This window comes from Streptomyces sp. NPDC031225, assembly GCF_055570355.1.
The window spans coordinates 57,672-114,190 of record NZ_JBVIHJ010000015.1; the positions used below are offsets into that span (position 1 = coordinate 57,672).

At 70.4% G+C, this 56,519-nt stretch carries 50 protein-coding genes, 1 pseudogene and 1 riboswitch (1 of these 52 only partly in view); of the genes and pseudogenes, 33 read left to right on the forward strand and 18 right to left on the reverse strand.

Translation table 11 applies throughout. From position 1 onward, the window contains the following. Positions 1-119: 119 nt before the first annotated feature. The 3 genes from ACZ48Z_RS24965 (at position 120) to ACZ48Z_RS24975 (ending at position 4,023) form a co-directional block, all read left to right on the forward strand. Positions 120-878, forward strand: coding sequence for an NUDIX hydrolase (locus ACZ48Z_RS24965; RefSeq protein WP_468738093.1), 759 nt, complete (start codon positions 120-122; stop codon positions 876-878). Between the two features lie 40 nt (positions 879-918). Continuing rightward, complete coding sequence (locus ACZ48Z_RS24970) at positions 919-2,973, forward strand: ABC transporter ATP-binding protein (RefSeq protein WP_468738094.1); 2,055 nt, start codon at positions 919-921, stop codon at positions 2,971-2,973. Between the two features lie 162 nt (positions 2,974-3,135). Further along, entirely contained in the window at positions 3,136-4,023 is an 888-nt protein-coding gene (locus ACZ48Z_RS24975; RefSeq protein ID WP_468738095.1) for a FadR/GntR family transcriptional regulator, read from the forward strand. A 370-nt stretch (positions 4,024-4,393) separates the two neighbouring features. Here ACZ48Z_RS24975 and ACZ48Z_RS24980 read toward each other — a convergent pair whose 3' ends face one another. After that, complete coding sequence (locus ACZ48Z_RS24980) at positions 4,394-4,528, reverse strand: hypothetical protein (RefSeq protein WP_468738257.1); 135 nt, start codon at positions 4,526-4,528, stop codon at positions 4,394-4,396. On the opposite strand from ACZ48Z_RS24980, the gene ACZ48Z_RS24985 reads away from it, so the two are divergent. Both ACZ48Z_RS24985 and ACZ48Z_RS24990 read left to right on the forward strand, forming a co-directional pair. Then, a complete protein-coding gene (locus ACZ48Z_RS24985) occupies positions 4,470-6,011 on the forward strand; it encodes an RNA polymerase sigma factor (RefSeq protein WP_468738096.1) in 1,542 nt (513 codons plus the stop codon). The genes ACZ48Z_RS24980 and ACZ48Z_RS24985 overlap by 59 nt on opposite strands. A 123-nt stretch (positions 6,012-6,134) precedes the next feature. Continuing rightward, positions 6,135-6,971, forward strand: coding sequence for a serine protease (locus tag ACZ48Z_RS24990; protein WP_468738097.1), 837 nt, complete (start codon positions 6,135-6,137; stop codon positions 6,969-6,971). Positions 6,972-7,122: 151 nt separating this feature from the next. Here the strand turns inward: ACZ48Z_RS24990 and ACZ48Z_RS24995 are convergent, their stop codons facing one another. Further along, positions 7,123-7,353, reverse strand: coding sequence for a DUF7455 domain-containing protein (locus tag ACZ48Z_RS24995; RefSeq protein ID WP_328751037.1), 231 nt, complete (start codon positions 7,351-7,353; stop codon positions 7,123-7,125). Between the two features lie 443 nt (positions 7,354-7,796). Here ACZ48Z_RS24995 and ACZ48Z_RS25000 point away from each other — a divergent pair, with 443 nt between their 5' ends. The 6 genes from ACZ48Z_RS25000 to ACZ48Z_RS25025 all read left to right on the forward strand — a co-directional run bounded on the left by ACZ48Z_RS25000 (position 7,797) and on the right by ACZ48Z_RS25025 (position 14,708). Next, positions 7,797-9,920: a DNA gyrase/topoisomerase IV subunit B gene (locus ACZ48Z_RS25000; RefSeq protein WP_468738098.1), complete on the forward strand. Its 2,124-nt coding sequence runs from the start codon at positions 7,797-7,799 to the stop codon at positions 9,918-9,920. Positions 9,921-10,136: 216 nt separating this feature from the next. Further along, positions 10,137-10,661, forward strand: a complete 525-nt coding sequence (locus ACZ48Z_RS25005) for a DUF1453 domain-containing protein (RefSeq protein WP_468738099.1) — start codon at positions 10,137-10,139, stop codon at positions 10,659-10,661. Then, positions 10,658-11,809: a sensor histidine kinase gene (locus ACZ48Z_RS25010; protein WP_468738100.1), complete on the forward strand. Its 1,152-nt coding sequence runs from the start codon at positions 10,658-10,660 to the stop codon at positions 11,807-11,809. Before ACZ48Z_RS25005 ends, ACZ48Z_RS25010 begins: the two co-directional genes overlap by 4 nt. Then, a complete protein-coding gene (locus tag ACZ48Z_RS25015) occupies positions 11,806-12,483 on the forward strand; it encodes a response regulator transcription factor (RefSeq protein ID WP_468738101.1) in 678 nt (225 codons plus the stop codon). Before ACZ48Z_RS25010 ends, ACZ48Z_RS25015 begins: the two co-directional genes overlap by 4 nt. A 72-nt stretch (positions 12,484-12,555) precedes the next feature. After that, complete coding sequence (locus tag ACZ48Z_RS25020; RefSeq protein WP_468738102.1) at positions 12,556-13,119, forward strand: DUF485 domain-containing protein; 564 nt, start codon at positions 12,556-12,558, stop codon at positions 13,117-13,119. Next, positions 13,116-14,708 (forward strand): solute symporter family protein, encoded by a 1,593-nt coding sequence (locus ACZ48Z_RS25025; RefSeq protein ID WP_468738103.1) that lies wholly within the window; start codon positions 13,116-13,118, stop codon positions 14,706-14,708. Before ACZ48Z_RS25020 ends, ACZ48Z_RS25025 begins: the two co-directional genes overlap by 4 nt. Positions 14,709-14,846: 138 nt before the next feature. Here the strand turns inward: ACZ48Z_RS25025 and ACZ48Z_RS25030 are convergent, their stop codons facing one another. Continuing rightward, positions 14,847-15,539: a response regulator gene (locus tag ACZ48Z_RS25030; protein ID WP_468738104.1), complete on the reverse strand. Its 693-nt coding sequence runs from the start codon at positions 15,537-15,539 to the stop codon at positions 14,847-14,849. A gap of 160 nt (positions 15,540-15,699) precedes the next feature. On the opposite strand from ACZ48Z_RS25030, the gene ACZ48Z_RS25035 reads away from it, so the two are divergent. The 3 genes from ACZ48Z_RS25035 to ACZ48Z_RS25045 all read left to right on the forward strand — a co-directional run bounded on the left by ACZ48Z_RS25035 (position 15,700) and on the right by ACZ48Z_RS25045 (position 18,582). Then, on the forward strand, positions 15,700-16,515 hold the full coding sequence (locus ACZ48Z_RS25035; protein WP_468738105.1) for an ABC transporter ATP-binding protein: 816 nt from the start codon (positions 15,700-15,702) through the stop codon (positions 16,513-16,515). After that, positions 16,505-17,383 carry an ABC transporter permease gene (locus ACZ48Z_RS25040; RefSeq protein WP_468738106.1) on the forward strand — a complete coding sequence of 293 codons (879 nt, stop codon included), beginning with the start codon at positions 16,505-16,507 and terminating at the stop codon, positions 17,381-17,383. Before ACZ48Z_RS25035 ends, ACZ48Z_RS25040 begins: the two co-directional genes overlap by 11 nt. Positions 17,384-17,511: 128 nt before the next feature. Next, positions 17,512-18,582, forward strand: coding sequence for an ABC transporter substrate-binding protein (locus ACZ48Z_RS25045; protein WP_468738107.1), 1,071 nt, complete (start codon positions 17,512-17,514; stop codon positions 18,580-18,582). 6 nt (positions 18,583-18,588) lie between these two features. On the opposite strand, the gene ACZ48Z_RS25050 is transcribed toward ACZ48Z_RS25045, so the two are convergent. From ACZ48Z_RS25050 to ACZ48Z_RS25065, 4 genes are all read right to left on the reverse strand, one after another. Continuing rightward, on the reverse strand, positions 18,589-19,269 hold the full coding sequence (locus ACZ48Z_RS25050; RefSeq protein ID WP_328751048.1) for a response regulator: 681 nt from the start codon (positions 19,267-19,269) through the stop codon (positions 18,589-18,591). Continuing rightward, complete coding sequence (locus ACZ48Z_RS25055; protein WP_468738108.1) at positions 19,266-20,936, reverse strand: ATP-binding protein; 1,671 nt, start codon at positions 20,934-20,936, stop codon at positions 19,266-19,268. The genes ACZ48Z_RS25050 and ACZ48Z_RS25055 overlap by 4 nt, the downstream gene beginning before the upstream one ends. Positions 20,937-20,997: 61 nt before the next feature. After that, a complete protein-coding gene (locus ACZ48Z_RS25060; protein ID WP_468738109.1) occupies positions 20,998-21,975 on the reverse strand; it encodes a sucrase ferredoxin in 978 nt (325 codons plus the stop codon). Between the two features lie 95 nt (positions 21,976-22,070). Then, positions 22,071-23,333, reverse strand: coding sequence for a citrate synthase (locus ACZ48Z_RS25065; RefSeq protein WP_468738110.1), 1,263 nt, complete (start codon positions 23,331-23,333; stop codon positions 22,071-22,073). A gap of 112 nt (positions 23,334-23,445) precedes the next feature. On the opposite strand from ACZ48Z_RS25065, the gene ACZ48Z_RS25070 reads away from it, so the two are divergent. Continuing rightward, positions 23,446-24,612: a citrate synthase gene (locus tag ACZ48Z_RS25070; protein WP_468738111.1), complete on the forward strand. Its 1,167-nt coding sequence runs from the start codon at positions 23,446-23,448 to the stop codon at positions 24,610-24,612. A 191-nt stretch (positions 24,613-24,803) separates the two neighbouring features. Here the strand turns inward: ACZ48Z_RS25070 and ACZ48Z_RS25075 are convergent. Continuing rightward, positions 24,804-25,112 (reverse strand): annotated as a pseudogene (locus ACZ48Z_RS25075) (thioesterase II family protein); the annotation flags it as partial. 36 nt (positions 25,113-25,148) lie between these two features. Between ACZ48Z_RS25075 and ACZ48Z_RS25080 the strand changes: the two are divergent. The 4 genes from ACZ48Z_RS25080 to ACZ48Z_RS25095 all read left to right on the forward strand — a co-directional run bounded on the left by ACZ48Z_RS25080 (position 25,149) and on the right by ACZ48Z_RS25095 (position 27,947). Next, on the forward strand, positions 25,149-25,271 hold the full coding sequence (locus ACZ48Z_RS25080) for a hypothetical protein (protein ID WP_468738112.1): 123 nt from the start codon (positions 25,149-25,151) through the stop codon (positions 25,269-25,271). A 139-nt stretch (positions 25,272-25,410) separates the two neighbouring features. After that, on the forward strand, positions 25,411-26,148 hold the full coding sequence (locus tag ACZ48Z_RS25085) for an MFS transporter (protein ID WP_468738113.1): 738 nt from the start codon (positions 25,411-25,413) through the stop codon (positions 26,146-26,148). An 88-nt stretch (positions 26,149-26,236) separates the two neighbouring features. Next, entirely contained in the window at positions 26,237-26,662 is a 426-nt protein-coding gene (locus ACZ48Z_RS25090; RefSeq protein WP_468738114.1) for a DUF6069 family protein, read from the forward strand. 1,048 nt (positions 26,663-27,710) lie between these two features. Then, positions 27,711-27,947, forward strand: a complete 237-nt coding sequence (locus ACZ48Z_RS25095) for a hypothetical protein (protein WP_468738115.1) — start codon at positions 27,711-27,713, stop codon at positions 27,945-27,947. 60 nt (positions 27,948-28,007) lie between these two features. Here the strand turns inward: ACZ48Z_RS25095 and ACZ48Z_RS25100 are convergent, their stop codons facing one another. Continuing rightward, positions 28,008-28,514, reverse strand: a complete 507-nt coding sequence (locus tag ACZ48Z_RS25100) for a DUF6082 family protein (protein ID WP_468738116.1) — start codon at positions 28,512-28,514, stop codon at positions 28,008-28,010. 323 nt (positions 28,515-28,837) lie between these two features. On the opposite strand from ACZ48Z_RS25100, the gene ACZ48Z_RS25105 reads away from it, so the two are divergent. Beyond that, positions 28,838-29,923, forward strand: a complete 1,086-nt coding sequence (locus ACZ48Z_RS25105) for a CobW family GTP-binding protein (protein WP_468738117.1) — start codon at positions 28,838-28,840, stop codon at positions 29,921-29,923. Between the two features lie 13 nt (positions 29,924-29,936). Here the strand turns inward: ACZ48Z_RS25105 and ACZ48Z_RS25110 are convergent, their stop codons facing one another. Further along, positions 29,937-32,396 carry a DNA gyrase/topoisomerase IV subunit A gene (locus tag ACZ48Z_RS25110; RefSeq protein ID WP_468738118.1) on the reverse strand — a complete coding sequence of 820 codons (2,460 nt, stop codon included), beginning with the start codon at positions 32,394-32,396 and terminating at the stop codon, positions 29,937-29,939. Between the two features lie 327 nt (positions 32,397-32,723). On the opposite strand from ACZ48Z_RS25110, the gene ACZ48Z_RS25115 reads away from it, so the two are divergent. From ACZ48Z_RS25115 to ACZ48Z_RS25130, 4 genes are all read left to right on the forward strand, one after another. Then, positions 32,724-34,067, forward strand: a complete 1,344-nt coding sequence (locus ACZ48Z_RS25115) for a M16 family metallopeptidase (protein ID WP_468738253.1) — start codon at positions 32,724-32,726, stop codon at positions 34,065-34,067. After that, on the forward strand, positions 34,064-35,452 hold the full coding sequence (locus ACZ48Z_RS25120) for a M16 family metallopeptidase (RefSeq protein WP_468738119.1): 1,389 nt from the start codon (positions 34,064-34,066) through the stop codon (positions 35,450-35,452). The genes ACZ48Z_RS25115 and ACZ48Z_RS25120 overlap by 4 nt, the downstream gene beginning before the upstream one ends. Positions 35,453-35,655: 203 nt before the next feature. Continuing rightward, positions 35,656-35,822: riboswitch (cyclic di-AMP (ydaO/yuaA leader) on the forward strand. 13 nt (positions 35,823-35,835) lie between these two features. Further along, on the forward strand, positions 35,836-36,588 hold the full coding sequence (locus ACZ48Z_RS25125) for a M23 family metallopeptidase (RefSeq protein WP_468738120.1): 753 nt from the start codon (positions 35,836-35,838) through the stop codon (positions 36,586-36,588). 188 nt (positions 36,589-36,776) lie between these two features. Beyond that, the gene (locus tag ACZ48Z_RS25130; protein ID WP_468738121.1) at positions 36,777-37,472 is read left to right on the forward strand and encodes a GntR family transcriptional regulator; all 696 of its coding nucleotides are present in this window, start codon (positions 36,777-36,779) and stop codon (positions 37,470-37,472) included. 137 nt (positions 37,473-37,609) lie between these two features. Here ACZ48Z_RS25130 and ACZ48Z_RS25135 read toward each other — a convergent pair whose 3' ends face one another. After that, a complete protein-coding gene (locus tag ACZ48Z_RS25135) occupies positions 37,610-37,891 on the reverse strand; it encodes an HPr family phosphocarrier protein (protein WP_468738122.1) in 282 nt (93 codons plus the stop codon). Between the two features lie 230 nt (positions 37,892-38,121). Between ACZ48Z_RS25135 and ACZ48Z_RS25140 the strand changes: the two genes are divergently transcribed. From ACZ48Z_RS25140 to ACZ48Z_RS25155, 4 genes are read left to right on the forward strand one after another with little or no spacing between them, the layout of a single operon-like run. Next, positions 38,122-41,046, forward strand: a complete 2,925-nt coding sequence (locus tag ACZ48Z_RS25140) for a bifunctional acetate--CoA ligase family protein/GNAT family N-acetyltransferase (protein WP_468738123.1) — start codon at positions 38,122-38,124, stop codon at positions 41,044-41,046. Between the two features lie 42 nt (positions 41,047-41,088). Continuing rightward, entirely contained in the window at positions 41,089-41,685 is a 597-nt protein-coding gene (locus tag ACZ48Z_RS25145) for a DUF5998 family protein (protein WP_468738254.1), read from the forward strand. Continuing rightward, positions 41,685-42,887 carry an alkaline phosphatase family protein gene (locus tag ACZ48Z_RS25150; RefSeq protein ID WP_468738124.1) on the forward strand — a complete coding sequence of 401 codons (1,203 nt, stop codon included), beginning with the start codon at positions 41,685-41,687 and terminating at the stop codon, positions 42,885-42,887. Before ACZ48Z_RS25145 ends, ACZ48Z_RS25150 begins: the two co-directional genes overlap by 1 nt. A gap of 39 nt (positions 42,888-42,926) precedes the next feature. Beyond that, entirely contained in the window at positions 42,927-43,577 is a 651-nt protein-coding gene (locus ACZ48Z_RS25155; protein ID WP_468738125.1) for a thymidine kinase, read from the forward strand. 91 nt (positions 43,578-43,668) lie between these two features. On the opposite strand, the gene ACZ48Z_RS25160 is transcribed toward ACZ48Z_RS25155, so the two are convergent. The 3 genes from ACZ48Z_RS25160 to ACZ48Z_RS25170 form a co-directional block, all read right to left on the reverse strand. Further along, the gene (locus ACZ48Z_RS25160; RefSeq protein WP_468738126.1) at positions 43,669-44,343 is read right to left on the reverse strand and encodes a LuxR C-terminal-related transcriptional regulator; all 675 of its coding nucleotides are present in this window, start codon (positions 44,341-44,343) and stop codon (positions 43,669-43,671) included. Positions 44,344-44,374: 31 nt separating this feature from the next. Continuing rightward, positions 44,375-45,535, reverse strand: coding sequence for a sensor histidine kinase (locus tag ACZ48Z_RS25165; protein ID WP_468738255.1), 1,161 nt, complete (start codon positions 45,533-45,535; stop codon positions 44,375-44,377). Between the two features lie 302 nt (positions 45,536-45,837). Then, positions 45,838-46,629, reverse strand: a complete 792-nt coding sequence (locus ACZ48Z_RS25170; RefSeq protein ID WP_468738127.1) for a VOC family protein — start codon at positions 46,627-46,629, stop codon at positions 45,838-45,840. Between the two features lie 324 nt (positions 46,630-46,953). Here ACZ48Z_RS25170 and ACZ48Z_RS25175 point away from each other — a divergent pair, with 324 nt between their 5' ends. Then, positions 46,954-47,820, forward strand: coding sequence for a sulfurtransferase (locus ACZ48Z_RS25175; protein WP_468738256.1), 867 nt, complete (start codon positions 46,954-46,956; stop codon positions 47,818-47,820). 63 nt (positions 47,821-47,883) lie between these two features. Here the strand turns inward: ACZ48Z_RS25175 and sepH are convergent, their stop codons facing one another. The 3 genes from sepH to ACZ48Z_RS25190 all read right to left on the reverse strand — a co-directional run bounded on the left by sepH (position 47,884) and on the right by ACZ48Z_RS25190 (position 51,845). Further along, positions 47,884-48,909, reverse strand: coding sequence for a septation protein SepH (sepH, locus tag ACZ48Z_RS25180; protein ID WP_468738128.1), 1,026 nt, complete (start codon positions 48,907-48,909; stop codon positions 47,884-47,886). Between the two features lie 418 nt (positions 48,910-49,327). Further along, positions 49,328-50,647, reverse strand: coding sequence for a D-arabinono-1,4-lactone oxidase (locus ACZ48Z_RS25185; protein WP_468738129.1), 1,320 nt, complete (start codon positions 50,645-50,647; stop codon positions 49,328-49,330). Beyond that, positions 50,607-51,845, reverse strand: a complete 1,239-nt coding sequence (locus tag ACZ48Z_RS25190; RefSeq protein WP_468738130.1) for an MFS transporter — start codon at positions 51,843-51,845, stop codon at positions 50,607-50,609. The genes ACZ48Z_RS25185 and ACZ48Z_RS25190 overlap by 41 nt, the downstream gene beginning before the upstream one ends. 176 nt (positions 51,846-52,021) lie before the next feature. On the opposite strand from ACZ48Z_RS25190, the gene ACZ48Z_RS25195 reads away from it, so the two are divergent. Both ACZ48Z_RS25195 and ACZ48Z_RS25200 read left to right on the forward strand, forming a co-directional pair. Further along, positions 52,022-53,149, forward strand: coding sequence for a ferrochelatase (locus ACZ48Z_RS25195; protein WP_468738131.1), 1,128 nt, complete (start codon positions 52,022-52,024; stop codon positions 53,147-53,149). Between the two features lie 8 nt (positions 53,150-53,157). After that, on the forward strand, positions 53,158-53,973 hold the full coding sequence (locus tag ACZ48Z_RS25200; RefSeq protein ID WP_468738132.1) for an inositol monophosphatase family protein: 816 nt from the start codon (positions 53,158-53,160) through the stop codon (positions 53,971-53,973). A 111-nt stretch (positions 53,974-54,084) separates the two neighbouring features. On the opposite strand, the gene ACZ48Z_RS25205 is transcribed toward ACZ48Z_RS25200, so the two are convergent. Continuing rightward, positions 54,085-54,249 (reverse strand): hypothetical protein, encoded by a 165-nt coding sequence (locus ACZ48Z_RS25205; protein WP_468738133.1) that lies wholly within the window; start codon positions 54,247-54,249, stop codon positions 54,085-54,087. Positions 54,250-54,662: 413 nt separating this feature from the next. Here ACZ48Z_RS25205 and ACZ48Z_RS25210 point away from each other — a divergent pair, with 413 nt between their 5' ends. Further along, a complete protein-coding gene (locus ACZ48Z_RS25210; RefSeq protein ID WP_007385219.1) occupies positions 54,663-55,316 on the forward strand; it encodes a response regulator transcription factor in 654 nt (217 codons plus the stop codon). 6 nt (positions 55,317-55,322) lie between these two features. After that, positions 55,323-56,519, forward strand: partial view of a sensor histidine kinase gene (locus ACZ48Z_RS25215; protein WP_468738134.1) — the 5' portion only. It continues 57 nt past the right edge of the window; the window shows 1,197 of its 1,254 coding nt (coding positions 1-1,197); it begins with the start codon at positions 55,323-55,325; its stop codon lies off the right edge, out of view.

Consider the following 56,519-nt stretch of genomic DNA (forward strand, 5'->3'; position numbering starts at 1 on the left):
CGCACCATACGGCGGTGCCGGGACCGACGGTGCGTCCTGTTCCGGACCTCAGTGGATCAGCCACTGGTGCGACCGACGAAAGGAGTGTTTATCGTCAGGCAGACGACTATGATCGCCGCATGCCCTACGACCCGTCAGCCTTTCCGCCCTTCGCCGTCACTGTGGACCTGGTCGTACTGACCGTGCGTCGCCACGCCCTGTGTGCGCTCGCGGTGCGCAGGGGCGAGTCGCCGTTCCAGGGACGCTGGGCGCTGCCGGGCGGCTTCGTACGGGCCGACGAGGACCTGGCACAGGCAGCGGCCCGTGAGCTGGCCGAAGAGACCGGCCTGCGCGCCCACGACCCCGCTGTCCCTGTCCACGACAATGGAGCACACCTGGAACAGCTGGCGACCTACGGTGACCCCAAGCGCGATCCCAGGATGCGTGTGGTGAGCGTGGCTCACCTCGCTCTCGCCCCCGACCTGCCGGCCCCCCGGGCGGGCGGCGACGCCAGCAACGCCCGCTGGGCGCCCGTCGACGAGCTGTTGCAGCAGGCGGGATACGGGCGAGACGGCGATGCGGTCGCACCCCTCGCCTTCGACCACGCGCAGATTCTGTCGGACGGCGTGGAGCGCGCCCGCTCGAAGATCGAGTACTCGTCGCTGGCCACCGCGTTCTGCCCGCCCGAGTTCACCGTGGGCGAGCTGCGCCGCGTCTACGAGGCGGTATGGGGCGTGGCACTCGATCCGCGCAACTTCCATCGCAAGGTGACGGGCACACCAGGCTTCCTGGTCCCCACCGGCGGTACGACCACGCGGCAGGGCGGCCGTCCGGCCCAGCTCTTCAGGGCCGGCGGCGCCACTCTGCTCAACCCGCCGATGCTGCGCCCCGAAGTGTGACGCCACAGAAAACCGGACATAACGCGCTATCTTGCTGCGGGTGATCCAGGCCTTCGGACTGACCAGCAACTCCCGCAAGGACCTCCCGCCAACGGTCGACGACGTGTCCTTCGAAGCGCGTGCGGGCCGTGTCACCACGCTTCTCGGAGCGCCGGGTGCGGGCAAGACAACGGCGCTCAGACTGATGCTCGAACTCCAACACGGCCGTGGCATCACCTACTTCAAGGGCCGTCCGCTGCACCGCATCGCGCACCCTTCGCGCGAGGTCGGCGTCCTCATGGGCGATGTGCCGGGCCATCCCGCGCGTACGGTCCGCGGTCATCTGCGGATGTTGTGTGCCGCGGCCGGCGTGCCGGTCCGGCGTGCCGACGAAGTGCTCGAAGTGGTGGGCCTCGTCAGTCTGCGCGACGAGCGGCTCGGCACCCTGTCGCGCGGCATGGACCGCCGCCTGGGCCTGGCCTGCGCTCTCTTGGCGGACCCGCACACCCTTGTGCTGGACGATCCGGCCGATGGACTCTCCACCCGTGAGAGCCACTGGCTGCACGGCATGCTGCGAGCGCACGCCGCCCAGGGGGGCACGGTTCTGTTCACCACGCCCGAGCCCAAGGAGGCCGCACGCGCCGCGGATCACGTCATCACCCTCGAACAGGGCAGACTCATCGCCGACCAGGAGGCCAGGGAGTTCGCCCGAACCAGGCTGCGCTCCCGTGTCGCCGTCCGCACCCCGCATGCCGCTCGCCTTGCCGCGCTGCTCGCCAAGGAGGCCCGCGCGGCACACCGCTCCGTCGAGGTCGTCCGGGAGGGAGGCAATCGTCTGTCCGTGTACGGCAGTACATGCGCCGACGTCGGTGAGACCGCCTTTCGTCACGGCGTCCTGGTGCACCAACTCGCCGACGAGATCGGGGACATGGGCCCGGGAGCGGGGTTGCTTCCGGGCGAGGCCGCGCAAGCAGCTGAAGACAAGCAGGCGGGCGTCACAGAGCCGGAGCCCGGTGAGTTCGCCGAAACCACAGTCACAGAAACCACAGAAACCACAGAAGTCACAGAGACCGCGAAATCCGGGGGCACCGCTGCCGCCGATACGAAGGCGCCTGCCCACCAAGGAGTACGCCACGATGCCGAAGCGCAGAGTGGCTCCGGCGTGCACGGCGGCCAGGCGGTGCATGCCGGCCCGAAAGCGCAGTGCGACCAGGGACGGTTCAGGGGTCAGGAAGCACACAGCGCCCCGGCGCCGGAGAGCGGTCGGGCCGCGCCCTCTTCCGTCGCGGCGGCCACAGCCCTGGCTCCCCTGTCCCCCCTCCCGCCGCCCATCTCCGTCAAGCCCGCCCCCAGCCCCTTGCGGCCCCTGCGCTACGAACTGCGCCGCGCGGCAGGGATCGGCACCGGGTTCGTCACCGGCGCCGCCGTCCTCGTCGTCTCGGCCTTGACCGCCGTACTCCTGGCGCGAATCGGTCACACTCCGCAGGCACGTCTGCTGGCCGCGTGGCCCAGGGAGCTCCCGCTGCCACCGGCGGCGCTCGGCGCAGGGCTGCTGGGAGCGCTCGCGTTCGGCGACGAGTTCCGTCACCCAGCCCTGGCGGTGGACCGCGGCAGCGTCCCCCGCAGGTTGGGGCTGCTCACCGCGAAACTCGTCGTCGCCGCGGTCACCGCTCTCACGCTGGCATTTCTCACGGTGGGCTGCGACGCCGAGGTGCTCTACCTCGTCTACGGGCGGGAACTCGCGGAAGTTCCCGCCGACTGGTTTTCGCTGAGCGCGAGTTGGTCCGGGCTCGTGGTCGGGTGCGCCTGGGCCGGGGTCCTGGCGGCCGGCATCTTCCGGTCCACCACGGCCGGGATCGCCGCGGTGGTCGCCGTCCCCGTCGTCGTCGTACCCGTTGTGCAGAAAGCCCTGGAGGGGGCGTCCGTGCGAGCGGCGGCAGGACTTCCCGCCCGGCTGCGCGAGGTCCTGCTGCTGCAGTGGCCGTTCGGCGGCGAGCACTATCTCGCAGGGGGGGTCCGGGTGATCGCCCAACCTGTGGGCGGCGCGCTGACGTTGTCACTCACCGCGCTGCTGTGTGCATATCTGCTCACCAGCCTGCGCAGCAGGGTTCGATGACGACCGTCCGTACCCTTCCGGTCTCGACTTGCGCACAACTTCCCGACGAAAGCGCATTTCTTTCCGATAAGGCGTCAATTGCGACGGGGTGAGCGATCACCCTTTCGTGTGCTTTTCACCAAAGACCTCAAGGGAGTTGGAGGCGACGCCGACAAATGATCCGTGAGTACCCTTGCGCACACCATGATGACCGCCGCCCGCTCCGCCGACTCCGGTCTGGCCGGCCCGGGCGAACTCGACCGCTACCCCTTCGCCGAGGCCCCGGCCGCAGGCCGGGTCGGCTCCTCAGTCTGGGACAACTCGGACCAGGAACTGGGCCGCGTGGGCCGACGTGCCGCCGGCAGCCGCGGGCGCGGGCTGCACGGCCAACTCGTCCAGCAGCTCGGGCAGATGATCGTCTCCGGTGACCTGGGAGCCGACCGGCCGCTGGTCCCCGAGGAGATCGGCCAGCGCTTCGAGGTGTCCCGTACTGTCGTCCGCGAGTCGCTCCGTGTTCTGGAGGCCAAGGGCCTGGTCAGCGCCCGTCCGAACGTCGGCACGCGCGTGCGGCCGGTGAGCGACTGGAACCTCCTGGACCCGGACATCATCGAATGGCGGGCTTTCGGACCGCAGCGCGACGACCAGCGCCGTGAGCTGAGCGAGCTGCGCTGGACGATCGAGCCCCTCGCCGCGCGCCTGGCAGCGGGACACGGCCGCGAGGACGTCCAGCAGCGTCTCGGGGACATGGTCGAGATCATGGGCCACGCCATGAACCAGGGCGACGCGCTCACCTTCTCCCGCGCCGACGCCGAATTCCACTCCCTGCTCATCCAGCTCGCGGGCAACCGGATGCTGGAGCACCTTTCCGGGATCGTCTCGTCAGCGCTTCAGGTCTCCGGGAGTCCGATCACCGGCTGTGACCGGCCGAACGAGACGTCACTCGCACACCACGGCCGGATCGTCGACGCGCTTGCTGCCGGTGACAGTGCGGCGGCCGAGGCCGCCATGCGCCAACTGCTGACCGTCCACCCCGAGGTGGAGCGCGTGGTGCCCGCGCCGCGCGAGCACTGACCGCGCACCGCGGGCGGCGCGGCCGAGGGTGTCCTTCCTCTCCTGCGGCATCGTCGGGTCACCGAACCGCCTCCGTCGGACCCCGCAGGATCCCCGGTGATCCTGCGGGGTCCGACGGTGCGGCATGGCGGCGGCACCCTCCCAGGGGCGGCCTTCCTCTCGACGAGGGCGGTCGGAATGGCTGACTGACCTCGTATGGCCATGTCTGACCGTTTTTGATTGCTTACGGGGTGTGACTCGGGCCACGCAGATTGGGCGTAACGCTCGTGGGAGCAGCGCGATGACCTAAGAGGTGACAGCCGCGGAAGGAATACGGACGCCGTTTCAGGCGCTGTGCATCTTCCCGGCCCTCGCCCGCGCCATCGACCCTTCACAGGCCGATGGTCGGCTCCTGTCCGCCGTGGACGGGGCCGGAAGCCGTTTTCCAACGTTCCGAGAGGTTGTTCGTGTCGGCCAGCACATCCCGTACGCTCCCGCCGGAGATCGCCGAGTCCGTCTCTGTCATGGCTCTCATTGAGCTGGGAAAGGCCGAGGGGCAGATCGCCGGCGATGACGTGCGTCGGGCCTTCGAAGCTGACCAGATTCCGGCCACTCAGTGGAAGAACGTACTGCGCAGCCTCAACCAGATCCTCGAGGAAGAGGGTGTGACGCTGATGGTCAGTGCCGCGGAGCCCAAGCGCACCCGAAAGAGCGTCGCAGCGAAGAGTCCGGTCAAGCGCACCGCCACCAAGACGGTCGCGGCGAAGACGGTGACCACGAAGAAGGCCACTGCCACCGCCACCCCGGCGGCTCCCGCCGCCGAGCCCGCCGTCGAGGACGAGGCGCCTGCCAAGAAGGCAGCAGCAAAGAAGACGACGACGACCGCCAAGAAGGCGGCCGCGAAGAAGACAGTCGCCACCAAGAAGACGGCGGCCAAGAAGACGACCGCGGGCAAGGATGACGCCGAGACCTCCGAGGACGAGGTCCTCGAGGAGGTCAAGCCCGGCGAAGAGGAAGAGGAAGGGGCCGAGAACAAGGGCTTCGTCCTCTCCGACGACGACGAGGACGACGCGCCGGCCCAGCAGGTCGCCGTGGCGGGTGCCACCGCCGACCCGGTCAAGGACTACCTCAAGCAGATCGGCAAGGTCCCGCTGCTCAACGCCGAGCAGGAGGTCGAGCTCGCCAAGCGCATCGAGGCCGGTCTGTTCGCCGAGGACAAGCTGGCCAACGCCGACAAGCTCGCCCCCAAGCTCAAGCGCGAGCTGGAGATCATCGCCGAGGACGGCCGCCGCGCCAAGAACCACCTGCTGGAGGCCAACCTCCGCCTGGTGGTCTCCCTGGCCAAGCGCTACACCGGCCGCGGCATGCTCTTCCTGGACCTCATCCAGGAGGGCAACCTCGGTCTGATCCGCGCGGTCGAGAAGTTCGACTACACCAAGGGCTACAAGTTCTCCACGTACGCCACCTGGTGGATCCGTCAGGCGATCACCCGCGCGATGGCCGACCAGGCCCGCACCATCCGTATCCCGGTGCACATGGTCGAGGTCATCAACAAGCTCGCGCGTGTGCAGCGCCAGATGCTCCAGGACCTGGGCCGCGAGCCCACGCCGGAGGAGCTGGCCAAGGAACTCGACATGACCCCCGAGAAGGTCATCGAGGTCCAGAAGTACGGCCGCGAGCCCATCTCGCTGCACACCCCGCTGGGCGAGGACGGCGACAGCGAGTTCGGCGACCTCATCGAGGACTCCGAGGCCGTGGTCCCGGCCGACGCCGTCAGCTTCACGCTCCTCCAGGAGCAGCTGCACTCCGTCCTGGACACCCTGTCCGAGCGTGAGGCGGGCGTGGTCTCGATGCGCTTCGGTCTCACCGACGGTCAGCCGAAGACCCTCGACGAGATCGGCAAGGTGTACGGCGTCACGCGTGAGCGCATCCGCCAGATCGAGTCGAAGACCATGTCGAAGCTGCGCCACCCGTCGCGCTCGCAGGTTCTGCGCGACTACCTCGACTAGGTCGTAGTCGTACGACGCGGAAGGCCCGGTTCCCCTGCAGGGGAACCGGGCCTTCGTGCTGCGCACATCGGTACCCTGCGTGACTCTGGGTTTCCAATCGTCACCCCGGAGTGAGGAGCACGTATGCGTCGTCCCATTGCCCGGGCGCTGGCCCGGCCGCTGATTCTGGCGGCCGTGGCAGCGGCCATACCGCTGGTGTCGGCCGCCCCTGTGGCTGCCGACAGCATCGTCGTCGGGGGTTTCCCGGTCGATGTGTCCCAGGCGCCCTGGACGGTTGCTCTGTCCAGTCGTGACCGGTTCGGAGGTACGCGCGCCGGCCAGTTCTGCGGCGGTGTCGCCGTCGGCCGGACCACGGTGCTCACCGCGGCCCACTGCATGGGCGAGGACGTCCTGGGGGCGCCACCTGAGCAGGTGCGTGACTTCCGGGTCATCGCGGGCCGCACGGACCTGCTCTCGGACCAGGGAGCGGAGATCGCCGTACGAGAGGTCTGGGTGAATCCGGGGTACGACCCCCAGAGCAACGCGGGAGACTTCGCAGTCCTCACGCTCGCCGAGCCGATGCCGCAGAACGCCGTCGTCGCCATGGCGGCCGACGGCGATCCCGCATACGGCTCGGGAACCCCCGCCACCGTGTACGGGTGGGGCGATGTCACGGGCGGCGGCGACTATGCCCGGAGTCTGCGGGCGGCAAAAGTGCATGTGATGTCGGACACACAGTGTCAGGAGGCTTATCCGGGCAATGCCGACGGCACCTACCTCGCCGACAGCATGCTGTGCGCGGGGGAGGAGCGGGGTGGCCGTGACTCCTGCCAGGGGGACAGCGGGGGACCGCTGGTCGCCCGGGGGAAGTTGATCGGGCTCGTGTCCTGGGGGAACGGGTGCGGCCGGGCCGGCTGGCCCGGCGTCTACGCCCGCGTGGCCGACGTCATCCGGACGCTGGCCTCGAAAGCCGCAGGATGACCGAGGAGGCGCCCCAGGGATGGCCGGAGCGCCTCAACGGCACTGAGCGGACTCGCACACAGCCATGAGAAAGGGCGGCTGCCCCTGGGAGCAGGGGCAGCCGCCCTCATACCGACCTTTGTCGGCGCCGGCTCGTCGTGGACGCGAGGTGTCAGCGCTCTTCTTCGGAGGCGGATACCGGAACGGTCGTGAGGCGCTCCGTCTCGTCCTGTATCTCAGCGGCGATCTTCTTGAGTTCCGGCTCGAACTTGCGACCGTGGTGGGCGCAGAAGAGCAGTTCTCCGCCGCTGAGCAGGACGACGCGTACGTACGCCTGGGCGCCACAGCGGTCGCAGCGGTCAGCGGCCGTCATCGGGCTCGCGGGGGTCAGAACAGTAGTCACGTCGCCTCTTCTCTAGCTCGACGAGCTGTCGTACCAGGGTCAACATCCAACCAGCCTCAAAACGTTCCCGCTCGGGGCTTCACCGAGAGAGAAATTTTCCGAGGCGGCTGACTGCTGCCGGTTTGGCGGCGAATGTGCCGTATTGCGTGTCTGTGTGTCTTACGGTTTCGCGCTTGTCGGTCAAGGTCGGTCCTCCCGGCTGGGTTGCCGGTTGTTCATGAGGACGTGCCCGGAGCCTAAATGGTTCATGCCCCGAAGGGAACGTGATATGTACTTCACCCCATCGAGGGATCGAACAGGCATGCGACTGTGGATTACTGTGTGTTTCGCGCGAGGGTGGCGTTACAACGGCTCTACCAGGCCTCGGTACCCTCTTGGCGGCGACCGATGCCGCGCCCTTACCCATAAGGGCCCCACCTGAAATTCAGCGAGGAGCGAACCGCGTGACCGCCGAGACGTCCGTGCCGTCCACAGCTCTGCTGGCAGGAGCAGACCGGGACGGGTCCAACTACACCGCGCGGCACCTGCTCGTCCTCGAGGGGCTCGAGGCCGTACGCAAGCGCCCAGGTATGTATATCGGCTCGACCGACAGCCGTGGCCTCATGCACTGCCTGTGGGAAATCATCGACAACTCCGTCGACGAGGCCCTGGGCGGGTACTGCGACCACATCGAGGTGATCCTTCACGACGACGCCTCCGTGGAGGTCCGCGACACCGGCCGGGGCATCCCGGTCGACGTCGAGCCCAAGACCGGCCTGTCCGGTGTCGAGGTCGTCATGACCAAGCTGCACGCCGGCGGCAAGTTCGGCGGTGGCTCGTACGCCGCCTCCGGCGGTCTGCACGGCGTGGGCGCCTCCGTGGTGAACGCCCTGTCCGCTCGGCTGGACGTCGAGGTGGACCGGAGTGGCCATACGCACGCGATCAGCTTCCGGCGCGGTGTGCCGGGCGCCTTCGCGGCGATCGGCCCCGAGGCCGACTTCGACGCCACCAGTGGCCTGCGCAAGACCAAGAAGATCCCGAGGACCCGGACCGGCACACGGGTGCGGTACTGGGCCGACCGCCAGATCTTCCTCAAGGACGCCAAACTCTCCCTGGAGCACCTGCACCAGCGTGCCCGTCAGACCGCGTTCCTGGTGCCCGGCCTGACCATCGTGGTGCGCGACGAGTTCGGTCTGGGTGAGGGCGGCAGCAAGGGCGAGGAGTCCTTCCGCTTCGACGGAGGCATCAGCGAGTTCTGCGAGTACCTGGCTACCGACAAGCCCGTCAACGACGTCCTCCGTTTCTCCGGACAGGGCATCTTCAAGGAGACGGTGCCGGTCCTCGACGACCACGGCCAGATGACGCCCACAGAGGTCACCCGTGAGCTCGGCGTGGACGTCGCGATGCGCTGGGGCACCGGCTACGACACGACCCTGAAGTCGTTCGTGAACATCATCGCCACCCCCAAGGGCGGCACTCACGTCGCCGGTTTCGAGCAGGCCGTCGTCAAGACGATGAACGAGGTGCTGCGCACCAAGAAGATGCTGCGCGTGGCCGAGGACGACATCGTCAAGGACGACGCCCTGGAGGGTCTCACCGCGGTCGTCACCGTCCGGCTGGCCGAACCGCAGTTCGAGGGCCAGACCAAGGAGGTCCTCGGCACCTCGGCGGCCCGCCGCATCGTGAGCACCGTGATCGCCAAGGAGCTCAAGGCGTTCCTGACGTCCACGAGGCGGGACGCCGCGGCCCAGGCCCGGGTCGTCATGGAGAAGGCGGTCGCTGCCGCACGCACGCGTATCGCGGCCCGCCAGCACAAGGACGCCCAGCGCCGGAAGACGGCCCTGGAGTCCTCCTCGCTGCCCGCCAAGCTCGCCGACTGCCGCAGCGACGACGTCGACCGCAGCGAGCTGTTCATCGTCGAGGGCGACTCCGCGCTGGGAACAGCGAAGCTCGCCCGGAACTCCGAGTTCCAGGCGCTGCTGCCCATCCGGGGCAAGATCCTCAACGTTCAGAAGTCGTCCGTCACGGACATGCTCAAGAACGTCGAGTGCGGGGCGATCATCCAGGTCATAGGAGCGGGATCCGGCCGGACCTTCGACATCGACGCGGCCCGCTACGGCAAGATCATCATGATGACCGACGCCGACGTCGACGGCTCGCACATCCGATGCCTGCTGCTGACGCTGTTCCAGCGCTACATGCGGCCCATGGTCGAGGCGGGACGGGTGTTCGCCGCGGTGCCGCCCCTGCACCGGATCGAGCTCGTCCAGCCGAAGAAGGGGCAGGACAAATACGTCTACACGTACTCGGACCGTGAGCTGCGCGAGAAGCTGCTGGAGTTCCAGAGCAAGGGGGTCCGGTACAAGGACTCCATCCAGCGGTACAAGGGTCTGGGCGAGATGGACGCCGACCAGCTGGCGGAGACGACGATGGATCCGCGGCACCGCACGCTGCGGCGGATCAACCTCGCCGATCTCGAGGCTGCCGAGCAGGTTTTCGATCTGCTGATGGGCAATGACGTGGCGCCGCGGAAGGAGTTCATCTCGGGATCGGCCGCCACGCTGGATCGGTCGCGCATCGACGCGTAGCGCCGGGGCTGGTCTCCGTACCGGCCTCGGCTTCCTCCCGGGGGCTCGATGGTTGTCTGCCTGGGTCTCTCCACCCGTGGGTGGAGAGACCCAGCGCTGGGGAGTCCACCCGTGATCCACCCTGGCTCCGATCTCCCGACCAGCGGACTTCCGTAGCTTCGAAGGTGTCGGCGGCATCCGCTGCCGGCAGACCCTTCCTCGCTCACGGAGGCTGTGATGTCCGGGCTCGTCGACGCATTGCTGATCGCGGTCGCGGTGATCGTGGTGATCGCCCGGCAGTTCCGGGCAAGCCGGATCGACACCGGGCGGCGCTGGTGGCTGCTGCCCGTCGTTCTCGCTGTGGTGGCGCTCCGTGAGCCGGGACTGGTGGACGCCCATCACCGCACGGCATCGGTCCTCCTGCTCACCACCGAGCTGATCACCGGCCTGGCGATCGGAGCCGGCTGGGCCTGGACGAGCCGGATATGGACGGAGCAGGACGGCACGCTGTGGAGCAGGAGCACCAAGGCGAGCGGGGCCGTCTGGGGCGTCGGGATCGGACTGCGCGTCGGCCTCTACGCCCTCGGCGCGATACTCGGTGTCCGCCAGGACTCCTCCGCCCTGCTGCTGGCACTGGCTGCCACCCTGCTGGTGCGCTCCGGAACCCTGGCCTGGCGGGCGCGTCTCCTGCGGCCTGCCGCCGCACCCGCTCCGGCGTACGTTGAGCCGATGTTCCGGTCCACGGGGAAGGAACGTGTGTGACGGAGAACGCCTGGATCCGCTGGCCCTCCAGGGAGGCGCTCGGGCGTGAGGCGGCCACGCGTCCTCGGCGCCTGCTCAGTTGGGTGGTGCGGTCGCTGGTGCTGGCCATGCTCCTCTGGGGCGTGTTCAGCGACAGTCACGTCCGCGGATGGGGCGTGCTCGGGGCAGCAGCCGGAATTCTCCTGGCCGCAGTCGTCGCCTGGGCACTCTTCCGCACCACCCTGGCGCACCGGCTGTGGCCCTCCCTGGCGCTCTACGGGGTCCTCCTGGCGATCGCGCTCGCCGCGCAGGCCGCCGACCTCAGGGTTGTCGCCCTCGTCCTGTGGTGCGGTTGTGCCGTCACGGCCCTGGAACGGCTGCCCATCGCCGCCGCGCTGCCGGTCACCGTGGTCGCACTCGCCCTGTATGCCGTGGTCAACGACGACGTGTGGCTGACCACCCTGGCCACGACGGCAGGTCTCGCGCTGGCCGGTTATGTCCTGCGGCTGGACGCCGAGGCCCGGGGCAACGCCCAGCGGCTGCTCACCCAGGAGCGGGCGGCGCGGGTGGCCGAGGCGGAGTCGGCGGCACTCGCGGAGCGTGCCCGTATCGCGCGCGAGATCCATGACGTGCTGGCGCACAGCCTCTCGGCGCAGCTCGTGCACCTGGAGGCGGCCCGGCTGCTGATCGAGGGGGGCGCGGACCGGGACCAGATCCTCGAAAGGGTGGTGGCTGCACGGGGGATGGCCCGCGACGGACTTGCCGAGACACGGCAGGCGCTGTCGGCCCTGCGGGGAGACATGACTCCGCTGGAGGACTTCCTGAGTCAACTCGTGGGTACGGCCGACGGTGCTGAGGCCACCATTTCGGGTGAGCGCAGGCCGCTGCCGGCGGAGGCTTCGCAAGCCGTTCGCAGGGTTGCCCAGGAGGCTCTGACCAACGTCCGCAAGCATGCGCCGGGGGCCCGGGTCCGGATGCGGCTCGAGTACGGCGAGGACCAGGTGACCCTGGTTGTGCGGGACTCGGGCGGTTCGCCGGGTGAACTCACCACCACGGGAGGCGGGTACGGTCTCCTGGGGATGCGGGAGCGGGCCGAACTGCTGGGCGGTTCGCTGGACGTGGGGCCGGACGACGAGGGGTTCGTGGTGACGTTGAAGGTGCCGGTATGACGGAGGTGGCGCAGACGAAGCCCGCGCGGGTGGTGGTCGCGGACGACCAGACCGTGGTCCGTGAAGGCATCGTGATGCTGCTCGGCCTCCTGCCCGGTATCGAGGTCGTCGGCGCCGCGGGGGACGGGGAAGAGGCGGTGAAGCTCGTCGCGGAACTCGCCCCGGACGTCGTGCTGATGGACCTGCGCATGCCTCGCTGCGACGGAGTGGAGGCGACCCGGCGCATCCGGACCGAGCACCCCGGGACGCAGGTCGTGGTGCTGACGACGTACGCGGACGACGATTCGCTGTTCCCCGCGCTCAAGGCGGGTGCGCGTGGCTACCTCACCAAGGATGCGGGAGGTGACGAGATCGTGCGGGCCGTGCACAGCGTGCTCTCCGGGGACGCGGGACTGTCGCCGAGCATCCAACGGCGGCTTCTGGAGCGGCTGTCGGACCCCGAGCCGCCGCCGATGTCGGCGGAGGCGCCCGACGGGCTCACCACCAGGGAGGCCGAGGTGCTGGCGCTGATCGCCGAGGGACTCAGCAACCAGGAGATCGCCCGTCGACTGCATGTCTCACCCGCCACGGTGAAGACCCACATCAACAACCTCTTCGCCAAGACCGGACTCAAGGACCGTGCACAGGCGGTGCGTTACGCCTATGCGAAGGGACTTGTGCGGCCACCGACCTGAGGAATCACCTGATGGGGTGAAGAGCGGGGGGAAGAAGAGTCGGGGATCTTCCCGTTCTGTCCATCCTTGGGCATGCAGTCAAGCAACGCTCGTCCCCGCGGTAGCGGGGGTGATGCCGAGAGTTCGGCCGACAACCACGACGGGCACGATCCGGCCCGCCCCGAGGTGTCCGCCGGGGTGCGCTACGACGATCCCTGGTACGACGCGCTTGCCTCCGGCTGGGGAGAGACGGACGGTGGCGGCACACCTGTGACCCCGGTCGCGACGGCGCAGGCGGAGCGCGAGAACAGGGCGGCCGCCGCAGCCGACGTCTACCTCGAAGTGCAGCGCAGCGCGGCCTTCCAGGAGGTGCGCAGCCGGTATCGCAGGTTCGTGGTGCCGGCGGGCATCGGGTTCTTCGTCTGGTACCTGGCCTACGTCGTGGCGGCGACGAGCGCGCCCGGACTGATGGCGCGGCCGGTGGCGGGCGCGGTGAACGTGGCGATGCTCGCGGGACTCGGACAGTTCCTCACCACCTTCCTGCTCACCTGGGCCTACGCCCGGCACGCGAGGCTGCGCCGGGACCGGGCAGCGCTCGAACTGCGCTGGGACACCCAGGAACTGACGCGTACGGCCCGGGGCGGTGTGTCGATGTGAGGGGAGACCACCAGACACTGGCGTTGCTGCTGTTCAGCGTCTTCGTCGCGGTCACGTTGGGGATCACGACGTGGGTGAGCCGTCACCGACACGGTTCGGCGGAGGAGTTCTACGCGGGCGGCCGGCTGTTCTCTCCGATGGAGAATGGTTTTGCCATCGCGGGCGACTACATGTCGGCAGCGTCCTTCCTCGGTATCTCCGGGCTCATCGCGCTCTTCGGGTACGACGGGATGCTCTACTCGGTGGGTTTCCTGGTGGCCTGGCTGGTGGTGCTGTTCCTGGTCGCCGAACTGGTGCGCAACTGCGGGAGGTTCACGCTCGCCGACGTGGTCGCCGCGCGGATGAGTGAGCGGCCGGTGCGGATCGCGGCGGGAACCTCCTCGGTCACCGTGTCCGTTCTGTACCTGGTCGCACAGATGGTGGGCGCGGGCAGCCTGGTCGCGCTGCTCCTGGGGGGCACCAGCGAGGCGGCGCAGGCTTGGACCGTCATCGCTGTCGGGGCGCTCATGGTGGTCTATGTGTCCCTGGGAGGGATGCGCGCGACCACGTGGATCCAGATCGTCAAAGCGGTCCTGCTGCTCGGCGGGACCGTCGCGCTGACCGTGCTCGTGCTGGTGCGGTTCCACGGAGACGTCGATCAGTTGCTGTTCACGGCTGCGAAGCGCAGCGGTCACGGCGAATCGTTCCTGGCGCCCGGTCTGAAGTACGGCGGGGACCTGACCGCACGCCTCGACTTCATCAGTCTGGGACTCGCCCTCGTGCTCGGCACGGCCGGGCTGCCGCACATCCTGTCCCGCTTCTACACCGTGCCCACCGCACGGGCCGCACGGCGTTCGGTGGTCTGGGCGATCGGGCTCATCGGCGGCTTCTACCTGATGACGATCGTCCTCGGGTTCGGTGCCGCCGCGATCGTGGGGCCCGAGGCCGTACGAGGATCGAACGCCGCGGGCAACACCGCCGTCCCCCTTCTGGCCCTCGACCTGGGCGGCGGCGCCGACTCCACGGGAGGAACGGTTCTGTTCGCGATCGTCGCTGCCGTCGCGTTCGCTACGATCCTGGCCGTGGTCGCAGGCATCACGCTCGCTTCCTCGGCCTCCGTCGCCCATGACCTGTATGCCTCCCTGCGGCGTCGGCGGGCCAAGCCGCACAGTGAGGTGGCTGTGGCGAGGACCGCCGCCGTGGGGATCGGCGTGATCGCGATCGCACTCGGTCTGCTGGCCCGGGACCTCAACGTCGCCTTCCTGGTGGGCCTCGCCTTCGCCGTCGCCGCGTCCGCAAACCTGCCCGTGCTGCTCTACTCGCTGTTCTGGCGCGGGTTCACCACCCGGGGTGCCGTCTGGTCCGTGTACGGCGGCCTGATCCCGGCCATGACCCTGGTGCTGCTGTCGCCGGTGGTGTCCGGCAGCCCCGAATCGCTCTTCCCCGGCGTGGACTTCCAGTACTTCCCGCTGCAGAACCCCGGGCTGGTCTCCATCCCGCTGGGCTTCGTCGCAGGCTGGCTCGGCACAGTCACCTCTTCGGAGGTCGCCGACGAGGCGAAACACGCGGAAACCGAGGTGCGGTCACTGACGGGGGCCGGGGCGGTGTAGGCGCGGTGCCTGCCATCGAGCGGCGGGCTGGTCAGGAGGGGCGCGTTCGTCATGGCGCGGGGCGTTCGTCGTCGTACGGCATCGGCGTCGGCATCGACTTCGCCGTACGGCGGCCGTGGTCCGGGCGTGGTGTACGGCTCAGGGGGTCACCCATGCGTACCGGTGCTCGGGTCGCCCGGTGTCGCCGTATCTGAGGGAGAGGCGGAGGCGGCCGGCCTGTTCGAGGTGGCGGAGGTAGCGCTGCGCGGTGGAGCGGCTCAGGCCGGTCTCGGCGGCGACCTCGTGGGCGGAGAGCGGGTGGTCGGCGAGGTGCAGGACGCGGCAGATGAGGTCCGTCGTCGGTTCTGAGTGGCCGCTCGGCAGGCCGGGTGAGGCCGGGGCCGGTGTGGTGCGCAGCGCGCTGAAGATCCGGTCGACCTGTTCCTGGCCGGCGATTCCGCGGCCGCCGACCCGGTCGACGGTGCGGCGCAGGGCGGCGTAGGAGTCCAGGCGGGTGCGCAGGGCGGCGAAGGTGAAGGGTTTGACCAGGTAGTGGAGGGCGCCCAGGCGCATCGCGGCCTGGACGGTCGCCACGTCCCCCGCCGCCGTGATCATGATGACGTCGGTGCCATGGCCCTGTTCGCGCATGCGGTGGATGAGTTCGAGGCCGGTCTGGTCGGGCAGGTAGTGGTCGAGCAGGACCAGGTCGATGGTCCCGCGCTGCACACTGGCCAGCGCCTGGGCGGCGCTGTGCGCGCGGGCGGCCACCCGGAATCCGGGTACCTTTCCCACGTACTTGGCGTTGATCTCGGCGACACGGAAGTCGTCGTCCACTACCAGGACGTCAATCATGGGGCCTCTTCCCCTCAAGGCCTGACGGGCGGCAAGCCCATGTTCGGCTCCGCTGTTGTAGCGCGAGCAAAACAGGCACAACAGGCCGTTGCAAGCAAAAGAACGGCATGCGCTCAGAAGACTGATGCTGTGGCGCGGGCCACATCTACCGTCCCCGGCCATGAGCGCAGACAATAGCCCCGCCATCGAGCTGCGGGGCGCGAGCAAGGCATTCCGGACCCCGTCGGGGGGTCTGCACACGGCTGTCAGGGGACTCGACCTCACGGTGGGTCGTGGGGAGTTCGTGGCGGTCGTCGGGCCCACGGGCTGTGGCAAGTCGACCACGCTGACCCTGGTCAGCGGGTTGGAGGAGCCCTCCGAGGGCGAGGTTCTGGTCGTCGGGGAGCCGGTTCGAGGAGTCGGGAACAAGGTCGGTTTCGTCTTCCAGCAGGACGCCACCTTCCCCTGGCGGACGGTCCTGTCCAACGTCATGGCCGGCCCCCGCTTCCGCGGTGTGCCCAAGGCGGAGGCGAGGCAGAAGGCGCGGGAGTGGCTGGCCCGCGTCGGGCTCACCGCCTTCGAGGACCGCTACCCCCACCAGCTCTCCGGAGGCCAGCGCAAGCGCGTGGCGCTCGCCGCGACCTTCGTCAACGACCCGGAGATCCTGCTCATGGACGAGCCGTTCTCCGCGCTCGACGTGCAGACCCGGGCGCTGATGTCCGACGAACTCCTGGAACTGTGGGCGGGCACGAGCGCGTCCGTCGTCTTCGTCACCCACGACCTGGAGGAGTCCATCGCGCTGGCCGACCGGGTCGTCGTGATGACGGCCGGGCCCGCCACCGTCAAGCAGGTCTTCGACATCGACCTGCCCCGGCCCCGCAAGGTCGAGTCGGTGCGCCTGGAGCCGCGGTTCATCGAGATCTACCGCGAGATCTGGGAGTCCCTCGGCGAAGAGGTCCGCATCACCCGGGAGCGGGGTGCCGCTCATGTCGCCTGACGTCATGCCCGAGGCCCAGGCCGCACCGACCCTGACGGAGTCCGGCAACACGACGGACCGCGCACACTCACGCGCGCGTGCCGCTCGCAGACGCAGGATCGTCGTCGCCGTGTCCCGCGTGTTGCTCCTCGTGACCGTTCTCGGTCTGTGGGAGGTGCTCGCCCGGGCCGAGGTCATCGATCCCTTCAACTTCTCCATGCCCTCGAAGATCTGGGAGCAGATCCGGACCTGGGTGCTGCATGGGACCGCCCTCGGCTCGCTGGGCGAACAGATCTGGTACACGCTCCACGAGGCGTTGTTGGGCTGGGTCGTGGGGGTGGTCGCCGGTGTGGTCTTCGGTATTGCGCTGGGGCGGATCGCCTTGCTCGCCGATGTACTTGGTCCATACATCAAGGTGCTCAACTCGATACCCAGGATCGTCCTCGCGCCGATCTTCGTGATCTGGTTCGGTCTCGGACCGGCCTCCAAGGTCGCCTCGGCCGTCGTCCTGGTCTTCTTCCCGGTCTTCTTCAACGCCTTCCAGGGAGCCCGCGAGGTCGACCGAAACCTGGTCGCCAATGCCCGCATCCTCGGCGCGAGCGACCGCAGGGTGACGCTGCAGGTCGTGATTCCGTCCGCGACCTCGTGGATCTTCACCAGCCTGCACGTCAGCTTCGGGTTCGCCCTCATCGGCGCGATCGTCGGCGAGTACATCGGCGCGACCAAGGGCATCGGCCTGCTCGTCGCGCAGTCGCAGGGCACCTTCAACGCGGCCGGTGTGTACGCCGCGATGGTCATCCTCGCCGTCGTCGCACTTCTCGCCGAAGGGCTGCTCACCTTCGCCGAGCGCCGCATCTTCCGCTGGAAGCCGACGGGTTCCGACAGCTGAGCCCCGTCGCGTCAGCCGGTCCCATCTCGCCTGCCCGGCTCTCCAATGCGGCCGGGACCATCCCTCGGCTCGCTCTCCCCAGCAGCGCACCACCTCCCCGCACCGCCCCTCACAAGGACGTGAACCCCATGCGCAAGACCGCCAGATACACCTCCCTGGCCGCCGCCGGCCTGCTGGCCCTCACCTCGCTCACCGCCTGTGCCAACGACGCCGCCAGTACCGAGTCGGCGGGCTCCGGCAGCAAGGGTGACGGCAAGGGAACCAAGGTCAAGATCATGGTCGGTGGCCTCGACAAGGTCATCTACCTGCCCGCGATGCTGACCCAGCGGCTCGGCTACTTCGACTCAGAGGGGCTCGACGTGGAGCTGCTGAGCGAGCCCGCCGGCGTCCAGGCCGAGACCGCGCTCGTCTCCGGTCAGGTCCAGGGGGCCGTCGGGTTCTACGACCACACACTCGACCTTCAGGTGAAGGGCAAGGACGTGGAGTCGGTCGTGCAGTTCTCGCACGCGCCCGGAGAGGTGGAGATCGTCTCCAGCAAGGCGGCGGGCGACATCACGTCGCCGAAGGACTTCAAGGGCAAGAAGCTCGGTGTCACGGGCCTCGGCTCCTCCACCGACTTCCTCACCAAGTACCTCGCCGTCAAGAACGGCGTGAAGGTCAGCGAGTTCACGCCGGTCGCCGTCGGCGCGGGACCGACCTTCATCTCCGCGCTCCAGCAGGGCTCGATCGACGGCGGCATGACGACCGACCCGACCGTCGCGACGATCATGGACAAGAAGGCCGGCAAGATCCTCCTGGACATGCGCACGCCCCAGGGGTCGGATGAGGCGCTCGGCGGGCCGTATCCCTCGTCAAGCCTGTACATGCAGACGGACTGGGTCAACGGTCACAAGGACACCGTCCAGAAGTTGGCCAATGCATTCGTCAAGACGCTCAAGTGGATGTCCACGCACAGTGCGACCCAGATCGCCGACAAGATGCCCGCCGACTACTCGCAGGGCAACAGACTGCTGTACGCGGTGGCCATCAAGAACACGTTGCCCATGTTCACCAAGGACGGCGTGATGCCCGAGGGCGGTCCCGAGACCGTCGAGAAGGTCCTCAAGGCGTTCAACCCGAACATCCAGAACGCCGACGTCGACCTCGACAGGACGTACACGACGGAGTTCGTCGACAAGGCCGCGCAGAACGCAGGCTGAGTCCCCTCACGCGCGGGTCGCCCACACGTAACGGTGTTCCGGGCGGCCCGCGTCGCCGTACTTGAGCGTGAGCCTGGCCCGTCCCGTGCGTTCCAGGAGCTTCAGATAGCGCTGGGCTGTCTGTCGGCTCACCCCTGTCCGGTCGGCGATCTCCTGGGCCGACAGGGGCCCTTGGGCCTCCATCAGGGACTTGCGCACGAGCTCCGCCGTGGTGGGGGAGTGCCCTTTGGGCAGGTCGGGCTCGGCCGGCGAGGACAGGGCGCCGAAGATGCGGTCGACCTCCGCCTGTTCGGCCTCGCCGCCGCCGTCCAGGGCCCGGCGCAGCTCGGCGTACGCCTCCAGCCTTGCGCGCAGTCCCGCGAAGGCGAACGGCTTGACCAGATACTGCAGCGCGCCCTGCCGCATCGCCGCCTGCACGGTCGTCACGTCCCGCGCCGCCGTCACCATGATCACGTCGGTCTGGTGGCCGCGCCGACGCATCTCCTGGACGACCGCCAGCCCGGTCTCGTCGGGCAGGTAGTGGTCCATGAGGACCAGGTCCACGTGGGGCAGCGCCTCCAGCTGACGCAGGGCGTCCGCGGCGTTGTGCGCCTCGCCCGCCACACGGAAGCCGGGCACCTTCTCGACGTAGGCGGCGTTGACGCGCGCCACACGGGTGTCGTCGTCCACGACCAGGACCTCGATCATCGCGACTCCTCCTCGGTGGCGGATTGCGGGGCGGCCGGTGCGGTGAGAGCGGGTTGTGTCTCGGCCAAGGCATCAGGCAGGACGACGGTGAACTCCGCGCCTCCACCGCCCGCCTCCCCGACGGTCGCGCTGCCGCCCTGCCGCTCGGCGAGCTTACGCACCAGCGAGAGCCCGATGCCCCGGCCCCGGTGTGCCGGTGGCTCCTTGGTCGACCAGCCGTCGGTGAAGACCAGCTCCCGTTGTTCCACCGGGATTCCGGGCCCGGTGTCCCGCACACTCAGCACGGCCGTACAGCCTTCGGTGCGCACCTCGACCTCCACGCGCGCGTGCGGCGCGCCGGCGACGGCGTCCAGGGCGTTGTCGACGAGGTTGCCGACGATCGTGACCAGCCCGCTCGGATCGACCAGCCGGTCCGGCAGCCGGGTCCGGTCCGAGACCCACAGGGCGACTCCGCGCTCGGCCGCGACGGTCGCCTTGCCCACCAGCAACGCGGCGAGCAGCGGGTCCTCGATCTTCTCGGTGACCTGCTCCGCGGTGGCCCGGTGGTCGCCGACGACCTCGCCGACGAACTCCACGGCGTCCTCGAACATGTCCAGTTCCAGCAGCCCCAGGAGCGTGTGCATACGGTTGGCGTGCTCGTGGTCCTGCGCCCGCAGCGCGTCGATCAGACCGTGGGTCGAGTCCAGCTCCCGGCCGAGCTGCTCCAGCTCGGTGCGGTCGCGCAGGGTGGCGACGGCACCGCCGTCGTCGGTGGGCATCCGGTTGGCGACCAGCACCCGCTGCCCGCGCACGGTGACCAGGTCGGTGCCCGTGACCCGGCCCGCCAGGACATCGGCGGTACGTCCGTCCCCGAGCGCCTCGTCGGGCGAGCGGCCGACGGCCTCGTCGCCGATACCGAGCAGGCGTCGTGCCTCGTCGTTGAGCAGCCGGATGTGTCCGTTGCGGTCCAGGGCGACGACGCCCTCCCGGATGCCGTGCAGCATGGCCTCACGCTCCGCGAGCAGCGCGGAGATGTCGGAGAAGGCCAGGTCCCGGGTCTGTCTCTGCACCCGGCGGGAGATCAGCCAGGCGGCCAGCGCGCCGACGGCGAGAGCCCCGCCCGCGTACGCCAGCAACCCGGGGATCGCATGGATCAGCCGGGCCCGCACACTGTCGTAGGCGATGCCGACTGAGACCGCTCCGACGATGTTGTGCTCGCTGTCGTACAGCGGCACCTTGCCGCGTGCGGTGCGGCCCAGGGTGCCGCTGTCGATCTGCATGACCTCCTTGCCGGCCAGGGCCTGGCCCGGGTCGGTCGAGACGGTCCTGCCGACCTCGCTGCGGGTGGGGTGCGACCAGCGCACGCCCCGCCAGTCCATCACCACGACGTACTCCGCCCCGGTCGCCCTGCGGATCCGCTCGGCCTCCGTCTGGACGGGACCGCCGGGCAGCGGGGGCGTGTCCTTCACCTGCTCGGCGATCTGCGGCCGGGCGGCGACGGTCTGGGCGATGGCGAGAGCCCGGCGCATGGCCTGGTCGTCCAGCTGGTTGCTCAGGGGTGCGAGGAACAGACCGGTCGCGAGCACCGCGACCCCCGCGGCGATCGCCAGCTGCATCAGCAGCACCTGGGAGAACGCCCGGCGGGGCAGTCCGAGACGCAGACGACGGGCGGAGGGAGTGCGGCTCATAACCATGACGGTACGTGGACATGCCGGATCCGCCCCAGGCGGAGTGGCATGGATCTCTTGATCAATGCATTGATGAGACTGTCCGTGCGGTCAGCTCGGCGGCGCGCACCGCCGACGTGCTCAGCTCACGCACCGCCACCACGTCCAGCCGCGCGGGCGAGCCGAGTGCCGACGCCCCGCAGCTCTCCGGACGGGGCGGCAGTGACGCGGTCTGCGTGACCAGCACGCGCCAGTGCCGGCCGTCGGCGTGCGCCACGGTCACTTCCCAGTGCGGGGCCGCGCCGTCCGTGCGGACAACGGTCAGTGCCTCCGCCGCGTATTCGCCCACTCTTGTGCGCACGGCCAGCTCGGCCGCCTGGCCGGGCCGCTCCCAGGCGGAACTCCCGCGGCACCCGTCGACCACGATCCGGCCCTCCTGGACGCTGTGGAGCACCTGCTTGACGGCATGCGCCTCGGCGCGGCCATAGGCGTAGCCGTACGGCAGGACGAGCAGCGTCGGGGAGAAACGGTGACCACCCAGATGAGTGACCTCCCAGGCACCATCGACGCCCGAGGCCGCCAGCTCGGCGGCCAGCGGGCGGCCCAGGAGCGCGCAGCAGCGGTCCCGCTTGCCGTTGGTACAGACGAGCGCGAGCGGATCGCCGTCATGCGGGCGTCCACCGAGCACCGCGTCGAACCCGGTGTGGTCGCCCTCGCCGAGGGCGGCGAAGTCCAGGCCCAGCAGGTCCCGCGATTCACGGGTCGTCGCACTGTGCAGCCACACCTTGCCGGGCCGGGTATGGGCCGCGTACACCTGCCGGGTGGTGGCGGTGCCGCTGTCGGCGTGCCGCCCGGGGCGGCGGATGAGAGCGACACGCACGCCCGTGTCCTGCGCGGCGGCCTCCAGGGCACCGCCCAGCGTGGGGTCCAGGTGGCTCGAAGTGAGCGCCTTGGCACCCCAGGGGCCGGACTGTTCGAGCAGCAGCCAGGTCCGTGCGGTGGCCGCGGTTCCGGAAACGGGCTCGTCGAGGTCGTGCGAGACCGTTGAGCAGGTACTCACAGAGGTGAGCCTAACCTGACTCGGGGCGCGGCGACTTCCGGCCGTGGTCTGTCAGTGCTCAGTGAGCGTGGTGCGGTCTCTCCGGCACGGCCGTGTCACGGTTCCGGCAGGGGCTGCGGCGGTTTCGGGCCCACGTAGACACCGCTCGGGCGCATGCGCAGCGGGCGCTCCCCGTACTCCTCCAGCGCGTGGGCGATCCAGCCCGCCGTCCGGGCGACGGCGAAGACCGTCTCGCCCGCCGTGGCGGGCATGCCGGCGGAGGCGGTGAGCACGGCGAGGGCCAGGTCCACGTTGGCGTGCAGCGGAGTGTGGCGGGCGGTGGTGGCCACGATGTCGCGGGCCGCGAGGAGAGCGGGCTCGGCACGCGGGATCTCCTCCAGGAGGGCGAACAGGGCCCTCGCGCGCGGGTCTTCGCCCGGATACAGCCGATGGCCGAGGCCGGGGATGCGGCGGCCGGCCCGTAGCTCCTCGGCGATCACCGGGGCCGCGTCGCCCCGGTCGAGTACGTCGAGCAGCAGCTTGTGGGCGAGCCCGCTGGCCGCGCCGTGCAAGGGGCCCTCCAGGACGCCGAGTCCGGCGGAGACGGCCGCGTACGCGTGCGCGTGGGCCGACGCGGCGACGCGTACGGCGAGGGTCGAGGCGGCGAGGTCGTGGTCGACGAGGAGGCCGAGCGCGGTGTCCAGGACGCGCAGGGACGCCTCGTCGGGCTTGCGTCCGCTGAGTCGGGTCCACAACCGGTGGGCCAGGGGGCCGTCGTCGCGGCGGCGGTCGTGCAGCACGGGTGGCAGCGCGGCGACGAGTGTGGGGATGAGACTGCGCGCGGTGCCGAGCACTGCCTCCTCGGACAGGTCGAAACGCAGTGGGTCGGCTGCTGCAGCGGCGATCGCCGCGACCCGCAACCGATCGGTGGGGCCGGTGTGTTCGGGCAGCGCGTCCACTGCACGGCGGGCCACGGCGACGGTGGCGTCGGGCGCGGTGAAGGTGACGCCGGGGCGCAGTCGTCCGGTCCAGAGCCACTCCGCGATCTCTTCGTAGGAGTGGCGAGCGGCGAGTTCCGTCGCGTCGACGCCCCGGAAGTAGTACTGGTCCCGGTCGATCAACGTGATGCGGGTCTGTACGGACAGTTCGCCGCCGGACCCCGGACTCCCGCTGCTCTCCCTGCGGTTGCGCCGGGAGAGGGCCTCCACCTCCTTGGCGTCCAAGGTGCTGGCCCGGCTGCCGGGGACGCGTCGGCTGCTGAGCTGGCCGCGGCTCACGTAGGCGTAGACGGTCTCGGGCTTCACGCCCAGCAGTTCGGCGGCCTGCCTGGTGCTGAGCCGGCGTTCGGAGGAACCGGGGTGGGGGTCTTGGTCGCGCATAAGAGGTCACCGTATCCGCAGCCGGGTAGGTTGATCGGCGTATGTTGATTCAATCAATATTGACAGATAATGAGTCAACCATGGACAGTCGAATCAAGTCCAGGGAGGAATCATGTCGGTCAACAGGTCCGCAACCACACTCGTCGACGCACCGCGAGGGCTCGCCGGAGTCGTCGTCACCGACACCGAAGTCGGGGACGTCCGAGGGCGGGAGGGGTTCTACCACTACCGCCAATACTCGGCCGTCGAGCTCGCGCAGACCCGGGGCTTCGAGGACGTCTGGTATCTGCTGCTGCACGGTGAGTTGCCCGACGCCGCCGAGGCTCGCGCTTTTCGTGCCGACACGGCGGCGCTGCGGAGGCTGCCGGACGAGGTGCGGGCGGCACTGCCCCTGATCGCGGCGGCGAGTGGGCGGTCCGGGCCGCTGGCCGGCATGCGTTCCGCATTGTCGCTGCTCGGTGCAGCTAAGGGATTCCGGCCGGTGTACGACATCGACCCCGCCCAGCGGCTGCAGGACACGCTCGTGGCGGCTGCGGCCGTGCCGACGCTGCTCACGGCGTTGCACCGGCTGGGCAGGGGACTCGATCCGGTGGAGCCGCGCGAGGACCTGTCGTACGCGGCGAACTACCTGTACATGGTGACGGGTTCGGAGCCGGATCCGCAGCGGGCGCGGTCGGTCGAGCAGTACTTGATCTCAACCATTGATCACGGTTTCAATGCATCAACCTTCACAGCACGGGTCATCGCGTCGACCGGGGCGGATGTGGCGGCGTGTCTCGTCGGGGCCGTGGGGGCGTTGTCCGGGCCGTTGCACGGCGGTGCGCCGAGCAGGGCGCTGGACACCCTCGACGCGATCGGCACGCCCGACCGCATCGACCCCTGGATCCGTGAACGTGTGCTCGCCGGCGAGCGGATCATGGGCTTCGGCCACGCGATCTACCGCACGGAGGACCCGCGTTCCCGGATGCTCCGGGAGGTCGCCCAACGGTTCGGCGGCCCCCGCGTCGACTTCGCGGTCGAGGTCGAACGCCATGTCGAGGCGATCCTGGCCGAGTTGAAGCCGGGGCGGGAGCTGCACACCAACGTCGAGTTCTACGCGGGCGTGGTCATGGAGCTGTGCGGGCTGCCCCGGGAGATGTTCACCCCTACGTTCGCGGCGGCGCGGGTGGTGGGGTGGAGCGCCAACATCCTGGAACAGGCGCGGGACTCGAAGATCATTCGGCCGGTGGCGCGGTATGTGGGGCCGCAACCACCCGTGGCGGTACCGGTCATGGCCTGAGTCCGGCTCGCGAAGGCCGGCCGGTGCGAGGCGTCACGACAAGCCGAGTCGCCGGGAGACGACCGCCAGGACGTCGGCCCTGTGGTCCACCAGGAAGAAGTGGCCGCCGGGGTAGGTGTCGAGGGCGAGGCCGCCCTGGTGTGGTGGGCCCAGGCGCGCGCCTCGTCCTCGCTCACCAACGGATCCTCGTCACCGGTGAAGGCATGCACCGGGCAGTTCAGCGGCGGGCCCGGTCGGTACCGGTAGGTCTCCGAGGCCGTGTGGTCGGCGCGCAGCACGGGCAGGGCCAGGCACAGTAGTTCCTCGTCGTCCAGCACCTGTCGGTCGGTGCCGTTGAGCGTGCGGCTCCTCTCGATCAGCTCGTCGTCCGTCCCCAAGTGGACCGTGCCGCCCGTGCGATGACGGGAGGGCGCGGTTCGGGCCGAGACGAACAGCGCACTCGGCGTCCTACCCGCCCCTTCCCGGCGGCGGGCCGGCTCGTAGGCGAGGGTGGCCTCCATGCTGTGGCCGAACAGAGCCAATCGGACCCCGGATCGATGGCTGTACTCGTACAGCCCGACCGCTATGTCTTCGGCGGCGCGGCGGGCCGGGCGGGCATGGACAGGCTGATGGTCGGCCTGAGTGCGGCCTTGAGCGGGCCCGTGTCCAACGCGAGCTGAACACCCCGCCGCGGTACCCGTCGGCCGGGGAGGCGGCGAAGCCTCTCCCTGGGGCCGAACGCGTCAGATGGGCGAAGAGCGTCTCCGGGGCGGCTGCTCGCACTCGGCGAAGGTGGCCAGTCGTCCTTCGACGAGCCGGGTGACCGCCGCCCAACCGCTGGTCCCGCTCGGCATCTTCCGCTCGCGCAATCTCTCCGGAGGCAACGCCGTCCACTTCCTCCTGGTCGGCGGCACCATGTCGTTCAACATCCTGATCGCGCTGTACATGCAGGAGTCCGCGGGCTACTCCCCGGCCGAGACCGGCGTCGCCTACCTGCCGCTCGCGGTGGCCGCCGGCGCCTGGTCGGTGGCCCTGTCGGCCCGGCTCAACATGCGGTTCGGGCTGCGCAACGTGCTCATCGCCAGCCTTGGCCTCGTCCTGGTCGGCCTGCTGCTCGTCCTGCGGGCGCCCACCGACCCCACCTACGCGCTCGACATCCAGCCCACCGCCGTCCTGCTCGGTGCCGGCAGCGGTCTGGCCATGCCTGCGGTCATCATGCTGTCCATGCAGGTCAGCTCGCCGAGCGAGGCGGGTCTTGCTTCCGGTCTGGCGGGCAGCGCCGGCACCGTGGGCGACTCGCTGGGCATCGCCGCGCTCACCGCCGTCGCCGCCGCCCACACCCAGAGTGCCCTCGACGACCGCACGGACGCCAAGACCGCGCTCACCGACGGCTTCCACCTCTCCTTCGGCATAGCGGCCGCTCTGGTCGCGGCCGCCGTGGTGGTCGCGGTCGCCGTGCTGCGTGAGGTACCGATGGGCCCGCCCCCTGGCGGACCCGGGGCCGAGGACATGCCCGGCGTGCCGTCGGTCGCCGACTCCGAAGGCGTCAAGTCCTGACCGGGTCCCCGGCCCGGCTCGATCTCCGCCCAGAACCGCGCGGCGGCCACGCCGCAGTGAAGTCCCGTCCCTATCAAAGGAGTTCGCCATGTCCCACACCACGGCCGCCCCCGTGACCGCCTCGCAGGTGCGGCCCCGGGCCATCGCGGTCGGCGCCGCGACGGTCGCCGCCTTACTCGTCTGGGCCCTGGGCAAGGCTTTCGGTGCCGACTACGAGGTCGCGCAGGGCGACGGCAAGGACCCGATGGAGGTCAACGTAGGCCTCGTCGCCGTGTTCGCGCTGATCTCCGCGCTGCTCGGCTGGGGCCTGCTGGCAGCGCTGGAGAGGTTCGTACCCGCCAAGGCCGCCACGATCTGGGTCGTCGTCGCCACGGTCGTCCTGCTCGCCTCGTACGGCATGGTCTTCCCCGCCGACACCTCCTCGGGCACCAAGGCCGCGCTGGCGCTGATCCACACCGCGGTCGGTGTCGTGCTCATCCCGCTGCTGTGGCGCGGTGCCCGCAGGGCCGCCTGACCCACAACCGGCAGAGGCCGGAACAGGCCGCAGAGCCGGGGGCGGCCGCCTTTCGACGTTCGGCGGCTCCCCCTCCGGAGGAGTGGTGACCCCCCGTCACCCCTCCTCCCAGTCCGCCGTCCCCGGATCCAGAGGCGGACGGCGGACTTCGTCGTGTGCGGCGAGCGACCCGATGGCCGCGCGGTTTTCGGGGCGTTGCCACCGGTGCGACGCTCGCCCGGACCAGCGGACCAGCGGAGACGCGGAGACGCGGAGACGCGGACACGGCCCCGGGTCGGGGCAGCGCTGTCGTGCGGCGGGGGACGTCGCGTCTCGTGGCAGATGGACGGGATCTCTGCTCCGCCTCAACGGCGTCGGCAGGCCGGGACCGGGAATGCCTGCGGTGCCGTGCCGTTCGGCAGCGTCGCCCGGTCTTGCGTGACACCCTGCGCTCGGCCCACCTCAGCAACGGAGGGTGTTGCCGATGCCTGCCGGGACCGTCGTGGGCGAAGGCGTCGTAGCCCGTCAAACGGCGCACCGGCGATCACGGTGGCGAGTGCGCGCTCCTGGCCGTCGGCCGGTGCACGACATCGACCAGTACGAGACATCGACCAGGGCGAGCGGCAGGGGGACACCCTGCTGACCGCTGTGGCCGTGCCAACGCCGCTCACCGCGTTGCCCGGACTGGGCAGCGCCGTATCCCGTGATGGCCGAGGGGCCGTTGCACCGGGCCCCAGTCGGACACACGACTCCCCGGACCCGGTCCACGGCACGGGGGGACCGGGGGCGCCGGTGATGAATCGACCAGGGCTCACGGCGTCCCGCGACGGGCGTACCTGCTTCCGCATGCGCCCCTGGTCAAGGCTGTTGCCGCATTTTTCACTCAGTCGCAGAGTGATAACACGCGCATCGCGCGCACCAAAGTGGCTATCTTTGCCTGGCCCCATCCGGGGCGGCTCCGGCCAACACCTCGCGCGCGGAGCGCACTCCGACGCACTGCCGACGAACCACCGCGGGTGACTTCGGAGGGCACAGCCATCCCTCTGAGTCACAAGGGCGGTACATCTCCGTGAAGATCGTGCGACGTGTCGGGGTCTCTCCTCGGGAGCGTGGCAGTACCACAGGGCAGACGTGCCCTGACATCTTCGAGCTCAGCAGCGGCGACTTCGCCGTCATCGGGCGCGAAGCGACCGCGGAGCTCGACCATGAGCTCCCGGCGGACGCCGCACGAGCGGATTACGAGCGGATCGTCGTCATCACGCGCGAGACACTCGTCCGTGCCAAGCACGACATCCCCGACGCCTGACATCTCCTGCCAGGTTGCTGCCCTTGCCGAGGCCTGGCTCATCGAAGCCGGGCCTCGCTGTCATGCCGACTCTTCAGGTGGCTCGCCCACGACCCACCATTCGTCGATGTCGGAGTCGGCGAGGTCCCGGATCAGATCGTCCATCATCCGCCCGAGGATGAACTCCTCCGATGTCTCGAGCAGGCTCTTGCGGTGGTGGCGGGTCGCCTCCCAGTACTCGCGGAACACCTTGTTCCGGCACATCACCCGCAGATGCCCGTACAGCTCCGCCTGGGAGAGGGCGCCGATCCGGTAGAAGTACAGGTTGTTGACGTAGAGCGCGTTGGCGAAGAGGAACTGGCGCTGCCTGTCCGGCGAGACCTCCGACTCGTACGTGTCCAGTACCTCGGCCAGGGCCGGATCGTCCATGGCCTTGCAGAGCAACTCGAAGGAGAGCCTGTGCTGTTCGGTCAGGGCGGCCCTCCTGCGGTGCCGGGAGCCCGGCATGCTGAGAGTGTCGAGGACGACCGCGAACTTCGCCTTCGCAACCGAAGCGGTCCTCCGTACACCTGCGTTCAGTGTGGCCATGTCAACCCCCGGTTCAGGCGGCCGTTCCGCCGGTCGTCGGGGTGCGGGTCGACTGATGGGGACCGGCGAGCGGTGGGCGGCGCTTGCCGTCTCCCAGGGTGCCGAGCGGCTCTGATCGGCGGGGGAGGCGGAGAGGAGGCGCACGGAGGGAAGTGAGGGTCGCACGGACCGGCGCCTTGCCCAACGTCTGCCCCGCATGTGCTGCTAACAACCGTTCACTTCGGAGTGATTGTTCCGGCTCGTATCCTGGTCCGGCATTCCAACCGCGTATGTGCGCCGGGGTCGCGATCCGGTGCACGCAGCAGCGTGAAAGAGGTCGCACGTTGAGTCAGCCGAGCGGGAGCCCCCGGCAGATCCCGGTCGTCGTCCTCGCCGGATTCCTGGGTTCCGGCAAGACGACCCTCCTCAACCATCTGCTGCACCGCAGCGGTGGCAGCCGTATCGGAGCCGTCGTCAACGACTTCGGTGCCATCGAGATCGACGCCATGGCCGTGGCCGGTGCGCTCGGTGACTCCACCGTCTCCCTCGGGAACGGCTGCCTGTGCTGTGCCGTCGACGTCAGCGAGCTCGACGGCTACCTCGAGAAGCTCGCCCATCCCGACGCCGGCATCGACGTCATCGTGATCGAGGCCAGTGGACTCGCCGAGCCGCAGGAACTCGTGCGGATGGTGCTCGCCAGCGAGCTGCCCGACATCGTCTACGGCGGCCTCGTCGAGGTCGTCGACGCCGCCGAGTTCGACGACACCCGCGCCCGGCACCCCGAACTCGACCGGCATCTCGCCCTCGCCGACCTCGTCGTGGTCAACAAGCTCGACCGGGCACCCGAGGCCGAGCGCGTCCTCGGCCTGGTTCATCGACTCGTCGACCACGCTGCCGTCGTCCCGGCCACCTACGGTCGCATCGACCCCGAGTTCCTCTTCGACTGCCGTCCCGGCGAGGAGCGCATCGGACAGCTCTCCTTCGACGACCTGCACGATCACGCCAACGGCGACGACCACGCCCACGGCGAGGATCACACCGGGCATCTGCACTCCGGCTACGACACCCTCTCCTTCACCTCCGACGTCCCCCTCGACCCCCGCCGGACGATGCGGTTCCTCGACAGCAGGCCCGAGGGTCTCTACCGGATCAAGGGGTACGTCGACTTCGGGCCGTACGACGTCCGCAACCGGTACGCCGTCCATGCCGTCGGGCGGTTTCTTCGCTTCTACCCGGAGGCCTGGGCGCCGGGTGACGCCCGCCTCACCCAGCTCGTCCTCATCGGCTCCGCCATCGACGTGCCCGCCCTCGGCGAGGAACTGGAGGTGTGCAAGGCGGACGCGAACGCCCCGCACACCGACGAGGCCGGCATGTGGGGCGTCCTGCGCTATGTACCGGGCACCGAGGGGGACCCGGAGGAACCGGCCTGAGCGCCGGTCCGGCTCAGACCGGTCCCGCCACCACCGACACCGTCTTCGCCAGCGACACGCCCGAGCCGTCGCGGCGCGGGTCCATCTCGGGAAGCTCGGCCGGGGTGCCGTTCTTCTGTGCCGCGCGCGCCGGGACGGCGCCTGCCCAGGCCAGGGACAGGCAGTCCTCGCCCTTGAGGAACCGCTGGCAGCGGACGCCGCCCGTGGCACGGCCCTTGCGCGGGTACTGGTCGAACGGGGTCAGCTTGGCCGTCGTCTGGACCGAGTCGTCGAGCGTGCCGCGTGAGCCCGCGACCGTGAAGACGACGGCGTCCACCGCAGGGTCCACCGCGGTGAAGGAGATCACCTTCGCGCCCTCCACGAGCTTGATGCCCGCCATGCCGCCCGCCGGACGGCCCTGCGGACGGACCTGCGAGGCCTGGTAACGCAGCAGTTGCGCGTCGTCCGTGATGAAGACGAGGTCCTCCTCGCCGGTACGCAGTTCGATCGCGCCGACGATCCGGTCGCCCTCCTTGAGCGTGATGACCTCCAACTCGTCCTTGTTGGACGGGTAGTCGGGGACCACGCGCTTGACGACGCCCTGTTCGGTGCCGAGCGCCAGACCCGGGGAGGACTCGTCCAGCGTCATCAGGCAGACCAGCGTCTCGCCGTCCTCCAGGGAGAGGAACTCCGACAGCGGGGCACCGCCCGACAGGTTGGGGGCCGACGCGGTGTCCGGGAGCTGCGGCAGGTCGATGACGTTCAGCCGCAGCAGGCGGCCGGACGAGGTGACCGCGCCGATTTCGCCCCGCGCGGTGGTCTGCACCGCCGAGACGATCACGTCGTGCTTGCTACGCCTGCCGTCGGCGTCCTCCGGGAACGGCTCGCCGTTCGACGTGCGGGCCAGCAGACCCGTCGAGGACAGCAGCACCCGGCACGGGTCGTCCGCGACCTGGAGGGGAACCGCGGCCACGGGAGCGTTCGCCCCCGACTCCAGCAGGACCGTACGCCGCTCGGTGCCGAACTTCTTGGCCACCGCGGCCAGTTCGGTGGAGACCAGCTTGCGCAGCTCGGCGTCCGACTCCAGGATCCGGGTCAGCTCCGCGATCTCCGCGTTCAGCCGGTCCTGCTCCGACTCCAGCTCGATGCGGTCGAACCGGGTGAGCCGCCGCAGGGGCGTGTCCAGGATGTACTGCGTCTGGATCTCGCTCAGCGAGAACCGCTCGATCAGGCGCTCCTTGGCCTGCGCGGAGTTGTCGCTGGAGCGGATGATGCGGATGACCTCGTCGATGTCGACCAGGGCGGTGAGCAGGCCCTCGACCAGGTGCAGGCGGTCGCGCCGCTTGGTGCGCCGGAACTCGCTGCGGCGGCGCACCACTTCGAAGCGGTGGTCGAGGTAGACCTCCAGGAGCTCCTTGAGGCCGAGGGTGAGGGGCTGTCCGTCGACCAGCGCCACGTTGTTGACGCCGAAGGACTCCTCCATCGGCGTCAGCTTGTAGAGCTGCTCCAGGACCGCCTCCGGCACGAAGCCGTTCTTGATCTCGATGACCAGGCGCAGGCCGTGCGCGCGGTCCGTGAGGTCCTTGACGTCGGCGATGCCCTGGAGCTTCTTCGAGCCGACCAGGTCCTTGATCTTGGCGATGACCTTCTCGGGACCGACCGTGAAGGGCAGTTCGGTGACGACGAGGCCCTTGCGGCGCGCGGTCACCGTCTCCACCGCGACCGTCGCGCGGATCTTGAAGGTGCCGCGGCCCGTCTCGTAGGCGTCCCGGATGCCGGAGAGGCCCACGATCCGGCCGCCGGTGGGCAGGTCGGGGCCCGGGATGTGCCGCATCAGGGCGTCCAGATCCGCGTTCGGGTAGCGGATCAGGTGGCGGGCGGCCGAGATGACCTCGCCGAGGTTGTGCGGCGCCATGTTGGTGGCCATGCCGACCGCGATGCCCGAGGAGCCGTTCACCAGGAGGTTGGGGAAGGCGGCGGGCAGCGCGCCCGGCTCCTGCTCCTGGCCGTCGTAGTTGGGCGCGAAGTCGACGGTGTCCTCGTCGATGGACTCCGTCATCAGGCTCGCGGCCTCGGCGGCGCGGCACTCGGTGTACCGCATGGCGGCCGGCGGGTCGTCGTTGCCCAGCGAACCGAAGTTGCCGTGGCCGTCGACGAGCGGGACGCTCATCGAGAAGGGCTGGGCCATGCGCACCAGGGCGTCGTAGATCGACGCGTCGCCGTGCGGGTGCAGCTTGCCCATGACCTCGCCGATCACGCGGGCGCACTTCACGTAGCCGCGGTCGGGGCGCAGGCCCATCTCGTTCATCTGGTAGACGATGCGGCGGTGCACCGGCTTGAGGCCGTCGCGGGCGTCGGGGAGCGCGCGGGAGTAGATGACCGAGTACGCGTACTCGAGGTACGAGCCCTTCATCTCGTCCACGACGTCGATGTCGAGGATCCGCTCCTCGTACGAGTCGTCGGGCGGCGGGGTCTTCGTGCTGCGGCGGGCCATCGCTGCCGGCTCCTCTTTTCTGGTCGCTCGCCTACGGGTCGCTCACATCGGCCCTTTGGCTCACTCTTGCTGAAGCGTGAACAGGTTCTGACGCGGACCATTGTGGACTGCGGCACTGACAGTCCGGGCCAGGACCCGGCTGAGCCGCACGGCCCGGCGACCGCACAGCGTCCTGCTCACGGTTGCCCGCAGGCTACGCGATCCGCTGTGGGCGTACGCGCTGCGGGAACTTCACCGAGGGTCCGCACGCTTGCATACAGTGGCAGGACCGGCAGGAAAACCGCGGTTTCAAGGACCGCGAACGCGATCGAAGGGACGTACATGCCCATGGGTCACACGGCCACAGACCAGGCAGGCACCGGGGGCCTGACAGCGACCGAGCACCGCCTGGCCAACGGGCTGCGCGTGGTGCTCTCCGAGGACCACCTGACCCCGGTCGCGGCGGTGTGCCTCTGGTACGACGTCGGTTCGCGCCACGAGGTCAAGGGGCGTACCGGTCTGGCTCACCTCTTCGAGCACCTGATGTTCCAGGGCTCCAAGCAGGTCCACGGCAACGGGCACTTCGAGCTCGTCCAGGGCGCCGGCGGCTCGCTCAACGGCACCACCAGCTTCGAGCGCACCAACTACTTCGAGACCATGCCGACCCACCAGCTGGAGCTCGCCCTCTGGCTGGAGGCCGACCGCATGGGCTCGCTGCTGGCCGCCCTCGACGACGAGTCGATGGAGAACCAGCGCGACGTCGTCAAGAACGAGCGCCGGCAGCGCTACGACAACGTCCCCTACGGCACCGCGTTCGAGAAGCTGACCGCGCTCGCCTACCCGGAGGGCCACCCGTACCACCACACGCCGATCGGCTCGATGGCCGACCTGGACGCGGCCACCCTGGAGGACGCGCGCGCGTTCTTCCGGACGTACTACGCCCCCAACAACGCCGTCCTGTCGGTCGTCGGCGACATCGACCCGGAGCAGACGCTCGCCTGGGTCGAGAAGTACTTCGGCTCCATCCCCTCGCACGACGGCAAGTCCGCTCCGCGTGACGGCTCGCTCCCCGAGATCATCGGCGAGCAGCTGCGCGAGGTCGTCGAGGAGGAGGTTCCCGCGCGCGCGTTGATGGCCGCCTACCGGCTGCCGCACGACGGCACCCGCGAGGCCGACGCGGCGGACCTGGCGCTGACCGTCCTCGGCGGCGGTGAGTCGTCCCGCCTCTACAACCGGCTCGTACGACGCGACCGTACGGCCGTCGCTGCGGGCTTCGGACTGCTGCGCCTGGCGGGTGCGCCCTCCCTTGGCTGGCTCGACGTGAAGACCTCCGGTGACGTCGAGGTGCCGGTCATCGAGGCCGCCATCGACGAGGAACTCGCCCGGTTCGCCGAGGAGGGCCCGACCGACGAGGAGATGGAGCGCGCGCAGGCCCAGTTGGAGCGCGAGTGGCTGGACCGGCTCGGTACCGTGGCGGGCCGCGCCGACGAACTGTGCCGCTACGCCGTCCTGTTCGGCGACCCGCAGCTCGCCCTCACCGCCGTGCAGCGCGTCCTGGAAGTGAGCGCCGAGGACGTCCAGAAGGTCGCCAAGGCCAAGCTGCGCCCCGACAACCGCGCGGTGCTCGTCTACGAGCCGACCGTCGCCGAAGCCCCCGCCGACCAGGACGAGAACGAGGAGGCGGCCAAGTGACCGAGCTCGCCGCGATGGAATTCCACCCTCAGCCGCAGGCGGGTGAGCCCAAGGTCTGGGCCTTCCCCGCTCCTGAGCGCGGGACGCTCGACAACGGTCTCACCGTCCTGCGCTGCCACCGCCCCGGCCAGCAGGTCGTCGCCGTCGAGGTCCTTCTGGACGCTCCTCTGGAGGCCGAACCGGCCGGCCTCGACGGGGTCGGCACGATCATGGCGCGTGCCTTCTCGGAGGGCACCGACAAGCACTCCGCCGAGGAGTTCGCCGCCGAACTGGAGCGCTGCGGCGCCACCCTCGACGCGCACGCCGACCACCCGGGCGTCCGGCTGAGTCTCGAAGTGCCGGCCTCCCGCCTCGCCAAGGCGCTCGGTCTGCTGGCCGACGCCCTCAGGGCGCCCGCCTTCGCGGACAGCGAGATCGAGCGGCTCGTCAACAACCGCCTGGACGAGATCCCGCACGAGCTCGCCAACCCGTCCCGCCGTGCCGCCAAGGAGCTCTCCCGGGAGCTGTTCCCGGCGGACTCGCGCATGTCCCGCCCGCGTCAGGGCACCGAGGAGACGGTCGAGAGCATCGACTCCGCGGCGGTGCGCGGCTTCTACGAGAAGCATGTGCGGCCTGCCACCGCGACCGCCGTGGTCGTCGGCGACCTCACCGGCATCGACCTGGACGAGCTGCTCGGCGACACCCTCGGCTCCTGGACAGGCTCCACGGCCGAGCCGCGGCCCGTGCCGCCGGTGACCGCCGACGACACCGGCCGGGTCGTCATCGTGGACCGCCCCGGCGCCGTCCAGACGCAGCTGCTGATCGGCCGTATCGGCGCCGACCGGCACGCGCGCGTGTGGCCCGCGCAGGTGCTCGGCACGTACTGCCTCGGCGGCACCCTCACCTCCCGGCTGGACCGTGTCCTGCGCGAGGAGAAGGGCTACACCTACGGCGTGCGGTCGTTCGGGCAGGTCCTCAGGTCCGCCCCGGACGGCTCGGGCGCCGCGATGCTCGCCATCAGCGGCTCGGTCGACACCCCGAACACCGGTCCCGCTCTGGAGGACCTGTGGAAGGTGTTGCGCACCCTCGCCGAGGGCGGTCTCACCGATGCCGAGCGCGATGTCGCCGTACAGAACCTCGTCGGCGTGGCACCGCTCAAGTTCGAGACGGCGGCGGCCGTGGCGGGCACCCTGGCCGATCAGGTCGAGCAGCACCTGCCGGACGACTTCCAGGCGACCCTGTACCGGCAGCTCGCCGCGACCGGCACCGTCGAGGCCACCGCGGCCGTGGTGAACGCCTTCCCGGTGGACCGTCTGGTGACGATCCTGGTCGGCGACGCCGCCGCCATCAAGGAGCCCGTCGAGGCCCTCGGCATCGGCGAGGTCAAGGTCGTGTCCGCCGAGTAGAGGGGCCGGCAGAGCAGGCGCCACAAAGGGGCCCTGGTGACGGAAGTGTCACCAGGGCCCTTAGATGTCCGAATTGGGCAGGAGGTTGCCTGTCTGCTGTGTGGGATGCGCTACAAAAACCGTGATCGGTTTGGGGATTGAAAGTCGGCCCGCTTAGCGTCATCCCGGCTGTTCGTCAGGCAGTGCGCCGCGTCCGTGGCACCGGACAGTCATCGCCGAGTCCCCGCATGGCGCGAGCCAGGGGAGCCGGGGACCCACATGCGTTGTCCCTGGGGTGAATCGGACGCCCGCGCGAACAGCGAGGGGGTCCGTAGGAGACCTTCCTGCTCCGAACCCGTCAGCTAACCCGGTAGGCGAGAAGGAAGGAAAGGACCAGCCACTACATGGCGTTCACCTGCGCCGCCGGGAAGCACCGTCGTCCCAGCCGGATGAAGCGCACCACCGCCCGTGCGGCGGGCGTCGCGGCCCTCGCCACCACCGGCGTCATCGGCACCATCGCCACTCCGGCGCTCGCCGCCGGGAACTCCGTCGAACAGACCGGGCTCATGCCCGTCGTCAGTGTCGGCGACTCCCTCGCCGATCAGCTCGACGCCCAGGCCGCCGCCCAGCAGCGGGCCGCCGAGCAGAAGAAGGCGGAGGCCGAGGCCAAGAGGAAGGCCGAGGCGCGGGCCAAGGAGGCACGCGAGGCCAAGGAGCGCGCCGCCCGCGCGGCCGAGCGCGAGCGCCTCAACAGGTTCGTCACCCCGATCTCCGGCTCCTACGTCTCCACCGGCTACAAGACCGGCGGCTCCCTGTGGTCCTCCGGCAGCCACACCGGTGTCGACTTCCACGCCGCGAGCGGCACCTCCGTCCACGCGGTCGGCCGCGGCACGGTCGTGGAGGCAGGCTGGGGCGGGTCGTACGGCAACGAGATCGTGATCAGGATGGCCGACGGCACGTACACCCAGTACGGCCACCTGTCGTCCATCGGCGTCTCGGTCGGCCAGTCGGTCACCCCCGGCCAGCAGATCGGCCTGTCCGGCGCGACCGGGAACGTCACCGGGCCGCACCTGCACTTCGAGGCCCGCACCAGCGCCGAGTACGGCTCGGACATCGACCCCGTCGGCTATCTGCGCTCGCACGGCGTGAGTGTCTGACGACGTACCGCGAGATCTTCTTCGGCCCCGGCTCCTCCGAGCCGGGGTTTCCGCGTTTAGAGTGCCCTGCTGTCCAAAAAATATCCCTGGATTCCGGTCCGCCGTCGGAAATTCGCGCTCATTGCAATAGAGTCACTGAACACACGTCAATCGGCGACGTTTCACGGGGATTAAGACGGAGGTCGGACATGCGTATTCCGGCGCACTCGGTATGCACGGCTATCCGCGACGACATCGTCGCCGGTGTCTACGAGCGCGGCAGCCGGCTCACCGAGGAACTGCTCGCCCGCCGCTACGGCGTCTCCCGCGTCCCCGTCCGCGAGGCCCTGCGCACGCTGGAGGCCGAGGGCTTCGTGGTGACGCGCCGCCACGCGGGCGCGTGCGTGGCCGAACCGACCGACCAGGAGGGCGCCGACCTCTTGGAGATGTGCATGCTGCTGGAGCCGCTCAGCGCCTCCAGGGCCGCCCAGCGGCGCACCGAGGCCCATCTGAAGGTGCTGCGCGGCCTGGTCCGGCTGGGCCAGGAGCGGGCCAGGCGGGGCAACAGTGAGGATCTGCGCTCCCTGGGGGGCTGGTTCCACGAGACGCTCGCCCAGGCCGCCGGAAGCCCTGCCATGACCTCGATGCTGACCCAGCTGCGGCACAAGATCGCCTGGATGTACGTGGTGGACGCGCCCGCCAACCCGGTGGAGTCCTGGGCGGAGCACGGCGCGATCGTGGACGCGGTGGCGCGCGGGGACGGTGAGCGGGCGCGGGCGATCACCGCCCTGCACGCCGAGCGTTCGGGCGCGGTGCACCGTCTGCGGTTCGGCTCCGGCGCCGATCGCCCGGACCGTGTGAGGACCTCGCAACATCCTGTAAACGTGACGGGTCTGCGGCATTAACACGGGCGCCGTATACAAAGAGTGGGTAATTCGCGGGGGGCTATTTCCGCTGCCCGTAAAAGGGAAATGCGAAGGGCCCGCCCGATAATTCGGACGAGCCCTTCGGCGGTGTTTTACGACGCTGTGCCCGAAAGGGCTCAGACGGTCTCGGGAAGCTCCTCGAGCCCCTCGGCGACCAGTTTCGCGAGCCTGTCGAGGGCCGCGTCCGCACCCTCGGCGTCGGAGGCGAGGACGATCTCCTCGCCACCCTGGGCGCCCAGCCCGAGCACGGCCAGCATGGACGCCGCGTTGACGGGGTTGCCGTCGGTCTTGGCGATCGTCACCGGGATACCTGCGGCCGTGGTGGCCCGGACGAAGATGGAAGCGGGGCGGGCGTGGAGACCCTCGGCCCAGCCGACGTTGACGCGGCGCTCAGCCATGTGATGCTGCCCTTCGGTGTTCAGGGTTGTCTAGACCAGTTTCCCACACGTGAAGCGTCTCCGGAGGGGGCTCGTTCGCCCCCTGCGGGGTGAGCGGTCGGACCGCGGCCTCGGCCCGACTTCCGTCCCGGCGATGACAGGCGAGTCCTCGCGGGTTCCCGCGCGTTCTCGCTTCGTTCTCCACAGACTGCCTCGCGCTGTTGTCATACGCGAGCCGTACTCTGGGGCCCATGCAGAGCGCGTCGGACCGGCACGAGTACCCCGCCCACTGGGAGGCCGACGTGGTGCTGCGCGACGGCGGTACCGCGCGCATCAGGCCCATCACCGTCGACGACGCCGATCGCCTGGTCAGCTTCTACGAGCAGGTCTCGGACGAGTCGAAGTACTACCGCTTCTTCGCGCCCTACCCTCGCCTGTCCGCCAAGGACGTCCACCGCTTCACGCACCACGACTTTGTGGACCGGGTGGGTCTCGCCGCCACGGTCGGCGGCGAGTTCATCGCCACCGTACGCTACGACCGCATCGGCGCCGACGGGATGCCCGCCTCCGTCCCCGCCGACGAGGCCGAGGTCGCCTTCCTCGTCCAGGACGCCCACCAGGGGCGCGGTGTGGCCTCCGCCCTCCTCGAACACATCGGTGCCGTCGCCCGCGAGCGCGACATCCGACGCTTCGCCGCCGAGGTGCTGCCCGCCAACGCCAAGATGATCAAGGTGTTCACGGACGCCGGGTACACCCAGAAGCGCAGCTTCGAAGACGGCGTCGTACGCCTGGAGTTCGACCTGGAGCCCACCGACCGCTCGCTCGCCGTGCAGTACGCGCGCGAACAGCGTGCCGAGGCGCGGTCCGTGCAGCGGCTGCTCACCCCCGGCTCCGTCGCCGTCGTCGGCGTCGGCCGCACCCCCGGCGGCGTGGGCCGCAGCGTGCTCGGCAACATCAGGGAGGCCGGGTTCACGGGCCGCCTGTACGCCGTGAACAAGGCCTTCCCCGAGGACTGCAAGGACCTCGACGGGATCCCCGCGCACCGCTCGGTGCGCGACATCGACGGCCCCGTCGACCTCGCGGTCGTCGCCGTTCCCGCCGAGCACGTCCCCGAAGTCGTCGCCGAGTGCGGGGCGCACGGCGTCCAGGGACTCGTCGTGCTCTCCGCCGGGTACGCCGAGAGCGGCCCCGAGGGGCGCGAGCGCCAGCGTGAACTCGTGCGGCACGCACGCGCGTACGGCATGCGCATCATCGGCCCCAACGCCTTCGGGATCATCAACACCTCCCCGGACGTCCGGCTGAACGCCTCGCTGGCCCCCGAGACCCCCCGCCCCGGCCGGATCGGCCTGTTCGCCCAGTCCGGCGCCATCGGCATCGCCCTGCTCTCCCGGCTGCACCGCCGCGGCGGCGGCGTCACCGGCGTGACCGGCGTCTCCACCTTCGTTTCCTCCGGCAACCGCGCGGACGTGTCCGGCAACGACGTCCTCCAGTACTGGTACGACGACCCGGACACCGACGTCGCCCTCATGTACCTGGAGTCCATCGGCAACCCCCGCAAGTTCACCCGCCTCGCCAGGCGAACGGCGGCGGCGAAGCCCCTGGTCGTCGTACAGGGCTCGGGGACCACCCCGCAGGGACACGCCGTCCGGGCTACGCGGCTGCCGCACGCCACGGTGTCCGCGCTGCTCAGGCAGGCCGGGGTGATCCGGGTCGACACCATCACCGAACTGGTGGACACCGGCCTGCTGCTCGCCCGCCAGCCGCTGCCCACCGGACCCAGGGTGGCGATCCTGGGCAACTCCGAGTCGCTGGGGCTGCTGACGTACGACGCGTGCGTGTCGGAGGGCCTCACGCCGGCCCATCCTCTGGACCTGACCACGGCCGCCTCGCCGGAGGACTTCCACTCGGCACTCGCGCGCGCGTTGGCGGACGACGCCTGCGACGCCGTGATCGTGACGGCGATTCCGGCCGTGGGAGAGGGCGTCGCCGGACTCTCCGGCGCCGCGGGACCCACCGGGGACGCGGCACTGGCGGAGGCACTGCGCTCGGCGGCCGAGCGGGTGCCGGGCAAGCCGGTGCTGGTGGTCCACGTCGAACTGGGCGGGCTCGCGGAGGCCCTGTCCGCTGCGGTGAGCACAGCGCCGTCGACGTCGCCCGGAGCCGCGTCACGGAACGACGGCGGGGCCGCGACACCTTCTCCCGCCCCGGCGCCCGGAGCGATCCGCGCCGACCACCCCTTCCGCGCCCTGGACCGCCTGCGGGCCCCGGCCGCCGCCGAGGCGCAGCTCCCCGGCCCCGGGTCCGCCACCGCCCCCCGCCTCATCCCCGCCTACCCCGCCGCCGAACGCGCGGTGCGGGCCCTCGCCGACGCCGTGCAGTACGCCCAGTGGCGCCGGGAGGCCGCCGAGCCCGGCAAGGTGCCCGACTACGAGGACATCGACGAGAAGGGCGCGGCCACCCTCATCGACGGCCTGCTCACGCGCGGGCAGGGCCTCACCCTCGGCACGGAGGAGACCTGCGAGCTGCTCGGCAGATACGGCGTCCAGGTCCACCGCGCCCTGCCCGCCCCCACCCCCGAGGCCGCCGCCGAGGCCGCCCGCACCCTCGGTTACCCGGTCGCCCTCAAGGCCACCGCCCCGCACCTGCGTCACCGCGCCGACCTCGGCGGGGTACGCCTGGACCTCATGGACGAGGAGCAGTTGCGGCGGGGGTACGCCGAGCTGACCGAGCTGTTCGGCACCCCCGACGAACTGCGGCCGGTCGTCCAGGGCATGGCACCGCGCGGGGTGGACACGGTGATCCGGGCCGTCATCGACCCCGCCGCCGGCGCCGTGCTCTCCTTCGGGCTCGCCGGGGCCGCCTCACAGCTGCTCGGGGACACCGCGCACCGGCTGATTCCGGTCACCGACCGGGAGGCGACGACCCTGGTCCGCTCGATCCGGACCGCACCGCTCCTCTTCGGCTGGCGCGGGTCCACGCCGGTCGACACACCCGCCCTGGAGGAGCTCCTGCTGCGGGTGTCCCGGCTGGTCGACGACCATCCCGAGGTCGTCGCGGTCACTCTGGAGCCGGTCGTCGTCGCCCAGCGTGGTCTGAGCGTCCTCGGCGCCTCCGTACGGCTCGCGCCGCCGCCCGCCCGCGACGACCTCGGCCCGCGGACACTCCCCGTGTACTGAGCTGCGGCGAGCGGTGCCTCGCAGCCGGTGCGCCACCGTAGGATGGACGTCATGGCCAAGACCAGTACGACGACCCAGGGGCTGCGTGCGGCGATCGAGCGCAGCGGCTACTACCCGGCCCTCGTGGCCGAGGCGGTGGAGTCCGCCCTGGGCGGCGAGCCCATCCGGTCGTACCTGGTCCACCAGGAGACGACGTTCGACCAGAACGAGGTGCGGCGGCACGTGACCGTGCTCGTCCTCACCGGCAACCGCTTCATCGTCAGCCACACCGACGAGCAGAACGAGGACACCACCTCCCCGACGCCGTACGCCACGACGTCCACGGAGTCCGTGAAGATCGGCCGGATCTCGTCGGTCGTGGTCAGCCGTGTCGTCGCCAACCCGGAGTCGTACCAGCCGGGCACGCTGCCCCGCGAGGTCGTGCTGACGATCGGCTGGGGCGCCGTCTCCCGCATCGACCTGGAGCCCGCCGCCTGCGGCGACCCCAACTGCGAGGCGGACCACGGCTACACCGGCAGCTCCACGGCGGACGACCTCAGCCTGCGCGTCAGCGAGGCCGGGGACGGCCCGGACACCGTGCGTCAGGCGCTCGCCTTCGCGCAGGCCCTCTCCGAGGCGACCGCGGACGTCACCCGCTGATGGCGGCGCAGCCCGCCTCCGCCTGGGACCACCCGGAACCCCTCGCTCTCGACACCGCACCCGTGCCCGAGTACGGCACCGGCTCCCTCGCCGACCTCCTGCCCACCCTGGCCGCCGGCATGGCCGTACCGGGCATGACCGCCGCGATCCCGGAGCTCACGCCCGCCGACCGCAACTGCGTGTTCCTGATCGACGGTCTCGGCTGGGAGCAGCTGAAGGCACACCCGGACGAGGCGCCCTTCATGGCCTCCCTGCTGGGCAGCTCGCGCGGCGGCACCGGCCGCCCCCTGACCACCGGCTACCCGGCGACCACCGCGACCTCCCTCGCCTCGGTCGGCACCGGCCGGCCGCCGGGCGCGCACGGACTGCCCGGGTACACCGTGCGCAACCCCGCCACCGGCGAGCTGATGAACCAGCTGCGCTGGCAGCCGTGGACCAAGCCGCAGGACTGGCAGCCGTACCCCACCGTCTTCCAACTCGCCGACCGGGCGGGCGTGCACGCGGCCCAGGTCTCCTCGCCCACCTTCCAGAACACCCCGCTGACCAAGGTCGCGCTCAGCGGCGGCACGTTCCACGGACGGCTGTCCGGCGAGGACCGCATGGACCTCGCGGCCGAGCAACTGGCCGCAGGCGACCGCTCCCTCGTGTACACCTACTACGCCGAGGTCGACGGCGCGGGCCACCGTTTCGGCGTCGACTCCGACACCTGGCGCGGCCAGTTGATGTACGTCGACCGGCTGGTTCAGCGCCTCGCCGAGCAACTGCCGCCGAACAGCGCGCTCTACGTCACCGCCGATCACGGCATGATCGACATCCCCTTCGACGAGGAGCACCGCATCGACTTCGACGCGGACTGGGAACTGCGCGCAGGAGTCGCCCTGTTGGGCGGCGAGGGCCGGGCCCGCCATGTCTACGCCGTGCCGGGCGCCTCGGGTGACGTCCTGACCTGCTGGCGCGAGGTCCTCGGTGAGCAGTTCTGGATCGCCTCACGGGACGAGGCGATCGCGGCGGGCTGGTTCGGGCCGCCCGACGGCTTCGACGAGCGGGTGTACGGCCGGATCGGTGACGTGGTCGCCGCCGCCCGCGACGACGTCCTCATCGTCGCCTCCGAGCGGGAGCCGAAGGAGTCGGCGATGGTCGGCAACCACGGCTCGATGACCCCTGCCGAGCAGCTGGTCCCGCTGCTCGAAGTACGCTCCTGAAGCCCTCTGTCCCCTTCGCCGAAAGGTGCTCGACTCGCCATGCCCGAGCTGGTGTTCTTCTCCGGAACGATGGACTGCGGGAAGTCCACTCTGGCGTTGCAGATTGCGCACAACCGGTCGGCGAGGGGTCTGCAGGGTCTGATCTTCACCCGCGACGACCGTGCGGGGGAGGGCAAGCTCTCCTCACGGCTCGGGCTGGTGACCGACGCGGTCGAGGCGGTGCCGGGCATGGATCTGTACGCCCATGTCGTCGACCGGGTGTCGCAGGGCGGCAGGGTCGACTACCTGGTCGTGGACGAGGCGCAGTTCCTGGAGCCGGCGCAGATCGACCAACTGGCGCGGGTCGTCGACGACCTGGGCCTGGATGTCTTCGCCTTCGGCATCACCACGGACTTCCGTACGAAGCTCTTCCCCGGCTCGCGGCGGCTGATCGAGCTGGCGGACCGCCTCGAGACGCTTCAGGTGGAGGCGATGTGCTGGTGCGGGGCGCGTGCCACGCACAACGCCCGGACCCTGGGCGGCGAGATGGTGGTGGAGGGCGAGCAGGTCGTCGTCGGTGACGTGAGCGGCTTCCGTGAGGAGGTCGGCTACGAGGTGCTGTGCCGACGGCACCATCGTCGCCGTATGACGAGCGCTTCCGCCCATGCCGGCGCGCTCTCGCCGGACGTGCTGCCGGTGGGCTCCGACTGAGCTCGCTCCGCAGGGTTCCGTCCGGTACGGCTGTCCGCACAGACCGTCGGACCCGCACGTCTGTCCGCACCGGCCGTCGGACTCGCCCGTCTCAGGGCTGCGTCTCCCCGGCCCGGACCAGACCGCTTTCGTAGGCCATGACGACGAGCTGGGCGCGGTCCCGTGCGCCGAGTTTGGCCATGGCCCGGTTGGCGTGGGTCTTGACGGTGACCGGGGTGACGAAGAGGCGTTCGGTGATCTCGCCGTTGGACAGGCCGGTGGCCACCAGGGTCATCACCTCGCGCTCCCGCGGTGTGAGACCGGCGAGCCGGCCGGGGTCCGAGAGCCCCCCGGGGGACGGCTGGGCGAGGAACCGGGCGATCAGTTTCTTCGTCGCGACGGGGGAGAGCAGCGCCTCGTCCGCCGCGACGAGCCTGATGGCGTCGAGGAGTTGGGCGGGTTCGATGCCCTTGCCGGGGAAGCCGCTCGCGCCCGCCCGGAGCGCTTCGACGACGAACTCGTCGACCTCGAACGTGGTGAGGACGAGCACCTTCACTCCGGCCAGGTCCTCGTCCCGGCCGATCAGGCGGGTGGCCTCGATGTCGAGCTCCGGCCTCCGGATGTCCATCACCACGACGTCGGCCCGTTCGGAGCGGGCCAGTCGTAAGGCTTCGTGGCCGTTGGACGCCTCCGCGACGACCTCTATGTCCGGTTGCGCGTCGATGAGCAGGCGGAAGGTACCGCGCAGCAGGGCCTGGTCGTCGGCGAGCAGGACGCGAATCGTCATGAGCGGTGTTCCTTGAGTTCGGCGGGGCCGGTCAGGCGGACGCAGGGGTGAGGGAGAGCGGCAGTTCGGCGACGACCCGGAAGCCGCCCCCGGGCCGTGGCCCGGCGGTGACGGTGCCGCCGACGGCGGTGGCGCGCTCACGCATGCCGATCAGACCGTGTCCGGTACCAGACCCTCGGACCGCGTGCGGCCGGCCGTCGTCCGTGACGGTGACGCGCAGGGTCGTGGCCCCGTGGTCCAGGGCCACCTCGGCGTGGGTCGCGGAGGCGTGCTTGTGGGTGTTGGTGAGGGCTTCCTGGATGATGCGGTAGGCCGTCAGTTCGACGGAGGGCGTCAGGGGCCGGCGGACGCCCGTGCGGGTCACCGTCACGGACAGACCGCCGGTGCGGACACTGCCGAGGGTGTCGAGGTCCGTCAGCCCGGGGAGGGGTGCCCGGGAGTCGGGCGCGTCGTCGGGCCGGCGCAGCAGACCGACGGTGGTCCGCAGTTCGTCGAGGGCGGCGCGGCTGTTGTCCTTGATGTGGGCCAGGGCCTCGTACGCCCGGTCGGGGTCGCTGCGCATCAGGTGGTGGGCCACGCCGGCCTGCGCGTTGACCAGCGTGATGTGGTGGGCGACGACGTCGTGGAGCTCGCGGGCGATGCGGACGCGTTCCTCGGTGACCCGGCGTCGGGCCTCCTCCTCCCGGCTGCGTTCGGCGCTGTCCGCGCGCGCTTCGACCTGCGCGAGGTGCCGTCTACGGCTGCGGACGGCGTCACCCAGGGCGACCGCGGCGATCGCGAAGTCGAACCGCAGCAGGCTGGTCCCCACCAGGAGCGGCTCCTGGTGGGTGGCGGCGTAGACCCCGGTGATCGCGACGGAGGCGACGAGGCCGACGACCCAGGCGGTGCGCCGGGAGCTGCGGGTGGCGAGCGTGTACAGGGCGACGAGGCTCGCCGCCGGAGTCGAGGAGTGCTCCGGGGCCAGGGCCATGCCGGTCAGATCGACCGCCAGCGTGAGGACGACGACGGGCAGGGGCCAACGGCTCCGGAACACGAGGGGGACGCACGACAGTGCCGTCCAGGCCACCCCGGCCGCCCGGGGCGCGTGCCAGCCGGAGTTCCCCCCGGACGTCGCGGCCACGGCGAGGACGATCAGCACCACCGCGGGGAGCCCGTCCCGTATCCGGGCATGACGGGCGAGCCGGCGCCGCATCTCTGTCACCTGTATTTCCACGATGTACGGAGCACGGCCGAGGACGGTCCGGTCCACCCAGCCGCCGACGCGCGGGATGCGGCGAGGCCGCGAGAGGGGACATGGGTGAGCCCTTTCAGCGGTACGTGACACGACCTGGCCGCAACGCCCGGCCCACCCTCACCCTCGCAACCGCGGGGTCTCCCGTCGTCGGCCCTCCGCAGACACTTACGTCTGCTGCGATCGCGGTAGACCGCTCCCGGGACCCGGGACCCGGGACCCGGGACCCGGGACCGCCGGGGGCGCCAAGTCGCCGTCGAGCCTCAGTGCGGGTTCTCGATCAGCGAGAACCGCGCCCCCTCCGGATCGGCCACCGTGGCCACGAGGCCGTGGGGGCTGTCGTGCGGCGGGCACAGGACATGACCGCCGAGATCCACGAGAAGGTGGGCCGCCGCGGCCGCGTCGGCCACCTCGAAGTACGTCATCCAGTGCGGACCGCGGTCGCGGGGGAGGGCGTTGCCGACGCCGTGCAGGCCGGCCACGGGGCGGCCGTCGACGTGCAGCGTGACGTAGTCGAAGTCGGCGGACACCACCGGCTCCTCCTCGTAGCCGAACACCGTCTCGTAGAACTTGGCGACGCCCGCCGTCTCGACGGTGAGCAGTTCGTGCCAGGCGGGGGTGCCCGGTACGCCCGCGACGGACGTGCCGAAATACGCGGCCGTCTGCCACACGCCGAAGACGGCGCCGGACGGGTCGGAGCCGATCACCAGCCGGCCGGCCTCTCCCGCGTCCAGGGGGCCCACCCCCACCGTGCCGCCGCACAGCCTGACCGTCTCCGCCGTCAGATCGATGTCGTCCGAGGCGAGATAGGGGGTCCAGGCGATCGGAAGATGACGGTCGGGCGGCAGTTGACCGATCCCGGCGACCTCCTCGCCGTCGAGCAGGGCCCGGACGTAGGGCCCGAGCTGCTGCGGCCCCGGTACGAACTCCCAGCCGAACAGCGCCCCGTAGAACTCCTGGGTCGCTGCCATGCCGTGCACCATCAGACTCACCCAGCAGGGTGTGCCGGGCGTGTGCCGGGCGGGCGGGGCGGCCGATCCCCTTGCCTCGGTCATCGTCACTCTCTCCTCGGCCCCTCGCGGTGGCCGTGTCGCGTCCGCTGTCCGGACCTCCGTGCCGATGCTCGCACCACCGGCGGTGCCGCGCGCTCCGGGCACGCCGCCGCACAGTTCTCCCGACGCCGGGAATGTCCGGCCCCGGCGCCCGGCGCGGTCGGTACGCCTCGGCCGACCGCGCGTTCGTCTGTCCGTGACCGCGCGCCGCCGACGGATGCCGACCGGCTGTACAGCATGTGCCCGTTCCCGTACGCCTCGTGATCGGGCCTGTCCGGTCGAGCAGAGTAGCCGGACATGGACGACGCGGCCACCTCGTGCGCAAGGATGGTGGCCATGAACGCCATCATCTCCGCATCAGACCTGGCGAGCGGCCTCGCGGGCCCGAACCCGCCCGTCCTGCTCGACGTCCGCTGGCAGTTGAGCATGGCCAAGGCCACCGGAGTGCCGCCCTTCGACGGCCGGGCCGAGTACGCGGCCGGGCACATCCCGGGCGCGGTCTACGTCGACCTGGACCGGGAGCTGGCCGGCCGGGCCGGCACCGGCGGCCGGCACCCGCTGCCCGACCTGGAGGAGTTCGGCGCGGCGATGCGCAGGGCGGGTGTCTCCTCGCGGACACCGGTGGTCGTCTACGACGGCGGACAGGGCTGGGCCGCGGCACGCGCGTGGTGGTTGCTGCGCTGGACGGGTCACCCGGACGTGCGAGTCCTCGACGGCGGGTTGCCGTCCTGGAAGGGACCGCTCCAGTCCTCCGTGCCGGGTACGGCCCTCTCCGAGGGCGACTTCGAGCCGGTGCCCGGCGCGACCGGTCTCCTCGACGCCGACGGGGCCGCGGCGCTGGCCCGCGCGGGAGTGCTGCTGGACGCGCGCGCGGGGGAGCGGTACCGCGGTGAAGTGGAGCCGATCGACCGGGTCGGCGGCCACATCCCGGGCGCCCGTTCCGCGCCCACCACGGACAACGTCGGCCCGGACGGCCGCTTCCTGCCCGCGGAGGAGCTGACCGCCCGCTTCAAGGCCCTCGGCGCCGGCGACGGCACCGAGGTCGGCGTCTACTGCGGGTCCGGTGTCTCCGGTGCCCACGAGGTGCTGGCCCTGGCGGTGGCGGGCATCCCGGCGGCCCTGTACGTGGGTTCCTGGTCGGAGTGGTCCTCGGACCCGGAACGACCGGTCGCCGTGGGCCCCGACCCCCAGTAATCCCCGCACCGTACGACGGAGGGGCCGCACTCACCGAGTGCGGCCCCTCCGTCGTACGGCTGACTACTCCTGCTTCTTCCTGCGCGTCCCGAACACGATCTCGTCCCAGCTCGGGACCGCCGCTCTGCGACCGGGGCGGACGCCGTCGGCCTCCGCCTGGCGGTCGGTCGCGCCGATCAGGCGGTCACGGTGGCTGGCCACCGAGCGCGGCATCAGGACGTCCGCGTAGGCGGAACCGGCCGAGGCCGCGGGAGCGGGCGGCTCCTCCGCCTCGGGCTCCGGGTCGGGCTCCTCGACGATCGCCGTCTCGGACGGCCGCTCCGGTACGACCATGTCGCCCCGGAAGCTCGGCACCGCCTCCAACAGGCTGGTCAGCGAGTCCCGTTCGGCCGCGCCCTCGTCGATCGGATCGGGCGCGGGCAGGCTCGGCCGGTCAAGGGCACGGTCCAGCGGACGGTCGCGCGGCAGCCGTGCGATACGCGGCACGAACGGAAAGCTGGGCTCCGGTGCGCCGAGGTCCTCGGACTCGCCGATCAGCGAGCGAGCCTCCTCGTCGACGGCCTGGACGAGCCGCCGGGGCGGGTCGTAGGTCCAGCTCGCCGAGTGCGGTTCGCCGGCGACGCAGTAGACCAGCAGCACCTCCCAGGTGCCGTCGTCACGGCGCCAGGAGTCCCACTGGACGGTGTCCTTCTCGGCGCCGCGCAGCAACAGCCGCTCCTGCACGGCCTCGCCGAGCTGCGGACCGGCGTTCTCACCGGGCCGACGGACCGGGGTCTTACGGGCTCGTTCGGCCATGAAGGCGCGCTCGGCGAGCACGGGGCCCTCGAAGCGCCGTACACGGTCTACGGGGATACCTGCGAGCTGGGCTACCTCTTCCGCGGTGGCACCGGCGCGTATACGCGCCTGGATGTCGCGGGGACGGAGATGGCTTTCGACCTCGATCTCGATCTGACCGAGGCGGGGACGGTCGCCGCGCACCGCTGCGCGCAGTCGCTCGTCGATCGGAAGCGTGTACTCCGTTGAGTCGGCAGCCTTCAGCACCAGCCGTGTGCCGTCATTCGAGACGGCCACGACACGCAGTTCGGGCATGGGGACCTCCCGGGTGGTGCCTGCCGACGTCACGTGCGTCGCTGCTTCCGCTAGTCGAGTGTGGCCTGCCCGGGTGCAGCCTGCCACAACCTTGCCGAGTTGCCCGGCGTGTCGGGCGCGGGCCCGGGATCGCCGTTATGGCACGGTTATCTATCCGCAACGCTAAGTGACCAACTCCGTAACCCTGTGCAACTGCCCCCCTCCCGACGCCCCTTGAAGGGTGCGGACGCCCTGGCGGGAGACCGAACCCAGGGCTCGCAACAGTACTCCATTTGGGCCACGTGCGTGGATTGGCGCGCCACTCGACTTCTGTCAAAAAACGGTGTCCAGCCGTCCGTTGAGCGGTTTTGGGGATCTTGGACGTGGCGCGGTTCACGGAATCAACAGAAACGGAACGCCCGGGCGGCGAACGTGTTCGCTACGCCCCCAACACCCTCCGCAGGTAGTCGTTCTGGAACCGCCGGTCGGGGTCGAGCCGGTCCCGGAGCGCGGTGAACTCTCCGAAGCGCGGATAGACCTTGTCGAAGTACCCGGCGTCACGCGTGTGCACCTTGCCCCAGTGCGGGCGCCCCTCGTGCGCGGTGAAGATCCGCTCCGCGGCCGTGAAGTAGGCCTGGTACGGCGTTCCCTTGACCATGTGGACGGCGATGTACGCGCTGTCGCGGCCGGACGCGGTGGACAGCGTGATGTCGTCGGCGGGCGCCGTACGCACCTCGACGGGGAAGCTGACCCGGAGCGCGGAGCGGTCCATCATCGTCCGGAGTTCACGCAACGTCTCGACGACGGCCTCACGCGGGACGGCGTACTCCATCTCCACGAACCGCACCCGGCGGGGCGATGTGAAGACTTTGTACGGGATGTCGGTGTAGCTCCGCGCGGACAGCGCCTTGCTGGAGATCCGGGCGATCGAGGGGATCGTGCCCGGTGCCGCGCGGCCGACCCACTGGGCCACCTGGAAGACGCCGTTGGAGAGGAACTCGTCCTCGAACCAGCCCTGGAGCTGCGGCACCGGCTTCTCGGGACCCGCGCTGCGGTTGTTGCGCTTGGTGTTGGTGCTGCCGGTGTGCGGGAACCAGTAGAACTCGAAGTGCTCGTTCTCGGCCCAGAGTTCGTCGAACGTGCTCGTGACCCGGTCGAAGCTCATCGGCTCCTCGCGGGCCGTGAGCAGGAAGATCGGCTCGACGGCGAACGTGATCGCCGTGACGATGCCGAGCGCGCCCAGACCGATCCGGGCGGCCGCGAAGACCTCGGGGTTCTCCTTCTCGGAGCACGTGAGGACCGAGCCGTCGGCGGTGACCAGCTCAAGGCCCTTGATCTGGGCGGCGATCGAGCCCGACTCGCGGCCCGTGCCGTGCGTGCCGGTGCTGGTGGCCCCGGAGACCGTCTGCTCCATGATGTCGCCCATGTTCGTGAGCGACAGACCCTCGCGCGCGAGCGCCATGTTGAGCCTCTTGAGCGGGGTGCCGGCCTCCACCGTGACGGTCATGGCATCCCGGTCAATATGGCGGATGCCGGTCAACAGTTGAGGGCGGATCAACACACCGTCGGTCGCGGCGATCGACGTGAAGGAGTGGCCGGTGCCGACGGCCTTCACCTTCAGACCGTCCTCGCCGGCCTTGCGCACGGCGGCCGCCAGCTCCTCCACCGAGGCAGGCGTGACCTCCCGCGCGGGTCGGGCGGCGACATTGCCTCCCCAGTTACGCCACGTTCCGTTCTTCCCGCTCGCTGTGCTGCTCAACGGTCCCTCCCCGACCCGGTGCCGGTCTGCTGAGCCGGCGGTACCCCAGGAAACCGACCGCGACCGCGACGGCCCCGGACACCGCCGGAACCCCGTACCCGGCCCGCGCACCGGCCGCGTCGATGACCCAGCCGGCGATGGAGGAGCCGAACGCGACCCCGACGGCCAGCCCGGTGCTGATCCAGGTCATGCCCTCGGTCAGTTGCGCGCGTGGTACGTGCTGTTCGATGAGGGACATCGTCGTGATCATCGTCGGAGCGATGGACAGACCCGCAACGAACAGCGCCACGGCCAGAAACGGCAAGTTTCCGACCAGTAGGAGGGGGATCATACTCACGGCCATCGCGCATATGCCCAGCAGCCAGCGGCGTTCGGGCGCTCCCTTGAACCGCAACAGCCCGAAGACCAGGCCCGCGACGCAGGAGCCCGCAGCGTAGAGCGCCAGGACGAGGCTCGCGGCGCCCTTGTGGCCCTGTTCGTCGGCGAAGGCCACGGTGACCACGTCCACCGCCCCGAAGATCGCCCCGGTCGCCACGAAGGTGGCCACCAGGACCTGGAGGCCCGGCGCGCGCAGTGCGGTACGGCTGTCGTGGCCCTCGCGCGGGTGCGGGGCCGGCTCGGTGGCCCGCTGCGCGGTCAGCCAGAAGACGCCGGCGGCGAGGAAGCAGGCGGCGAGCAGCGGACCCGCCTCCGGGAACCAGGCCGTGGACAGACCGATGGAGATGATCGGCCCGAAGATGAAGCAGACCTCGTCGATGACGGACTCGAAGGAGTACGCGGTGTGCAGCTGCGGGGTGTCCCGGTAGAGGGCGGCCCACCGCGCGCGGATCATCGCGCCGACGCTGGGCACGCACCCGATGCCCGCGCTGAAGACGAACAGCGTCCAGTCCGCCCAGCCGTAGTGCGCGGCGAACAGCAGCCCGGCCGCCGCGGCGAGCGAGATCAGCGTCACGGGGCGCAGCACCCGCCGCTGCCCGTGCCGGTCCACCAGCCGGGACACCTGCGGGCCCGCCACCGCGGCGGCCAGCGCGATGGTCGCGGAGAGGGCACCGGCCAGGCCGTAGCGCCCGGTCAGCTGGGAGACCATCGTCACCACGCCGATGCCCATCATCGACAGCGGCATCCGGCCGAGGAACCCCGCGGCGGAGAAGCTCTTGGAACCGGGGGCGGCGAACAGGGCGCTGTACGGGCTGGGCACGGGGGTCTCCGGTCGGACAGGGACAGGTGAGCGAGCCGACGGCGAGGTAAGGCGTCAACGCAGCCTATACAGCTTACGAGTGAGGTGACCCTGACGCACCCGGCCGGACGGCCCGGGAACCCGGGTGTGCACCCCGCCGTTTCCCGGCTGTCAGTACCGGATGACAGGATCGACCCATGCCAGACGCGCTCGACGCCACCCCCTACGACGCCCTGCTCCTGCTCTCGTTCGGAGGCCCCGAGGGCCCCGACGACGTGGTCCCGTTCCTGGAGAACGTGACGCGCGGGCGAGGCATCCCCAAGGAACGCCTGAAGGAAGTCGGCCAGCACTACTTCCTGTTCGGCGGGATCAGCCCCATCAACGACCAGAACCGTGCCCTGCTCGACGCCCTCCGCAAGGACTTCGCGGATCACGGCCTGGATCTGCCGATCTACTGGGGCAACCGCAACTGGGCTCCCTACCTCACGGACACCCTGCGCGAGATCGTCGCGGACGGCCACCGCCGCGTCCTGGTCCTCGCCACCAGCGCCTACGCCTCCTACTCGGGCTGCCGCCAGTACCGCGAGAACCTCGCCGAGTCCCTGGCGGCCCTGGAGGCCGAGGGCCTGGAGCTGCCGAAGATCGACAAGCTGCGGCACTACTTCAACCACCCCGGCTTCCTGGAGCCGATGGTCGACGGTGTCCTGGAGTCCCTCGCGGAGCTTGCGGAGGACGTCCGCGACGGTGCCCACCTCGCCTTCTCGACCCACTCGATCCCGACCGCGTCCGCGGACACCTCGGGACCGGTCGAAGGCCACGGCGAGGGCGGCGCCTACGTCGCGCAGCACCTGGAGGTCTCCCGGCTGATCGCCGACGCCGTCCGCGAGCGCACCGGCGTCGACCACCCCTGGCAGCTCGTCTACCAGTCGCGTTCCGGGGCGCCGCACATCCCGTGGCTGGAGCCCGACATCTGCGACCACCTGGAGGAGCGCCACGCGTCCGGCGCCCCGGCCGTGGTGATCGCACCCATCGGCTTCGTCTCCGACCACATGGAGGTCCTCTACGACCTCGACACCGAGGCCAAGGACAAGGCGCAGGAGCTCGGCCTGCCGATGCGCCGCTCGGCCACCGTCGGCGACGACCCGCGGTTCGCCGCGGCGATCCGCGACCTGGTCCTGGAGCGCGCCGCGGTCGAGCGCGGTCAGGAGGTCACGCCCTGTGCCCTGGGCGCGCTCGGCGCCGACCACAACCTGTGCCCGGTCGGCTGCTGCCCGGCCCGCGCCGCCAAGCCCGCCGCCGCGGGTGTCGACAGCCCGTACGCGTGAGGAGCGCCGTGACCGACCCCCTGCACGCCGAACTGCTGGAGCTGGCCCAGGAGGCGGCCCGTCGGGCGGGCACCCTGCTGCGGGACGGCCGCCCGGCCGACCTGGAGGTCGCCCGGACCAAGTCCAGCCCCATCGACGTGGTGACCGAGATGGACATCGCGGCCGAGAAGCTGATCACGGACCTGCTCTCGGAGCACCGCCCGGACGACGGCCTCCTCGGTGAGGAGGGCGCCGCCACCGAGGGCACGAGCGGCGTCCGCTGGGTGATCGATCCCCTCGACGGCACGGTCAACTACCTCTACGGACTGCCGACTTGGGCCGTCTCCATCGCGGCCGAGCAGGACGGCGAGACCGTCGTCGGGGTCGTCGCGGCGCCGATGCGCGGGGAGACGTACCACGCGGTCCGCGGCGAGGGTGCCTGGGCCACGGGTGCCTGGGCGGGCGAGCGCAGGCTGACCTGCCGTCCGGCGCCGCCCCTGGAGCAGGCGCTGGTCTCGACGGGCTTCAACTACGTGACCGAGGTCCGCGTCCACCAGGCCGAGGTGGCCCGGAAACTGATCCCGCTCGTGCGTGACATCCGGCGCGCGGGCTCGGCGGCGGTCGACCTGTGCGATCTGGCCGCCGGCCGCCTCGACGGCTACTACGAGCGCGGCCTGAACGCCTGGGACTACGGAGCGGGTGACCTCATCGCCCGGGAAGCGGGCGCCCTGACCGGTGGACGCCCCGGAGAAGGACCGAACCCCGCCCTCACCGTCGCCGGTACCCCGGGCGTCTTCGAGCCCCTCCAGCGGCTCCTGGAGGACTTCGGGGCCTGGCACGACTGACAGGCCGACTCCGTACGAACACGAGGTGAACACGTCCGTACGGCGACGCAGCGGACCCCCGGCGCTGGATTCGCCGGGGGTCCACTGTCGTGCCGCGAGGCTGATCAGACGCTAGGCGCTGACCTCCACACCGTGCTCGGCGGCGAGGCGGCGCAGGTCGTCGAGTTCGCCCTGCTCGACGTCGACGAGGAAGTCGTCGCCGTCGTTGCGAGCCCGCGTCAGGTCGGTCTCTGTCGCCCTTATGCGCTGCAGAAGTCCTGCGGTGAATGCGTCCATGCTGCGCCCCCTCGTCCTGGGTCGTGGGTCGGTGGCACGGGGGTGTGCCGTTCGAAAGGGGCGATCACGTCTCCTGTAGGTGCCCAGCGCTGCCCTGCCGGGCGGCGACGGTGCCGGACACCCACGCCCACTCGGCGAAAGCGGATCGCGTCGTGCCGCATGGTGGTACGGCACATGCAGAGTGTGATCGCGGGGTGTAAAGCCGTCCTCCCCCCGCTCCTTCCGACGGAAACCTCAACCCCGCGAGAAAATCCCGCATTCCCGCTCTCACACCCGTCTTTCAGATGCCCCTCACCCGCCTTACAGCCGACTTATGGCCGAAAAGGGCAGGATGGAGGCCGACACTCACCCGACCCCCTGCCCGTGTGTGCTCACAGCGCGCTACGCGGGTGGACACAGGAAGGACAAGCGACGTGCGCGTACTCGTCGTCGAGGACGAGCAGCTGCTCGCCGATGCGGTGGCCACCGGACTGCGCCGGGAGGCCATGGCCGTCGACGTTGTGTACGACGGTGCGGCCGCCCTGGAGCGCATCGGCGTCAACGACTACGACGTGGTCGTCCTCGACCGCGACCTCCCCCTGGTCCACGGCGACGACGTCTGCCGCAAGATCGTCGAACTCGGCATGCCCACACGCGTGCTGATGCTCACGGCCTCCGGCGATGTCAGCGACCGCGTGGAGGGCCTGGAGATCGGCGCCGACGACTACCTGCCGAAGCCCTTCGCGTTCAGTGAGCTGACGGCACGCGTGCGTGCCCTCGGCCGCCGCACCAGCGTGCCGCTGCCACCGGTCCTGGAGCGCGCCGGGATCAAGCTCGACCCCAACCGCCGCGAGGTCTTCCGCGACGGCAAGGAGGTCCAGCTCGCTCCCAAGGAGTTCGCCGTCCTTGAGGTGCTGATGCGCTCCGAGGGTGCCGTCGTCTCCGCGGAGCAGCTCCTGGAGAAGGCCTGGGACGAGAACACCGACCCGTTCACCAACGTCGTGCGGGTGACCGTCATGACCCTGCGCCGCAAGCTGGGGGAGCCCCCGGTGATCGTCACCGTCCCCGGCTCGGGCTACCGGATCTGATCACCCGTGGCATCGACTCCCGCACCTCCCCAGGCGCCCCCGAAGCCCACCTGGGACCCCAGGAGGCCGCAGCAGCTGCCCTTCCCGTGGCTGCGCCCGACCATCCGCATAAGGCTCACGCTGCTGTACGGCGGAATGTTCCTGATCGCCGGCATCCTGCTGCTGTCGATCATCTACCTGCTGGCCGCGCAGGCGATCAACACGGGCAACCAGCCGCCTTTCAAGATCGTCGACTCCCAGGCGCTCAAGGTCTCCAGCGACTACTGTCCCGCGGTCACCTCGGGCACGCTGCAGCTGTCGGACTTCAACGCCGCGATCGCCGACTGCATCGACCACCAGCGCCAGGTCGCCCTGGACAACCTGCTCACGCGCTCCCTGCTGGCACTGCTCGGCCTCGCGATCATCGCCTTCGCCTTCGGCTACGCGATGGCGGGACGCGTCCTGTCGCCGCTCGGCCGGATCCTGCGCACCGCGCGGTCGGTGGCGGGCTCGGACCTCTCCCGCCGTATCGAGCTGGACGGTCCGGACGACGAGATCAAGGAACTGGCCGACACCTTCGACGACATGCTGGAGCGGCTGGAGCGGGCCTTCACGGCCCAGCAGCGCTTCGTCGGCAACGCCTCGCACGAGCTGCGGACACCGCTGGCGATCAACCGCACGCTCCTGGAGGTGCACCTGTCCGATCCCGGTGCGCCGATGGAGCTCCAGCAGCTCGGCAGGACGCTGCTGGCCACCAACGAGCGCAGCGAGCAGCTCGTGGAGGGGCTGTTGCTGCTCGCCCGCAGCGACAACCAGATCGTCGAGCGCAAGCCGGTGGACCTCGCCGAGGTGGCCGAACAGGCGGTCGACCAGGTGTACGGCGAGGCGGAGGCCAAGGGCGTGGCGATCCGCGGCGAGCAGAAGTCGGCCGTCGTCCAGGGCAACGGCGTCCTGCTGGAGCGGATCGCCCTCAACCTGGTGCAGAACGCCGTGCGCTACAACGTGTCCAAGGACGGCTGGGTCGAGGTGACCACGGAGGTCCAGCACGGTCAGGCGGTGCTCACCGTGTCCAACACGGGCCCGGTCGTGCCGGCGTACGAGGTCGACAATCTCTTCGAGCCCTTCAAGAGGCTGCGCGGTGCCGACCGCACCGGCAGCGACAAGGGGGTCGGGCTCGGTCTGTCCATCGTGCGGTCCGTGGCGCGGGCGCACGGCGGGCACATC

Excerpts from the sequence above, each read along its gene's own strand:
- ACZ48Z_RS24965 (WP_468738093.1), top strand. The coding sequence starts at position 120 with ATGCCCTACGACCCGTCAGCCTTTCCGCCCTTCGCCGTCACTGTGGAC.
- ACZ48Z_RS24980 (WP_468738257.1), bottom strand. The coding sequence starts at position 4,528 with ATGACAGAGACGGACTCGGCGATCTCCGGCGGGAGCGTACGGGATGTG.
- ACZ48Z_RS24990 (WP_468738097.1), top strand. The coding sequence starts at position 6,135 with ATGCGTCGTCCCATTGCCCGGGCGCTGGCCCGGCCGCTGATTCTGGCG.
- ACZ48Z_RS25005 (WP_468738099.1), top strand. The coding sequence starts at position 10,137 with ATGTCCGGGCTCGTCGACGCATTGCTGATCGCGGTCGCGGTGATCGTG.
- ACZ48Z_RS25015 (WP_468738101.1), top strand. The coding sequence starts at position 11,806 with ATGACGGAGGTGGCGCAGACGAAGCCCGCGCGGGTGGTGGTCGCGGAC.
- ACZ48Z_RS25020 (WP_468738102.1), top strand. The coding sequence starts at position 12,556 with ATGCAGTCAAGCAACGCTCGTCCCCGCGGTAGCGGGGGTGATGCCGAG.
- ACZ48Z_RS25030 (WP_468738104.1), bottom strand. The coding sequence starts at position 15,539 with ATGATTGACGTCCTGGTAGTGGACGACGACTTCCGTGTCGCCGAGATC.
- ACZ48Z_RS25035 (WP_468738105.1), top strand. The coding sequence starts at position 15,700 with ATGAGCGCAGACAATAGCCCCGCCATCGAGCTGCGGGGCGCGAGCAAG.
- ACZ48Z_RS25040 (WP_468738106.1), top strand. The coding sequence starts at position 16,505 with ATGTCGCCTGACGTCATGCCCGAGGCCCAGGCCGCACCGACCCTGACG.
- ACZ48Z_RS25045 (WP_468738107.1), top strand. The coding sequence starts at position 17,512 with ATGCGCAAGACCGCCAGATACACCTCCCTGGCCGCCGCCGGCCTGCTG.
- ACZ48Z_RS25050 (WP_328751048.1), bottom strand. The coding sequence starts at position 19,269 with ATGATCGAGGTCCTGGTCGTGGACGACGACACCCGTGTGGCGCGCGTC.
- ACZ48Z_RS25055 (WP_468738108.1), bottom strand. The coding sequence starts at position 20,936 with ATGAGCCGCACTCCCTCCGCCCGTCGTCTGCGTCTCGGACTGCCCCGC.
- ACZ48Z_RS25065 (WP_468738110.1), bottom strand. The coding sequence starts at position 23,333 with ATGCGCGACCAAGACCCCCACCCCGGTTCCTCCGAACGCCGGCTCAGC.
- ACZ48Z_RS25070 (WP_468738111.1), top strand. The coding sequence starts at position 23,446 with ATGTCGGTCAACAGGTCCGCAACCACACTCGTCGACGCACCGCGAGGG.
- ACZ48Z_RS25080 (WP_468738112.1), top strand. The coding sequence starts at position 25,149 with ATGGCTGTACTCGTACAGCCCGACCGCTATGTCTTCGGCGGCGCGGCG.
- ACZ48Z_RS25090 (WP_468738114.1), top strand. The coding sequence starts at position 26,237 with ATGTCCCACACCACGGCCGCCCCCGTGACCGCCTCGCAGGTGCGGCCC.
- ACZ48Z_RS25100 (WP_468738116.1), bottom strand. The coding sequence starts at position 28,514 with ATGGCCACACTGAACGCAGGTGTACGGAGGACCGCTTCGGTTGCGAAG.
- ACZ48Z_RS25110 (WP_468738118.1), bottom strand. The coding sequence starts at position 32,396 with ATGGCCCGCCGCAGCACGAAGACCCCGCCGCCCGACGACTCGTACGAG.
- ACZ48Z_RS25115 (WP_468738253.1), top strand. The coding sequence starts at position 32,724 with ATGGGTCACACGGCCACAGACCAGGCAGGCACCGGGGGCCTGACAGCG.
- ACZ48Z_RS25125 (WP_468738120.1), top strand. The coding sequence starts at position 35,836 with ATGGCGTTCACCTGCGCCGCCGGGAAGCACCGTCGTCCCAGCCGGATG.
- ACZ48Z_RS25130 (WP_468738121.1), top strand. The coding sequence starts at position 36,777 with ATGCGTATTCCGGCGCACTCGGTATGCACGGCTATCCGCGACGACATC.
- ACZ48Z_RS25135 (WP_468738122.1), bottom strand. The coding sequence starts at position 37,891 with ATGGCTGAGCGCCGCGTCAACGTCGGCTGGGCCGAGGGTCTCCACGCC.
- ACZ48Z_RS25140 (WP_468738123.1), top strand. The coding sequence starts at position 38,122 with ATGCAGAGCGCGTCGGACCGGCACGAGTACCCCGCCCACTGGGAGGCC.
- ACZ48Z_RS25145 (WP_468738254.1), top strand. The coding sequence starts at position 41,089 with ATGGACGTCATGGCCAAGACCAGTACGACGACCCAGGGGCTGCGTGCG.
- ACZ48Z_RS25150 (WP_468738124.1), top strand. The coding sequence starts at position 41,685 with ATGGCGGCGCAGCCCGCCTCCGCCTGGGACCACCCGGAACCCCTCGCT.
- ACZ48Z_RS25155 (WP_468738125.1), top strand. The coding sequence starts at position 42,927 with ATGCCCGAGCTGGTGTTCTTCTCCGGAACGATGGACTGCGGGAAGTCC.
- ACZ48Z_RS25160 (WP_468738126.1), bottom strand. The coding sequence starts at position 44,343 with ATGACGATTCGCGTCCTGCTCGCCGACGACCAGGCCCTGCTGCGCGGT.
- ACZ48Z_RS25165 (WP_468738255.1), bottom strand. The coding sequence starts at position 45,535 with ATGCGGCGCCGGCTCGCCCGTCATGCCCGGATACGGGACGGGCTCCCC.
- ACZ48Z_RS25170 (WP_468738127.1), bottom strand. The coding sequence starts at position 46,629 with ATGACCGAGGCAAGGGGATCGGCCGCCCCGCCCGCCCGGCACACGCCC.
- ACZ48Z_RS25175 (WP_468738256.1), top strand. The coding sequence starts at position 46,954 with ATGGTGGCCATGAACGCCATCATCTCCGCATCAGACCTGGCGAGCGGC.
- sepH (WP_468738128.1), bottom strand. The coding sequence starts at position 48,909 with ATGCCCGAACTGCGTGTCGTGGCCGTCTCGAATGACGGCACACGGCTG.
- ACZ48Z_RS25195 (WP_468738131.1), top strand. The coding sequence starts at position 52,022 with ATGCCAGACGCGCTCGACGCCACCCCCTACGACGCCCTGCTCCTGCTC.
- ACZ48Z_RS25205 (WP_468738133.1), bottom strand. The coding sequence starts at position 54,249 with ATGGACGCATTCACCGCAGGACTTCTGCAGCGCATAAGGGCGACAGAG.